The following is a 57,671-nucleotide window of genomic DNA, read 5'->3' as shown; positions in this document are numbered from 1 at the left end:
TATAAAAGTTGTAAAAGAATTTCAAAACCACGAAAGTGACTTACTTACCAAACTTACAAAATTGAGAACTGATTTTTTACAGGCTAATACTGTAAAGGATAAAGTAGAAATATCAAATGAAATGAATAAACAACTAAAAACCCTTTTTGCTGTTTCTGAAAACTATCCTGATTTAAAATCAAATAAAAATTTTTTATTACTTCAAAATCGCGTTTCGCAAATGGAAGATGCTATTGCTGACCGAAGAGAACTTTATAATGAAAGTGTAAATATGTACAATATAGGTATTGCTGAATTTCCTAATGTACTTTTAGCAAAACCTATGGGGTATAATAAAAAAGAATTTTTCAACATAACAGAACAAGAAATAGAATATAATGGAGTTACCTTTTAATATAATTGAACTAATAAATATAATTGATGAAAAGCCTATTTATTTAGTTGCTTTTGCTTCGTTACACGGATTTGTTTTTATTTTATTACATATACCTATATGGTTATTTAAGAAAATAGGAATATACGACCCTAACAAAAATTTAGGTGTATTTGGTACATCAATAGCATTTATTATTGGTATAGGCTGGGTTTTAGGTTTCATATCGCAAGGATTATTGTTTTTTATGAAAGTTTCAGGTATTAAAATATTATTGATTTATTTATCAATGTATCTTTGTATTATATTTTTTGTTATTTCTAACGCGATGAAATTAAAAAGCAACTTTGATATTAATGGTAATTAGAACAAAAAGAAAACGAAACCTTAAAAAAATGTACTGACAGGCAACACAAGTTTTTACGCTATTGCGGGTTAGGTGCTTAAACGAAAGTTTAGGTTATTTAATAAAGTTTAGTGCATAACCAAAAAACTATCGTATATTTATCTGCAACAGTGTAAGTTAATTTATTATAATACAAGCGGTTATATTTAAACAAATTTTTACGATTTAAGGATTAATGGCAATAATGAAAGATATTGCCGTTATTGGTTATGATGATATTCATCTTGCACAATTTCTTTCTCCTCCTTTAACGACTATTCAACAACCCAAAGAATTTCTTGCTAAAAAAGCAGTAGAAACATTGTTAGATAGAATTAAAAATCATCATCTTACTTATAAAAATATTGTACTAGAGCCCACTCTAATATTAAGAGAGTCTATTTAATAAATTAATTTGCAAAAAAGTAAACTAATCGTACCGCTTGCGTTATAATAATGTAAGTGATAGGAGAATTTATGCAACAATTTTTATTATTTATTAAAGTTTTTAAATTACGTTTTATTGAAAATAAACTCACGATGGCGGCTGGGCATTTAACCTATAATACAATGCTTGCGATTGTGCCATTAATTATGGTGATGTTTTCTATTTTTGCCGCATTTCCTATTTTTAATGAAGTGACGGGTGAATTAAAAGCCTTTATTTACAATAACTTTGCACCAAGTATAGGGGATGTAGTACAAACCCATCTTGATAATTTTGTCAATAATTCTCGTAAAATGAGTGCTGTAGGTACAATGGTATTAATTGCGATTGCACTGCTACTGATTTCAAATATTGATAATACCTTGAATGCAATGTGGCACAAAACTCAAAAACGTCGTTGGTTAATTTCTTTTGCTATTTACTGGATGATTTTGACACTAGGACCATTACTTGTTGGTGTAAGTATTTCGGTAAGTACTTACATACTTTCTTTAGAAATTTTAAATCCAGAAGGGATGCTTGCGGTAAGTACCCCATTCCTTTCTCTGATTCCATTTTTTATAACGTGGTTGCTGTTTACATTAGTTTATACCATTGTTCCTAATACTACCGTGTTGTTTAGGCACGCTGCTATCGGAGCATTACTCGCCGCTATTTTTTTCACTCTTGGTAAACAAGTCTTTATTTGGTACATCACCACCTTTCCATCCTATCAAGCTATTTATGGTGCTTTAGCTGTATTACCCATAATGATAGTATGGATTCATTTAAGTTGGTTGGTTGTGTTAATTGGTGCTCAAGTTTCAGCAGTATTTAAAGATATAATGCTGATTAACGTGGGCGTTTTAGAGATTGAAAACAATGAGGCGTTAAAATGATTGCATTAATTCAACGAGTAAAATGGGCAAAAGTCGAAATAAACGAGCAAACCGTAGGTCAAATTGAAAGTGGTTTATTAGTTTTATTAGGTGTCGAAAAAGAGGATGACCAAACGAAAGCAGATCGATTGTTGGATAAAGTATTAGGTTATCGTATCTTTGAAGATGAACAGGGAAAAATGAATTTAAACGTACAACAAGCAAATGGGCATTTACTTATCGTTTCACAATTTACGCTTGCGGCAGATACTCAAAAAGGATTACGACCAAGTTTTTCTAAAGGTGCAAATCCCGTTGATGCAGAAGCGTTGTATGACTACTTCTCACAACAAGCGAAAAGCAAAATAAACACTCAAACAGGAAAGTTTGGTGGAGATATGCAGGTCAGCCTCCAAAATGATGGTCCTGTCACTTTTTGGTTACAAGTTTAAGTTTAGAAGCGGTAGGATTATTTTCATTTTTTGCAAATTTTGAATAACATCATACCGCTTAAGCATTGCTATAAGCTGTACGATCATCAAGCCAGCGATTAATTAACTTTTGTGCTATATCAGGCTCGCTTAAAATAAGCTGTTTTGCATAGCGTTGTACCAACGGAATCATTTTACGGTCTCGCATTAAATTAGCAATTTTAAATTCTGCCATTCCTGTTTGTTTCGTACCCAATACTTCACCCGGTCCTCTGATTTCAAGATCTTTTTCAGCGATAAGAAATCCATCTTGGCTATCTCGTAGCACTTGCAAACGTTTTTTAGAAATTTTACCCAGTGGCGGTTTATACATTAACACACAGTGAGAAGCAGTTGCTCCTCGTCCGACACGTCCACGTAACTGATGAAGTTGAGCTAAGCCTAAACGTTCGGAGTTTTCAATAATCATTAGGCTTGCATTTGGTACATCCACGCCCACCTCAATAACGGTCGTTGCCACTAATAAATCTAAATTTGCCTGTTTAAATTCCATCATAATAGCTTGTTTTTCTTGGGGCTTCATTCGACCGTGAACCAAACCAATACGTAAATCAGGTAATGCACGGCGTAAATCATCAGCGATAGATTCCGCCGCCTGTGCTTCTAGCACTTCCGATTCATCAATCAAAGTACAGACCCAATAGGCTTGACGTTTTTCATTTTTACAGGCTTGATAAACTCGTTGTATAATCTCCGCACGGCGATCTTCTGAAATTGCTACTGTGGTAATCGGTGTTCGACCCGGTGGAAGCTCATCAATAATGGACGTATCCAAATCTGCATAAACCGTCATTGCTAAAGTACGAGGAATTGGTGTTGCCGTCATAATTAGCTGATGTGGATAAATATTTTCACCATTGACTGTTTTAATTCCTTTTTCTCGCAAAGTTAAACGTTGATGTACCCCAAAACGGTGCTGTTCATCAATAATAACAAGACTAAGATCAGCAAATTCCACTTCATCTTGAAACAGGGCGTGAGTACCCACAATCATTTGTACTTTGTTATTTTTAATCGCTTCCAGTTGTACTTTGCGAGCTTTTCCCTTCACTTTTCCAGCAAGCCAGCCCACTTCAACACCAAAAGGATTGAGCCAATTCGCAAAATTGATGGCGTGCTGTTCCGCTAAAATTTCAGTCGGTGCCATTAACGCAACTTGTTTGCCATTATCAATCGCCAATAATGCTGCCAATGCTGCGACTAAGGTTTTACCTGATCCCACATCGCCTTGTACTAATCGCATCATCGGTTGTGGTTTCGCCAAATCTTGCTCGATTTCTTGGGTAACTCGGCTCTGTGCATTGGTCGGCGAGAAAGGTAGGCTTGCTAAAAAACGCTGTTTGAGATCACTTTGATAATGTAAACTTTCCGCTAAATGTTGTTTTGCCCCCACTTTCAGCTGCTGCATTGCTAAGTTGTGTGCCAATAATTCCTCAAAAATTAAGCGTTTTTGAGCAGGGTGCTGTCCTTTTTCTAATTCATCAGCAGAAATCGTTGGTGGTGGACGGTGCAATAATTTTAAGGCTTCTTTCAAACTATATTGATGAGGATTAAATTGGTCAGGCAATAATTCAGACACCTTGACACGATCCAATAATGCTAATGCTTGATCCGTTAATTTTCGCAACGCATTTTGTTTTAATCCTTCGGTGGTGGAATAAACAGGGGTTAAACTTTCAGCGAGTGCAACAGGTTGATTATTATAAATAATTTGATATTCAGGATGATGAATTTCCGCCATAAAACGTCCACGTTTCACTTCCCCAAAGGCTTTTACTCTTGCCCCAACCGTAAAACTATTTTTCATTCCCATATTAAAATTAAAGAATTTTAAGGTAATTTTGCTGGTGCTATCGGAAATAACCACGTTCAACATTCTACGTCGCCCAAATTGAATTTCAGCCATTTGAACATAGCCCTCAACTGTTACATAACTTTCAGGACGAGCATCACAAATCGGCGTAATCCGAGTGCGATCTTCATAGCGAAACGGCAAATGAAATAACAAATCTTGCACATTGTTAATTCCAATTTTGCCTAACCGCTCTGCAATTTTTACGCCAACACCTGTCAATGCTATTAAGGGTACACCGTTTAATAATTCGTTATTCATTTTGTAAATTCTTATAAAAATCTTACCGCTTCAATTTATTGGATTTTAAGGAAAATAACTAAAATAGGAAAGCAATAATCTGAAAAAAGGGTTATCGTTCAACTATTATTAGTTTTTTATAGAAATAATGAAATGAAAAATGAGGAATTAAAGGAAGTGTTTCGGTTATGGGGTAAATCTGTCATTATATAAAAATATAGAAAGCGGACTAATAAAATGGCATAAATTTATGTGAATGACATTAGTCGTCAACAACAAGAACCACCGAGAGTAACTTACCGTAAGGCAAGAGCTAGTAGGAATCCCCACACTTTAGGGTGGGGAGGATGTCAATAAAATAATAGCATAAAGGACAAAAAGTTACTTAAAGTCTTATTGAACGGTTAAAGTATTTTTTGCCTTTAATTTAATGTGTGGGTTTGGAATAATTTCAATACCTTCTGGTGTTTTTTCCAAAGCAATACTTAAGACTTCATCAATAGTTTCAACTGGATGAATAGCTAAATCTTGTTTTGCTTTATCAGGGATATCTTCCAAATCTTTTTCATTTTCTTTTGGAATAATTACTGTTTTGATACCACCTCGATGTGCTGCAAGTAATTTTTCTTTTAAACCACCGATAGGCAATACTTTACCTCGTAAGTTAATTTCACCCGTCATCGCAACATCTGCTCGAACAGGGTTACCTGTTAAAGTAGAAATTAGAGCTGTACACATCGCTATTCCCGCACTTGGTCCATCTTTAGGCGTTGCACCATCTGGGACGTGTACGTGAATGTCACGTTTTTCATAAAAATCAGAAGCAATTCCTAATTTTTCAGCACGTGAACGAACAACGATCATTGCAGCTTGGATTGACTCTTTCATTACATCACCTAAAGAACCTGTAAATGAGAATTTACCTTTACCGATGACCGAAGCAGTTTCAATAGTGAGTAAGTCTCCACCAACTTCTGTCCACGCCAATCCAGTTACCTCACCAATGCGGTTTTGAGAATCCATTTTTCCATAATCAAAACGTTTCACACCTAAAAATGCATCAAGATTATCTACATTAACAGCGATTGATTTTAGTTTTTTATTTAGTATTAATTTTTTTACTGCTTTTCGACATATTTTTGCAATTTCACGTTCTAAGTTTCGTACACCAGCTTCACGAGTGTAGTAACGAATAATATCTAAAATAGCACTATCTTCAATATTTAATTCGTTGATTTCTAAGCCATTATTCTCTTTTTGTTTTTCAACTAAATGTTTTCTAGCAATGTTCATTTTTTCATCTTCGGTATAACCAGAAAGACGAATAACTTCCATTCTGTCTAATAAAGCAGGTGGAATATTCATTGAATTTGAGGTTGCTACAAACATTACATCAGAAAGATCATAATCTATTTCTAAATAGTGATCATTAAAGGCTTTATTTTGTTCTGGATCTAGTACTTCAAGTAATGCAGACGCTGGATCGCCTCGCATATCTTGAGCCATTTTATCAATTTCATCTAGTAGGAAAAGCGGGTTTTTCACACCAACTTTTGCCATTTTTTGAATTAATTGCCCCGGCATTGAGCCAATATAAGTACGGCGATGACCTCGAATTTCAGCTTCATCACGTACACCACCTAAAGCCATACGAACATATTTACGTCCCGTAGCATTAGCAACAGATTGTCCTAGTGAGGTTTTTCCTACCCCAGGAGGTCCTACCAAACATAAAATAGGTCCTTTTAATTTATTTAATCGAGTTTGTACTGCGAGATATTCTAAAATACGCTCTTTAACACGCTCTAAGCCGTGATGATCTTTATCTAATATCTCTTGTGCTTTTTGCAAATTTTTCTTTACAACTGACCGCTTATGCCAAGGCACTTGTAGTAACCAATCAATGTAGCCACGCACAACTGTTGCTTCTGAAGAGCCTTGAGGCATCAATTTTAATTTTTTTAGTTCATTTTCCGCTTTTTCTTTCGCTTCTTTTGGCATTTTTGCTTTTGTGATTTTTTCTTTAAGCTGATCTAATTCTGTTGCTTCTTGATCTTCACCATTACCTAGCTCTTTTTGGATTGCCTTAATTTGCTCATTCAAATAGTAATCACGCTGATTTTTTTCCATTTGTTGTTTAACACGATTACGGATACGGCTTTCTGTTTCTAAGGTATCCATTTCTGTGACCATTGTGATGAGTAAAGCCTCAAAGCGAGCAATAAGATTAATCTCTTGTAACAACTCTTGTTTACGATTAGCAGGGGCAATTAAATTTGCTGCGATAGTATCTGCTAAACGTTCTTCAAAAGTGATTTTTTTCAATTTTGGTAAAATATCAGGGGATATTTTCTTATTGTTTTTTATATAGTTCTCAAATTCCACTAATGTTGTTCTTGCAATAGCTTGCAATTCATTTTGTTTATCCTGAGTCTCTGAAATTAATGGTTCAACATTTGCTATCAGTCCATTTTTACTATCACTTGCATAGTTTATTTTAGCGCGTTGTTGTCCTTCAACGAGCACTTTTACTGTGCCATCAGGTAAGTTAAGCATTTGAATAATATTTGCGATTACACCGACATCATAAAGTTCGTTTATCTCAGGATCTTCACTGCTAGGATCTTTTTGAGTGACTAAAAACAATTGCTTGTTATTTTCCATTGCGGCTTGCAAACTTTGAACGGATTTTTCTCGCCCAACAAAAAGGGGCATTACCATAAATGGAAATACTACAACATCTCTTAATGGAAGCATTGGTAAATTAACGATATTTTTCTTTTTTGCCATAAATTAAACTCTTTCTATTTAGGAATTAAACTATTATGGGGGTAGATTTTAATAACTCAAGTAAAAAATGAGTTATGGATACATTTCTACACATATTTATAGATTAAAACGGTAAAGCTGACCGTGATCATAACGGACATTAATACTTTAGCGTAAGTAGGAATACGCCGTGTTTCATTCCAATCCCTTAATGGTTTACCTAAAATAGGATGATTAAGTAACCATAAATGAAAACGTGATGAACTATGAGAAAAGCAGATTAGTGCAACAAGTAAAAAAGGGGTCGTTGGCATTAAAGGAACGATTATTCCAATAATACCCAAAGCAACAAAGAGCCATCCTAAAGTAAAGAAGAGTATTGTTTTGATATTGTATTTAACCATAAATTATTATTTTTTAAGTTTACCTCGAATTTTTATGCATTATATCATTTACTTCCTTATAAAAGGAAATGATTATAAATTACTATAAACAATAGTTTCATTTTTTAGGAAAATGATTTAAGTTGATGATAAAAAGGATTTTTTTTAATCACCTAATTTAAATTAGTAAAAATTTAGTTTGACACTAATTTAAATATCCGTAGAATACTCTCCAGTTTCTATTATGTAATTCAATTACATATATTTGAAGCGGGAATAGCTCAGTTGGTAGAGCACGACCTTGCCAAGGTCGGGGTCGCGAGTTCGAGTCTCGTTTCCCGCTCCATTCTATACTCAATATAATGGTACGCTAGCAAAGCGGTTATGCACTGGATTGCAAATCCATGTAGCTCGGTTCGACTCCGGGGCGTACCTCCATTTTTTACTTTAATCAAAAAACTCCAATATTTTCCAAGTAGCCTATAAAAATTTGCAGAAAAAGGGATTTCTAAGCTGTGTATGCCACAGGTAACTGGTGAGTTCCTGCAACCCAAATTCAGCAAATTTTCTAAGCTGTGTATGCCACAGGTAACTAGACGTTTTAAATCCAAAATCCTTATTTATCAACATATCATAGAGAAATCATCAAAAATACCTTCCAAAGAACCAAACACCCTAACTATCTGATAATTAAGGTGTTTTCATTTGGACTAAAAATAAAGGGTATTTTACCAATTTGGGACAGTTGTTGTGCTACTTAATCCATAAGTATTAAATTGTCCAGATTGATACGTATCTACGTCTATTTGCTCAATTTGTAAAGAAAATTCATTTTGATTACTTTCACTCTTTAATTTAATGTAAGGACGTAACTCAAGAGGTGGATTGTAATAAAGAATTAATGCCTTTTCTCGGCTTAAATTTTCTTGTTGCATAATTTGTGCAATTCGCTCAGTCTTAACCTCATCAAAAGTTTTGTTATGGCGTTTTGCATAACGACGAACTTGACGATCTCGATTTTTTTCTTGTCGAAAACGTTTGACACAAATATAACTTACCTGTTCGGGTACGGCTTTAATACTAGAACAATGAACATAATCAGCAAGACGTTCTAGCCATTTTTTGAGATCTAACTGTTCAAGCTCTTGCTCTGTTTGAGCAAAAATACGTAGTTTTGATCCTAAAATAGCGACTGTTTTCCTTTCTTTTTCAAAACATCGATACTCAGGAAAACTCACACCAATATCTGATGTTTCTGCACTCTCACCATTTACTTTTTTAGCTTGTTCAACCAATGCTAAATGGAGTTGAGTGAAAGCTTTTGACCAAATAAAATAAAGAGAAATATCTGCATTTTTGATCAGGGTAACTTCTTGGTAGTAATTCATTTGTTACTCCTTACCACTTGCTCCAAATACACCACCACGAATAAGTACACCGATAATATAATGTTGTTGTTCAACAGCAGGTTCTTTTCCTTTTAACACCCAATCATCAAAGAGTGTATAAAAATCCATTTTTTGTTTTGGTTGGCGGAAAGCCTTTCCCATTGTTGTTACGGCACCATAAGGTTCAATGGCAATTGGAAACTCTGCTTCAGGATACCAATCATCAATCGTACGAATAGCATTACTCACTTTTTGTGAGTGCATACCTGCTTTACCGTTGATTTCGTATAATACTTTACTCTTAGTTTTACCCGTATCTAGCACCAACTCTTGTGATGGGTATACTTCCTGTCCATATCCCATTTTTGCCGTTGCTGTTACATATAAAATAATAAAGCTTTCTCCAGTCAGTCCCTGTTCAATAAGTTTTGCCAGTTTGGTGATATCTTCGTTTTGTATATCAAAGTTTTGTAGTGTAATTTGTTTTGCATCAAATACAAACTTTTCTTGATTGCAAGTCACTTTTACTTTAATTTTCTCTGCACCAACACGATTACGCCATAACCAACGAGCATTGGCAATATTAATAGCATAACGTCGTGCAAGTTCAGCAACCCCTTGTGTACTTAAATAATCTGCAACAGTTTTTTCTAGAGCTTTTTGATAATCTTGATCATTACACACATTTGGTTTTCCTGTAAAAGGCAATACCTTACAACTCCAGCTAACTAATAAAGTATCGCAATTTTCATCTAAAGCAGCTACATCTACTCGTTGTAAATTAGCTTTCTCAATTTCTGCATCAAGTTTCGCAGGATCATTAACAATTGCATTTTTCAATCGATTACTAATCGTTCCTCTAACAGATTTTTCCCTAATACTAACAGCGATAGGGTTGCTATTTTTGTTGTACTATTAATTTGTGCAAAAAATGCATCAGAAATATCAAGATTACGTTCAAAAGCTAATACGCTTGCGGTTGTTAATTTGCTCATTATGTACTCCTATTGGATAAAAATTTAGTTAAATATTTTGTGTAACAAGATAAAGTGCGTTTTTTTCATCATAGCTATAATGCCAAAAAGCATTTTTAATATTATCAGTTAATCGCTGAGGGTAGATCCATTTACCTAAACCATATACTGCCTCAACATATTGGCTCGGATATTCAGGATTTCTAATATTTTGCATAAGCCCTGCATCATATTTGGGAGAAATACCTTGATAACCAATCGGCATAGGAACAAGCCAACCTCGCCCTGTTTTTTTAGAGGTAGTTTTCCAAACAATTTCTGTTTGTTCTTTTTTATTTGGCACTTCTTCTGGAATATGATGTAAAGTACAAACATCAATAAGGGCATCTAAAGCGGTCACATTCGGGTCCACTTTTTGCAATTCTGTAATAATTTCCTCAAAATCTTTTTGTGCATCCATTAAAACAAAAGCTGGCATTAACATTGGAACCACGTGATGTAAACCATTATCTACAAAATCAACCTTTGCCAATCTTTGAGTGCTACCTCCTGCAATACGTTGCTGTAAAATCCACTGTGAGCTTTGCTCAATAAGGTGTTTTTGTTCTTCTATAGAAAGATCTTCTGTGCCTAACACTTCGACAACAAAGCTCATTGTTAGATGACATTTTCCCTCTTCAATAATAGACGCAGTTTTGCCATCTTTTTTAATTGGATTACGACTTTGATTAAAGGTGTAGTTACTATATTTACTGGCTCTGTAGATTTGAGGCTGACAGTCATAACAAGCAAGTAACACACCACCCAAACTGTACGCTTGCCACTCCTCCATAGCCATCATTTTACGAGACATTGAATGGAATGCACCTAAAAAGCCAGTAATAGCAGGAAAGCCATAAGTAATGGGGCTAGATATACTATTTGCATTGCAAATTTGGACTTTATGAAAAACTAAGTAGCCAGCAACCTGTTTATTGATATTCATAGAAACACTCCTTTACCAGCTCGTTCATATTGTTTTTTCATATCCATTATTTCACGTCGCCACTCATTATATTCAGGCTTACCCGTATCGTGTTTGAGATGAGGAAATTTATTCTGAATAAGCTTATTTAACCAATTTGCAAATTGTCGATAAATATCTAAGTGCCACTCTAGCTCTTCTCTATCCTCGGCAAACTCTTCTTCACCCTCTAAATTAGCACGTAAAGGATCTAGCCATAATTTTTGGTTGTAATCGAGTTGATAATCTTTTGACCAACCAGCAGGGTAGGTATTTTTTATATAGGTAGAAATAGAGAATAAAATATGCAAAATCTCATCAATAGCGAATTTTCTTGCCTCTCGTATATCAACAGTATTTTTATCACTTTTAATAACCTGAAAAAACTGCTCTATTGGTTTGTAACATTGATAAGCTAAATTTTTATTAAAAATGGTTCTAGCAGATTTGGATACATTAAAACGATACCGTTGTGAAAATGTTGGTGGTATAGATGGGAGTAGATAATTTCTACCTCCTTGCTTACTCATTAACAAACTCACATTTTGAGGCTTTGTTCCACCTAATTGAACACTCGCTAAATCTGATAAAGTAACATAAGGCTTTTGCTCCATTGTTTTTTTGAAGCGATTATCTTGTGCTTCTTTATTTTCCTCAGAATATTTTAAAGTATTGATACGTTGATATAACTCATGGGTTAAAACTGATGGATAAAGAGGTACTATATTGTGATAATCAAGATCTTCAACGCTCCTTGCTACATTAGAATTAGTTGTCCACAGTATCTGTTTGTTTCGTTCGTGGGTGATAGGTGAAGTCACGGTATTTTGTAAAGCCTCTTTAAATGCTTGATGATAACTTTTTGCTATTGTTTGATCACTAGATAATGAAGCAATAAGATCCGCATTATCTTCTAAAATAAGATCTCGAATTTTCACCTGTTTATTTGCAAACTCACCAACAACAAAATCAAAAAAAGCCGCTAATGGCAAAGCTGCTGCATTCCCATTTGCATCAATATAATCACTTTTTATACTGTGAGAACCGACTATTTCAATAGGTAAATGGTGATTGGACTGAAAACTAATATTATCGCCTTTGGCATCAGGATGAACACCTTTAGAAATATGAGTACCAAAATACAATTGCTTTGCCATTTTATTGGCAGCGTTTTCTAGCCATATAGCAGAACTGTATTTCTCTCGCTCTTTGGAAAGCTTTTCTTGTAAGGTTGCAATTTGATCACTACTACCACTTTCTTTCGCTTTCTCTAATTGCCTTTGCTCTTTTTCGGTTTTTTTATTGAATTGGCTGTCGAGGAAAGCCTGCACAGCTTTTGCAACGAGTTCTTTGGGGATATCTGTCATTTTGATGCTCCTAAATTTACTTTAAATATATCATTAAAACATAGAAAATTATTGCATTCAACCATTATTTAAATTAAAATAATAAAAATACTGAATAAGTAGCTTATAATATTATATAAATGAAAATATTTTACCGCCGAATAGGTGGCTTACAGAAGAAGGGAGAAAAATATTTGTTTTACCAGACAAGCAAGAAGCGAATTCAAGAGTAATTATGGATTGATAAATATGGAGGTTGATTTTTTTATATTTGACCTTATATAGCTAATATTATTAATAACTCTAGAGACAGTAAACCATGACAATATCAAATAATGAATATCTACAAGAGGTTTTGGAAACCTATCGCATGAAGCATATTGAGAAAAAGGTAGATGCACACAGGAAAAAGCGTGATGAAATCAAAGAATTTTTAGAAAATGAATATAGGGACTCAACTTTATACCCCTTTTAACTCGGGTTCATTCAAAAAGCATACAGCTATAAATTCAAAATTTGATTTAGATTTAGTCGTACCTTTTAAAAAAAATAGTTTTTCTACAATTGAAAAAATGTTTGATGATGTAGAAGAAAAGTTACGTAAAAAATATGAAAGCTCTACAGTAACTGTACGCAGGCAAAAAGTATCATTAGGTATTATTTTTAATAGCGAAGAAATTAATATCGATGTTGTGCCAGCTAGAGAAGCAACTAAAGATGGTTTCTTAGATGATAGAAATTTAAATTTACATATTGACCTTGAAGATAAAACCTACCTTAAAACCAATATCCACAACCAAGTTGAACATATTAAAGGGAAAGATAAAGCACGTAGTGTTATTCGGTTGTTAAAAATATGGAAGAAAATACATCAAAAGAACTATAAGTCTTTTTTTATTGAATTATTTGTAATAAAGGCTTTTGATGACAGAAGTCCAACAGGCACTTTGATTGAACAATTAAAAACTGTATTGGAATATATTAAAGATAAAGCAACACAGGAGGGTTTCCAACTCATTGATCCAGGAAATAGTAATAATAATCTAATGGATACGGTTGGCACTCAAAAGGTAGATTTAGAATACGATATGACCATTCTGTTATCTAATATAGAAAAAACTACTTATTTAGAATATTATTTTCCTAAAAACGAAGAATTTAATAAGAGTTATGGTGTATCAAAAGATGTTCCTCTTATTTCTGTCCCCAAAACTGAGAGGTTTGGTTGAATGGAAAATAAAAAAAGTATAATTCATGACGTCATTTCAGAGCTTGATTACCTTTCCCTAGGCTCTGAAATGATAACAAATGAAGAGGGGTTACAATTTAATGTAATTTATGACTTAAAATGTGTTGACTTCGTCACTTTTGCAGTGACTATCTTACCTTCCTATCCGTACAAACTATCAGAAACAGAGAGTATTCGATTTAAAAATAAAGAGCTAATAGAATACAATCATGTAATGAGTGATGGTTCTATATGCTTTCATAATATTCACCGTAATAATTTTCAAGATAAATTGCGCCAAGATTTCGAATCAGTTAAAAACTGGATTCAAAAATACATAATTGATGAAGAACAAGATGAGCACTACGAATTTCCCATTAAACACGAAGCCTGTATAGATAATGAATATTATTCATTTCTATTTACGGATATTGATAAGCAATTTGAAAAAGGTGATTTTGGAGAAGTAAATTTGTCATATATGACTACTTCAAGATATCATTCTAAGAATAATCGCAATTATATTGTTAAGTCATTTATCCATAATTTAGCAGCTCATGACTGCGGATGGAGTAAAGTATATTTTTCCATAGAAACAATTCTCACAGGGTTATTTTATTTTACAGGTGTACCCCCAGTAAAAAATAAAAGATTTTTGATTCATAACTGGAAAGAATTAAGCAGAGTAATTGATCAAAAATTTATTGATGAAATATGGAAGTTTTGTTTCCAAGCGAGAGGCTTTGATACAAAAAAACACAAAAGGCTACCGATTTTTTTAGGATACAAAACACCAGATAATACAATTCACTGGGAAGTTACCTTAATTGATATTGATAATTTTTTTGAAAATAAAAAGTCTATTGAGGAAACAGGAAATTTTTCTATTAAAGAATTTAAAGTTGACTGGGCAATAACACAAAACTGTTCATACCAATATTTTTTTGGTAGAGGTGCTTTCTCTCCAAAGTTAACAGATAAAAAAATTCTTATTATTGGTGTCGGTGCAATAGGTAGTCAAGTTTCTCGTACTCTGACTAAATCAGGCTGTAGAAACTTGACATTAACAGACTATGACCAAAAGAATCCTGAGAATGTCTGTCGTTCTGAATTTGATTTTTTTACAGGTTTGAGTGATAAAGTATCAGAATTGGCATCCATACTAATGAATATATCCCCTTTTGTTGATTTGCATTCAATTCCTAATTTTATAACAGAATATGGATTGAAGCTATCAACATATGCAGAACATAGAGAAAAAATTAAAGAAGCTCTTAATTCTTTTGATTATATATTCGATTGTTCAACAGATGACGACCTAATGTTTTTGTTAGACTCCCTAGAAATAAAGACACAAATTTTCAATTTGTCAATTAGTAATCATGCTAAAGAATTAGTTTGTGGTTTATCGCCTAATGTTTATCGTGCTTTTCAACATCAATTTAAGCATAATATAAAAAATGATACTGAAGACTTATACAATCCTACAGGCTGTTGGAGTCCGACTTTTAAGGCTTCGTATAATGACATTGCAACACTTGTTCAATTTGCTTTACTGCACATAAATAATCAGCTTGTGAGAGAATTACCATTACATAATTTTGTGGTTAAATACGATAATGAACAAATAAACTTAGGAATTAACAGATTTTGATTATTGGAAAGACATATAAGAATATCAAACTATTTTTTGATAACAGGTTGATTCAGCAACTGACTAACGAAGGTGATAAATATTATCCCAAAGAATATGGAGGTCTATTGGTTGGTCACTATTCGGAAGATAACAAAAAATTATTTGTTACTGGCAGTATTCTTCCATCTAAATTTTCACATTCTCAGGTTTATTTTGAGCGTAACGTATATGGGCTAGAAGAAATACTTAAGCAAATTTATCATGAAACAGGAAATTATTATGTTGGAGAATGGCACACACATCCAAATGCATCAGCACAATATAGTGTAACTGATTTGCAAGCAATGAAATCTATTGCAAATACTAACTCAGTATCAATTACCAACCCGATATTACTTATACTTAGCATTAGCAATAAAGAACTATTAGATTATCAATTTTATTTTTTAGACGAGGACAAACTAGAAACCTATGAGTAACAGAAAAAAATATCACTTACAGAACTATTCCGAGGTATGCAGGCACAGATGAAGGCTGAATTAAATACCAATAGGGATTTTATTACCCACCCAGGGTCAAAAGGCGATGCTTTAGAAAATGCTTGGATTGAGTGGTTGAGAAATTACTTACCTAATCGTTACAGCATTGACAAAGCAATCGTAATTGATTCTTTAGGTTTAACAAGTCATCAAATTGATATTGTAATATATGATAACTGGTTTACGCCCTTTATTTTCAACCAAAATGGTTTTAAATACATTCCTGCGGAAGGGGTTTATGCTGTTTTTGAAGTAAAACCCGACATTGAAGGGAACATTGACTATGCAGGAGAAAAAATAGAAAGCGTCAGACAACTTACTCGAACCACTACAGCGATGATTAATTCAGGTAACAGATCTCCGGCTAGACCGCTGACCAAAATTTTAGGTGGTATTTTAGCTTCTACAAATAGTTACACCCACAGTAATAATGATACGATTAGTAAACATTTAAGTGAACAAGTAGGATTGAGAAGTATAGATATAGGTTGTATAGCTGATTATGGTGCTTTTAAAGTAAGTTATGATAGTGAAGAGGATACACAAGAAAATGATTTTCAAAAACGAATACATGATTATTACTCAAAGAGGGTATACCAAGGTGTTGAATTTAGCCAACAAGATAATGCTTTAATCTATTTCTTCATGAGTTTAACTCATTATCTACAACAGAAAATAGGCACTATAGCTGCAATTAATTTTGATGCTTATTTGTCAAAAGTATAAGAAGCTTCAGTATATTGATAATACTCTATATCGCTGACAGTATTAAGATCCAAACTGTAATTCTGTTGGGAATATTCTTGTAATATGAAAAATTCATATTTTTCATATTAATACCCAACAACCCCCAAAAACTCACTAAACCGCCACTCTTTTCTATCATCTAATGAAACACTAGAAAAACGAGTAGCTAAATAACGTAAACTCTTATCAGGATAAGAGTTTTGTATCTCTTCTAGTGCTTTAACTAATCCTGTTGCTAACCAAGGGCTGATTTGAGGGTGAGAGAAATCTGCCTCTAATGGCGATATTATGTTATCTTGCAATGTTGCGTTAGATAAACCATTTTTATACACAGATTCTGCAAAATAAACCTCATATCCCTCTTCACTTTCATTATTTGGAATAATTAAAAAATCCTCTTCAAATTTACCTGCTCTAAACGGGCTAATTAGCTGTAAATGTATATGTGCTCGATTGGCTGTTGTCTGTTTGTTCCAATAGGCATTAACATAATTTAGTGAATTATTATTAAGTAAGTTTTGCATAACTTGATGCTCTAAATCACTTAAGGTTTTAATATCATCATTAGTCGATTTAATAATACGAGGTTTTGCATCAATTTGTGCTAATTGTTCTGTTGTTAATAATTCCTGTAAATTATAGCTTGTAGGTTTAAACTGTTTTGTTTCAAATCCAGGATAAGTGAAAATAGTCGAGTTCGGATTTTTAAAATAACGAATATTATATTGTAAAATCAACATATTTGTTTTTTCAGCCACTTTATCAGGACGATGTCGCCAAATACGTCCTGCAAGTTGGATAATCGAACGCATAGAAGAGGGTTCGACAATTGCCCAATCATAATCGTGATCACGTCCTACTTCAGCAACAGGGGTCGCTAAAATAATAAAAATATGGTGTTTTGCTTGACTTTGTTTTAGTGCATTTCTGATTTCTAAATGTTCAAATAGAGCTGATGGATTTTCTTTATCACGATGTAAAATACGATCTAATTTCGTTTCTAATGCGTTGCGTAATACCAATAGTTGTTTTGAGTGGTAACAACTCAAATGGATATGCACATCCTCAGGTACTTCTGCTTTTGCAAATAATTGTATTGCAATGGGAATAATATTATTAATATTGGCAATTCTAACCAAACCAATACTTACTTTTTTGTCTGTTTGAGGATCAACTTGATGATAATTATTATGTAAATGGATCGCACCATTTAGTATTTGCTGTCCTAAGTTCGCATAAAAACGAGCAGGTCTTTCTTGATTATAGCTTAAATCTAACGGCAAAATATCAGCTTTACGCCTAACCTTTTGTTTTGAGAGAAAATCTTTACGTTTTTCAATAAATTGCTGGTTTTCTTTTGTAAAAACATTGATATTAGAACACTGTACTGTTTTCATTGTGTTTTTTTGCTCATCAAACCAAGCACAAACAATATTGGGCTTACCCTTATTTTGACTGTGATTAAATAACTCTCGTCCTGCTTGATAGGCTTGAAATAATCCCATTAATAGATCAGGCGTTAATGTTGCAGAAGATAATAAAACTCGTGAGCCAAATAGCCCAGCCAAATGAACTAAACGAGACAGAGCAGGCAAATCATTTTGGTCAAAATCATCAGGTTCATCTAAAATCAAATCACTACTAAGTAGCCTTAACATTGGTGCTATATAGCGACCACCACGCTTGCATTCACTCGCTTGAATAATATGATCTACCGTACAAGTGACGACTGGTGAAAACAACAAGTCTCGCACTTTTTATTTTCGATAACTGTACCTAAATTCAGTTCAGCATAGTCTTGGTAATCAATTTGACTATCGACCCATTCACTAAGTAAATCCTCACTTGATTCACTCCCTAACAATCCATCTTTTTCATCTTCTTTTTTGTCTTGAGAATTATTTTGTTGATTTAATTCAAATAGATCTTTACTCGCTTGTCCTCCTACTAAAATAGCTAATTTTTCTGCGGATAAATCTAGATCCTTACGAAAACTTTGTCCTGTTTGTAAGGTTAAAACACGCAATCCTAAAGCTATGGTAAAACGAGCACCTTTTTTAGGATCCGCTAAGCCGTACATAATGCGAGCATTAGCAATAGTTTTGCCACAGCCTGTCGATGCCATATTCACACCAAAGAAGCCGCGTTCTTCACTCTCTTTTTGAACACGTTGAGCGAGCTGATAAGCCTTATTTTGCCACTTAAATCTTGAGATATCAGTGAATTTTGATAAAGATTGTTGCTCTTTTAATGTTGGTAAAGCGGTTGCAATAATGGGTAATTTTCTTGCAAATCCTGCCGTTAATGCCGCAACTCCAATCAGATGCTCATCAAGAGTTTGATTAGGCTTTGAAATTGGTTCATCTTCTACCCATATTCTTTGGGTATTTGCGACTAACATCTTAAAGTTTTCATCGCCACTAAAACGACGATCTTTATCTTTTTCACCTAGACTAGAGTAATTATGATCCGCCACCATTAAACATAAGCGTGATAAATATAATAAAAAAGTATCATCAATCGCTTTTTTATTATCAATAGCCTGTTGGCTTAATTGCATTAAAGTAAGGGCTTTTAACGCCTTATTAGACCAACGTTTAATGGCTTTTTGCCAAACAGGGCTACACATTACTTGTTCTTTAAATTTCCAAAAAGAATTTTGCTGTTTGATGGATATCTTTTTAGGTTCTTCTTTTTTAGTTTTGTCTTTTCTCGGTTTTTCTTCTTCAGTTTTCACCCACCCTTCAAAAGCACTTAAATATTTTTGATAATATCTTTCCAAACTCACGGTGAGGTTGATTTTCTTGTCTTCACTTCTGAATTCTTCTCTATCTTTCGATGATAAGTGAATTTTCTTATTATAAGGTGGAAATCTATGATGAGAAATAATCAACCAAGCCACCCATTGTGCAAGAGGGGGAATTTGTCCTAATTGAGTGGTATCTCTATGACACTGTTGTAACCTTTTATTAAGAGTACTTTTATTTTTAGATAACCACTTATCTATCTCAGTAAAACGGGATAACCACTGTTCATCTGTTTCACAACCCTCTACCATTACTTCAAATAATTTTAGTGAAATCCACTCGTGCCGATAAGGATCACTTTGTAGGCTTCCCTTTTCTAATTTATCTTGAAAGCCAAGCGTTGTTTTTCCAATATCGTGCAATAACGCAGCAATAGTCGCAATAATTTGAATACTACTTGCATATTTCCAATCGTTTTCCCACTCATTGTGTAAAATATTTCTTTTGGTTCTGTTCACCGCCACAATCCCCAAATGATTAAACTTTCTCTTATTTCCCACAATCCAAATTAATTCAGTACGTTGGCGAGTTCGCACTCGGTGGCAACTCACCGCTGTTGATTTACTGGCTGTTTGACGTAGTAATTGCTTGACGGCGAGTAGTCCCTCTTCTGTAATCGCCGTTTGCCAAACATTATCGCCAATACGATTAGCGAACGCATCTAAAATACGGCGAGTGCGAGAGAGGGCTTTCTTTTCACATTGAGAAATAAAAGTGACTAGCATTATTCCTCCCAATCCGTTTTTAATGCTAATATTTTTATAGTATTAAACATCACATCAAGGGCTTTGTGTTGTGTAAAAGTATTTAAACACTCCTGACGAAAATCTTGCTCTGTGGCATTTTCACTGGCACAGATAAAGGCTTTTGGAAGAATTAATGCGTCTTTTACTATATCCGCAATATCAAATACCAAAGCCCCTCGTCTTGTTTTGCCGTGCATTACTGCAAAACCGTGAGGAATACCAAGCACCCAAGCAGTGGTTGCCCCTAATCCATAGGCAAGATAATTACCGTGATTTAAAAATATATTGGTTTTATCCAAGCCATCGTGATCACGACTAAACCCGTTATAATGGGTATTTTTACTCGCTAGTTTATACAGTTCTTTTGTTAAACGAGCTTCAAGCTGTAATAAATTCATTATGCTTGTTTGTTGGGGGATTTTTTCTTTATAGGTGGAAATAAGGTTTTTAATATGATCGTTATTACTGTCAAATCCATATAGACGTAAATCTTTATCTTTTGACCAAGTCGCATCGAGGAAATCAAGACGAGCAATTTGCAAATTTTTGGCAACATCTAACCGCTTGTTATCATCAAACCACCAAGATAACCAACCTTGAACATACTCCGTTGGGCGATATTCACTTTGAGGCGTTAGCCATTCAATTTCACTTGCCATCAATAACGGCGTTCCGCCACCACCTGAGAAACCAACTAAAACACCTGCTTGGGCTAACATTCGCATTGCAGCTTGTGTAATCGAAGTCCCTGTTCCTAACAGTAAGCAAGTTGTATTAGCGATAGGAATATTGTAATAAAGGTTTTCTTTATCGCTTTCTGTAAGATAAAGAATTCGTCCATCTTTTTGCATTACTCGGCAGTATTCCAAGTAATAAATATTGGCTCGTTTTGAATGAAGAATAGCTTTAAGGGCAGAGGATTGAATAGGTTGCATATAAACTCCTGCGAGAAAAAGTAATCATTATCATCATATAATAAATGATAAAAAATAATTTGCCTAAAAACACTAAATTTGTTTTAAGTCATATTATTTTTTATACAAGCGGTCACTTTCTTATAAGAATTTGCATTTTATTATTTTTTAACAATAAATATCTTTTCCATCACGGCGAGTCTTAAGTAATTTTAAGATCCATACATATTGTTCAGGATTTTTAGTCACAAAATATTCAATCACTTTATTCATTTCACGAGCGGCTTGTTCTGGTTCTCCTGAGAATGTCATTGGTGATAATATTTCAACTTGGTAGTATCCCTCTTCTGCATTATAAATAGGAAACAAAGGAATAACTTCAGCATTGGTCAGCTTTGCCATTTTTGTTAAGCCGGGTAGAGTGGCTTTTTCTGTGGCAAAGAAATCAACATAGACACTGCCTTTTTCACCAAAATCTTCATCAGGTAAAAAATAACCCAGTTTGCCTTTTTTGACATCGTTTAAAAAAGGTTTTATTCCATTTTGGCGGGTGTGCATTTTGCCACCAAAACGCTCTCTAGTTATATTCCATAACCAATCTACCAATGGATTACGATGTGGGTTATACATTGAGGTCATTGGCATTTTCATCGTGGTAAGAACCGTACCAGAAACATCAATTGACCAAGTATGAGGTACAAGTAAAATGACATTTTTTCCTTGAGATCGTACCGCTTCGATATGCTCTATACCATTAAATTGTGTTCGAGATTGTAGATGTTTAGGGGAGCGAATTGCCATTTCACCTGTGGCAAGCATTGTTTGAGCCACACAGATAAACATATTTTCAATGACTACTCTTTGTTTTTCTAATGACCAATCTGGAAAGCAATAACGTAAATTGATTTCTGCTTTATGTCGTTGTTTTTGTGCTTTTTTACACGCTACTTTCCCAACGAAAGACGCAAATTTATCTCTTAAACGAAAAGGAATAAAGGCGAGAAGGATTAATCCAAACACACCTATCCACACTCCCCAATATTTAGGGTGAAGAAAAGTCCAAGAAAATTGATGGTGATAACCTTTACGAGCTGTTAAACGTGTCATAAATTTCTATTCATTGTAATAAAAAACTTGCTAAAGTCACTGAAACTCTATAAAATTTTGCCACTCAGACTGGTGAGATGTCCGAGTGGTTGAAGGAGCACGCCTGGAAAGCGTGTATGTGCGAAAGTGCATCGAGGGTTCGAATCCCTCTCTCACCGCCATTCTATTTAAATGCTTATTTTATTTTTTGCTTCGTGGCTACACGTAGTAATTTGTAGTTTAAATTACTTGTTGTTGCAACATTTCCGTCTTTATCACACATTTCTACGTAATTGGTATTTGCTTTAAATTTAAGATTACCTGCATTATCATCTAATACAAGAATATCACTCTTTTCTTTATCCCAAGAAAATTTACCTTGCTCAATATAATCATAAGTTTTTTTATTTTTAAAGTAGGTTGTTTCATACACGTAAGAATGATCTTTATTCAATACCAATTTTGCATCAATTTTGTCACAGTCAGCACAAGGTAAAATACCAGAATAAGTTCCTGTTACATTATTGGTCATTGAACAAGCACTAAGTAATACAACACTACCAAGAATTGTCAGTTTTTTCATCATAATTGATCCTTTTGTTTATAAAATTAGGAATTTTTTAAATTTGGGTTTATGCGAAATGATAAATCCGTTACATTAGGAAAGTCAATTTTTATTAAGTTCAATAATTCTTTTTGTTGCAATTGCAATCCGCTTTTTATAGTAGCACTTTGAACTTCAAATACAAGTTGATTATCCTCTAAATTTGCAATGCGATAAAACTCTCTATAACTTTGGGGTAAACGTTGTTGAATTTTATAATTTAGATTATTTAATAGATTTGCTCGCTCAACAATATAGCTAAGTTTTGTTTGTTTTAATAATTCACTAATATTTTTAGTTGTTGAATTTTTCATCTAATATTATATCCTCTGCTTGAATTTTCCAACTTTGTCCTAATATTTTTCCATATTGAAGTAAATTACCGTATAATAGTACTTTATCATAAAAGAGACATAGTTATAACTAAATTCATAATGGGACTTTTTAAACATATTTATAAATCTACTCGCTTATCACATTTACTTTTGGGAATTGTGGCGATTTGTGTATTGCCCTCTATTCAAACAGTTTCGAGTGATAATCAAACTAAGTCCATTAGTATCCAACAAGTTATACCATTTTATCAATTTGCCTCAAATAAGCGGTCAGTTTTAACTAAAAATTTACAACATTTTAGTCAATCAAGAAATAAATTTATTCAACGTTTACAAGCGGTCACTTTAATTGCATTTTTTGCAAAAAAATATCAATTTATTGAGATTGAAGCAAATCCTATTCGTGCGGGTCCAATATTCCTTTAAAAAACAATAAACTATTTTTATTTTGCGTTATATAAAACGCTATTTTTTATTTTAGAGGAAAACATAATGATTACAAAATTAGCCACTGCCATTTTTGGAAGTAGTAATGATCGTATTTTACGCCGTTTAAGAAAACGAGTGTACCAAATCAATAAATTGGAAGCAGAATTTGAACAATTAACGGATGAGCAACTTCAAGCAAAAACGGCTGAATTTAAGCAACGTCTTACTGACGGTGCAACTTTAGATAGTCTATTACACGAAGCCTTTGCAACTGTTCGTGAAGCAAGTAAGCGTACGCTGGGGTTACGTCCTTTTGATGTGCAGCTTATCGGTGGAATGGTGTTAACGGAACGCAATATCGCAGAAATGCGAACAGGGGAAGGGAAAACCTTAACCGCAACCTTACCTTGTTACTTAAATGCCTTAACGGGCAAAGGTGTTCACGTGGTCACAGTGAATGACTATTTAGCACGTCGTGATGCGGAAACCAACCGTCCATTATTTGAATTTTTAGGAATGAGCGTGGCAGTTAATGTTCCGGGTTTATCGCCAGCGGAAAAGCAAGCGGCTTATGATGCGGATATTACTTACGCAACAAACAGCGAATTAGGTTTTGACTATCTACGTGATAATTTAGCGAATGCAAAAGAAGATCGTTTTCAGAAAAATCTCTATTACGCGTTAGTGGATGAAGTGGATTCTATCTTAATTGATGAAGCCCGTACTCCATTGATTATTTCAGGGCAAGCGGACGATGCGACACACATTTATCAAGCGGTGGATCAAATCGTGCCACACTTAATCTTCCAAGAAAAAGAAGATACCGAAGAATATATTGGCGAAGGCGATTTCACCTTAGATCTTAAAAATAAACAGGCGCATTTAACGGAACGTGGTCAGGTTAAAGTGGAAGAATTACTGACCAAAATGGGCTTAATGCACGAGAATGAAACACTTTATTCGCCTGCTCGTATCGGTTTATTACACCATACTTATGCAGCATTGCGTGCTCATAAATTGTTTGAAAAGAATGTTGATTACATTATCAAAGATGGCGAAGTAGTGATTATTGATGAACACACAGGGCGTACAATGGCAGGACGTCGTTGGTCTGATGGTTTACATCAAGCAATCGAAGCCAAAGAGAAAGTCGAAATTCAGGCAGAAAATCAAACCGTGGCATCAATTACTTACCAAAATTATTTCCGTTTATATGAAAAATTAGCAGGAATGACAGGAACGGCAGATACTGAAGCTTTTGAATTTCAACATATTTATGGTTTAAATACCGTTGTTGTTCCAACAAACCAACCAATGATCCGTGATGATCGTACTGATTTAATGTTTAAAACAGAAACCGAAAAATTTGGAGCCGTTATTGAAGACATTAAAGATTGTATCGCACGTAATCAACCTGTCTTAGTAGGGACTGTGTCTATTGAAAAATCAGAAGAACTGTCCAACGCATTAACAAAATCAGGCATTGAACATAAGGTCTTAAATGCAAAATTCCACGAACAAGAAGCTCATATTATTGAAAATGCGGGTTATCCAGGTTCTGTGACCATTGCAACTAATATGGCTGGTCGAGGAACCGATATTGTTTTAGGGGGAAATTGGAAAGCTGAAATTGAGAAACTTGAAAATCCAACTCAAGAACAAATTGACGAAATCAAAGCTGAATGGCAAAAACAACACGATATCGTCATTGCGGCAGGTGGTTTGCATATTATTGGTACAGAACGTCACGAATCTCGTCGTATTGATAACCAGTTACGTGGTCGTTCAGGTCGTCAGGGTGATCCTGGTTCATCACGTTTTTACCTTTCATTAGATGATGCCTTAATGCGTATTTATCTAAATGAAGGAAAACTAAATATGATGCGTAAAGCGTTCAGTGAAGAAGGTGAAGCGATGGAGTCTAAACTTCTTACTAAAGTAATTGCGTCAGCACAAGCAAAAGTAGAAGCACATAACTTTGATGGACGTAAATATTTATTACAATATGATGATGTCGCAAACGATCAGCGTAAAATCATTTACGAACAACGTAATGAATTGTTAGAAGCGAATGATATTTCCGATATGATTGAAAATATCCGTGAAGATGTGTTTAATAATGTGATCAGTCAATATATTCCACCACAATCTATTGAAGAAATGTGGGATATTCCAGCATTAGAAACACGCTTATTACAGGATTTTTCATTAGATTTACCTATTGCACAATGGCTTGAAGAAGACAATCAATTACACGAAGAAACCTTACGTGAACGTATTGTTACAACAGCAAAAGAAATTTACCAACAAAAAGAACACCTTGTTGGCGAAGAATCAATGCGTCATTTTGAGCAAGGTGTTATGTTGCAAAATCTTGATGAACTTTGGAAAGAGCATTTATCTGCAATGGATTACCTGCGTAAAAGTATCCACTTACGTGGCTACGCACAAAAAGATCCAAAACAAGAGTACAAAAAAGAATCTTTTGAAATGTTTACCACGATGTTAGAAACTTTGAAATTTAACACCATCAGCATTTTAAGTCGTATTCAAGTACGTAGCCAAGAAGAAGTGGAAGAAGCGGAACGTCAGCGTCGAGCTATTGCAGAAAAAGAAACCGCTGGTTATCATACTAGCGATGAAGAAGAACAGGATTTCTCAAAACAAAAAATTTCACGTAATGCACAATGTCCTTGTGGATCTGGTAAGAAGTATAAACATTGTCACGGTAGTGTTGTTTAATAAAGTAAGCGGTAAGATTTTAAACAAAATTTGCAAATTTTTACAAAAATCATACCGCTTGTCTTATAACTGAGGAAAATATGATGAGTGATAAGCCTAACCCCAAACTTGAAACTGCATTAAAACCACTCGTTCAAGTGGCCGCTGCGATTATTCGTAATGAATTTGGGCAAATTTATTTAGCCCAACGTTTAGAAGGGCAAGATTTTGCCCAATCTTTAGAATTTCCTGGAGGAAAAGTGAATGACGGCGAAACACCAGAAGAAGCAGTGGTAAGAGAAATTGAAGAGGAAGTGGGCATTCATATTTTAAGTGCTTTTCCTTATGAACATTTTTCTTTTGAATATCCAACTAAAATTATTGAGTTTTTCTTTTATTTAGTTGAAGATTGGGTTGGTGAACCATTTGGACGGGAAGGACAAGAAGGATTTTGGATTGAACAGTCTGAATTAGATTCTGAGCAGTTTCCTCCTGCAAATGAAGAGCTTATTAAACGATTAAAATCAGAGGTTTCAGAATAATTTATGTCACAGAATAATCATAATTTAAGTCAGCAAAATTTAATTTGGATTGATCTTGAAATGACGGGGCTTGATCCTCAAAAGGAACGTATTATTGAAATTGCGACGATAGTGACGGATAAAGATCTCAATATTTTAGCGGAAGGTCCTGTTCTTGCCATTCATCAAAGTGATGAGTTGTTAAGTAAAATGAGCGATTGGTGTGTCAAAACCCATACGTCAAACGGCTTAGTAGAACGAGTTAAGCAAAGTAAATTAACGGAACGTGCAGCGGAATTACAAACCATTTCATTTTTAAAACAGTGGGTACAAAAAGGGGTATCCCCAATTTGTGGCAATAGCGTGGCACAAGATAAACGTTTTTTATATCGTTATATGCCAGAGCTTGCAGAGTATTTTCACTATCGTCATTTAGATGTAAGTACCTTAAAAGAATTAGCCAGTCGTTGGAAACCTGATATTTTAAATCAGTTTGAGAAAAAAAATACCCATTTAGCTTTAGATGATATTCGTGAATCGATCGAAGAATTAAAATTTTATCGTACTCATTTTATACAGTTATAAGTGATTAAAAATGCAAAATTTAACTTTCTCATTTGAAAATGAAACTGAAATGCTAAAATTTGGTCAGAAATTAGCGGTCACATTTAAACAAATTTTTGCAAAAAATAGTGATAGTTCACTGGTTGTTTATTTAAATGGGGAACTTGGAGCAGGAAAAACGACACTAACAAGAAGTATTGTGCAAGCTTTTGGGTATAATGGGAATGTAAAAAGTCCCACTTATACTTTAGTTGAAGAGTACCATTTACCACCTTATTCGATTTATCATTTTGATTTATATCGTCTAAGTGATCCTGAAGAATTAGAGTTTATGGGAATAAGAGATTATTTTCAAACTCATTCATTATGCTTGTTAGAGTGGGCAGAAAAAGGTAAAGGTATGATTGCAGAGGCTGATTTAGAAATTCAGATTGATTATAACGGTGAAGGAAGAATGATTAAATTATTACCTAAAAAATCAGAAATGGTGAAGGTATTACCGACATTAATGGGGATATATGGATAAAAGAATGAATAAGTGGACAAATTATTTTTTCATTGGGTTAATGGGTTTTATTTTCAGTGTATCAAGTATTGCAGAGGCAAAAAAGCAAATTGTTATTGCTATTGATGCGGGCCACGGAGGGAGAGATCCTGGAGCAGTAGGAAAAGTATTCAAAATAAAAGAAAAAGACATTACATTGGCGATTTCAAAGCAATTGAAATTGTTATTAGATAAAGATCCTAATTTTAAAGGTGTTCTCACTCGTCGTTCTGATTATTATATTGGAGTCAATAAGCGTTCCGAAGTCGCTCGTAAACATAAAGCAAACCTTTTGGTGTCTATTCACGCAGATGTTTCTCCTGTCTCAAATAGTGTGCGAGGCTCTTCTGTTTGGGTGCTTTCTAACCGTCGAGCCAATAACGAAATGGGAAAATGGTTAGAAGATCACGAGAAACAGTCTGAACTCCTTGGTGGAATTGGCTCTGTATTATCCTCAAATAGAGAACGTTATTTGGATACAACGGTATTGGATCTGCAATTCTCACACGTACAGCGAGCAGGCTATGATCTAGGTAAAAGTGTATTAAAGGAATTAAACCGAGTTGTGCCTTTAGTTAAACGTACACCACAACATGCTAGTTTAGCGGTGTTGCGTTCACCGGATATTCCTTCTATTTTAGTAGAAACAGGTTTTCTATCTAATGTCAATGAAGAGAAAAATTTATCAAAAAAGAATTATCAGAAGAAAATTGCCAATGCGATATATGATGGACTAGTTATTTATAGTAAACAGAATTATGCTAACTTGGTGATTACTGAAAAGAAAAAAAGAATAAATAAAAAAAAGAAATATAGCAAAGCCAATAAAAAGAAATATCATACATCACCAACAATTTATATAGTAAAAAAAGATGAGACGCTTTATTCTATAGCTAAACGATATGGCACGACACCTCAAAAATTAAGTAAATTAAATCATATAAAAAATAATATTATTTTAGTTGGACAAAAATTAAAGCTAAAATAAAAATATTTTTCTTATTATTGTCAACATTGTTAATGTTGGAATTGTGATATGATTACAGTCTATTTTTTATATGGATAGCTTAATAATATGAATTTACGTTTAAATATTGTGCTTGTTATTGTCGTTAGTGTGCTAGCAGGGTGGTATTTTAGCTTACAACAAGAAGGACAAGACCTAGAACGCTTAATAAAGCGAGATGGACAACCTGAGTATGTAGGAGATAAAATTACTACAGAGGTTTACGATGTGGAAGGTAAACCTCAATATTTTGCTCAAGCAGATGAAATTAAACATTATGAAACAACGGGAAGAGTGGAGTTAGTTAATCCGTTACTTAACTTATTTGATACCGTAAAAGCATTAAAAGAATGGAAATTGACCTCAGATGAGGCTGAAATTACAAAAAATAAAATATTGCAGTTAAGAGGTAATGTAAAGATACAAAATCTTAATCCATTATCTAAATTACAGCAAATTGAAGCAGAAATACTTTTTGTGAATTTAAAAAATCATGATATTTTTTCTGACAGTGTAGTAAGTGCTAGAGGAATTGGTTTCAATTCAACAGGAACAGGATTGCAAGGTAATTTGAAAAAACAATCAGCTAAATTCCAAAAGGATGTTAAAACACATATTGAACCAACAAAAGTTAACGAAAGAAATTAAGGATACAAATGAAATTTATAATACGTTCTTTTATTTTTACATTATTTTTAGGTGTAAATTTATCAGCTTACTCTTTGGAGAATGATTCAAATAAGCCTATTGATATTGAATCAAGTAGTCAAGAATTTGATATGGAAACCAATACCATTACATTAAATGGCAATGTATTAATTACGCAAGGTTCCATTAAAATTGCTGCTGATAAGGTCACGATTTTTCGTCAAGAAGGTAAAAAAGAAGTGATTAAAGCGAGTGGCACTCCAGTTAAATTTTATCAAATGTTAGATTCTGGTAAGTCTGTGGATGGACAAGCTAATAGAGTCCATTATGACTTAGGTACAGAGTTTTTGACTTTAATTGATAATGCACAATTAAAGCAATTAGATAGCTCAGTAAAAGCAGAGAAAATTACCTATGATGTAAAAAAACAGCAATTAAGAGCTGTTCGACAAGGGAAAGGAAATCGAGTTAAAACAGTACTTATTCCTCTCCAGTTAAAAGATAAATAATTTAAGTAAGGAAAATAATGTCAACACTCTATGTTGAAAATTTAGCAAAAAGTTATAAAGCCCGTAACGTTGTTAAAGATGTGAGTTTAAATGTAAATTCGGGTGAAATTGTTGGGTTACTAGGTCCAAATGGTGCGGGAAAAACCACAACATTTTATATGATTGTTGGTTTAGTTCGTCACGATGGAGGAAAAATTAAAATTGATGATGAAGAAATCAGTTTGTTACCAATGCATAATCGAGCAACAAAAGGGATTGGTTATCTTCCTCAAGAAGCCTCTATTTTTCGTCGTTTGAGTGTTTATGATAATTTAATGGCGGTATTACAAGTTCGTAAAGATTTAAATAATGAACAACGTAAAGCACGAGCGAATGAATTAATTACCGAATTTAATATTGAACATATTCGCCATAATTTAGGTCAATCATTATCTGGTGGAGAGCGTCGTCGAGTTGAAATTGCTCGGGCATTAGCCGCAAGCCCTAAATTTATTTTATTAGATGAACCTTTTGCTGGCGTTGATCCAATTTCTGTAATTGATATAAAAAAAATTATTGTGAGCTTAAAAGACCGAGGGCTTGGAGTATTAATTACAGATCATAATGTAAGAGAAACCTTAGATGTTTGTGAGAGAGCTTATATTGTCGGTAGTGGAGAAGTGATTGCAACAGGTTCTCCACAACAAATTTTAGAAAATAAAGATGTGAAACAAATATATTTGGGTGATCAATTTAGATTATAAATTGATTTATTAAGTCGTATACATATAAGTATAAATAATGAAATTAACAAAATACCTTAAACCTGAATTGATTCGTGTAGGCGTTCATATTTCAAGTAAAAAAAGAGCATTAGAAATAGTAGGCTCTGTAGTAACAGATTATTTAATACAGCATTTTTCAGAAAATTATGATGTTTCTGCAATAGACTGTTTTTCTTGTCTATGTAAGCGTGAAAAATTAGGTTCAACGTGCATTAATTATGGCATTGCAGTTCCCCATACCAAATTACCAAATTGGAATAGTGATGAGCCGATCGCTGTTTTTTTACAATTAGAAAATCCAATTGATTATGAAACTATAGAAAATAAGGAAATTGACCTTATTTTTGCAATGATTTTCCCTGATAAGGAAAATGATGAATATAAAAAAGATTTACAGGAAATTGTCACTATATTAAATAATAAGCAACTTGCAAAATCACTGAGAACAGCAGAATCAGAGGAAGATGTTTGGAATATACTTGAAACAGCAGATTCAGAAATGTGTACAGCTCTACAGGATGCAGAAAACCAAGATCAAATAAAGAGTATGAGTAGTGAGGAGTAAAAGATGGAATTAATTATAGTGAGCGGACGATCTGGTTCAGGAAAATCTGTTGCTTTGCGAGTATTAGAAGATATGGGGTACTATTGTGTTGATAATATGCCACTTTCTTTAATTCCAAATTTAGTCAATATTTTATCTAAAACTGAAACAGCCATTGTCATTAGTTTAGATATTCGTAATTTCCCTAATCATATTGCTAAACCTGATCAAATTTTTGCGGAATTGCCGACGTATTTAGATACTCGGTTCATTTTTTTAGATTGTGATTCTCAGGTCTTGGTTCAACGTTATAGTGATTCTCGTCGGTTACATCCCCTTTCTACACAAAATTTGTCTCTAACTGGTGCAATTGAATTTGAAAATAAAATTCTTGAACCTTTATATCAATATGCGAATGACATAATAGATACCACACATCTTTCCACTCATCAACTGGCGGATAAATTGAGAAATTTATTAAGAGGTGATGAAACAAAAGAATTGCATATTATTTTTGAATCTTTTGGTTTTAAATATGGTATTCCGACAGATGCAGATTATGTTTTCGATGTGCGTTTTCTTCCAAATCCACACTGGGATATTCATCTTCGCCCAATGACTGGTCTTGAAAAACCCGTTCAAAATTTTCTATCAGATCATCAAATTGTAAATCAGTTTATCCATCAAACCACCGATTATCTGTTGACTTGGTTACCTGATCTTAAAAAGAATAATCGTAGTTATCTTACTATTGCTATTGGTTGTACTGGCGGTAAGCATCGTTCTGTTTTTGTGGCAGAAAAATTATTTGAAGAGTTTAAATGTAAAAATCATAATGTGAAAATTCGCCATCGTCAGTTAGAGTCACTAAATGTATAAACAAAATTAAAACTATTTGTTATAATGCGTCGTCAATATTTAAATATAATCAAGGAAAAATTATGAACAGCGAGAATACAAATGTAATAGCCAATGATGAAATTGATTTACTGGCTATGTTTAAAAACCTTTTTAGACAAAGAGGGCTAATTATTGCTTTCACCCTCGCTTTCTTTTTATTTGCGCTAGCTTTTCAATTTTCAAAGTTAGCATTTTACACACCAAAAACAGTGAATTACCCTATTGCAATTGAGTTTATTTCTTCTAGTGATAGTCGTTATCCTAATGGCGTAAAATTTTCTCCAGAAGATATCATTGTGCCAGAGAACATAAAACTAGCACTAGAAGATACGAATATAGATGCTGATATTCGAGGAGTATCTAAGGCTATATCAATTGAAGCAACAAATTCTTTAATAAAAATTGCAGAAAATACCTTATTAAATAATTTATCGAATAAAAAAATCACGAAAGACCAAGTAGAAGAAACAAAAGCATCCTTAGATTTACTTAAAAATAATGCGAAAACGTATGTAACTTTAAGTTTGGACTTATCTCAGATCAAGCTTTCTGAAAATGATGCAAAAAAATTACTTAAAGCGGTGGCAACAGAGTGGTCTAAAAATGCGGTAACTAAGGGGCTAGTTAGCCCAAATATTTCTTATCCACAAGAAGCATTTGTTTATGATAAAAATGCGGTAATTATTGATAATTATGATAAGTTATTAAATTATAGTAAAGGCGTAGAGGTTGCATTGGAAAAACTATCAATGCTCGATGGAAGTAATTCTATTTCTGTAAATAACTATAACCTTAATGATCTTACTCGTACAATAAAAGATGTGATTGATAATGATATTAATGTAATGCGATCTTATACCTATTCCATTTCACCAGAATTAGTTAAGTATAATAAATTACTAGAGATGCAAATTTTTTCACAACTTAGAGTAAAAGAATTAGATAGAGCCGAAATAAATAAAAAAATAGCAACTTATGATTTTATTTTAAGTAAATTGAGTACAAATATAGAGAGTAGTAATACGGTACAGCAACCATTGAAAAATCCATCTATTGAAGCAAATATGGATAAAAGTATGCTAAATGATTTATTACATTTAGGCTCACAATTATCATCATCAGAGCTTAAGAAAGAAATTATTAATAAAAGAATTGCAGCTTCAGAAAAATTATTTTCATTGGAAAAAGAAATTGATATGATTGCTGGTAGCATAAGTAGCATAAGTGATACTGAAAATCAACAAAAAACCATTGCTATGATACCAACTATTTTCGAAAATACGGTAAAAAAAGTGAATGAATCACAGAAAATCTTTATGATATTATTAAATGAATATAAAAAGTTATCTATGAATAAAAATAGCTCTCTTTATAGTACTGTAGCAGAACCTTATATCGCAAATTCATTTGGTTTTAATTTGAAAAAATCATTAATTATTCTATTTGCATCAACCTTTATGGGATTATTTATTGGAATGGGAATTGCTTTGTTGCGTTCAGCATTTTTATCAAATAAAAAATAAAATTTAGGTAGGTATAAAGGACAAAATGTCTTTTATACCTCAATGTTGTGTAGAAAACATATTACCACTACTTCTTACGCTTAGCTCTTGGGTGAGCGGCATCATAAACATTAGCAAGATGTTGAAAATCTAAGTGTGTATAGACTTGAGTTGTGGAAAGGCTTGAATGTCCTAAAAGTTCTTGTACTGCTCTTAAATCACCACTTCCTTCTAACATCTGTGTAGCAAAAGAGTGGCGGAGTTTATGAGGATGTAAGTGTGTTTCTAACCCCTGCTTTTGTCCCCATTTTTTCATAATAAGTTGAATTGCACGTTGTGAAATTCTAGTACCTCGAGTATTTAAAAATAATGCCTCTTCTGTAGGTTTAAATTGAAGGCGTACCTCTAACCATTTCTGTAATACTGCTATCGCTTTTGAACCAATAGGTAAAATTCGCTCTTTACTTCCTTTTCCTAATACTCGCACTTCTTTAGTCTTAAAATCAATGTCACCTAAATTAATGCCTTGTAATTCTGCTAAGCGAAGTCCAGAACTATAGGTTAGCTCCATCATTGCAAGATCTCGCCAATCTGTGGCTTTTTCAGGCGTAAAATCCAGTAAATGGGAAAGTTGTTCAGCATCTATATTTTTAGGAAGGTGTTGTCCTTGTTTAGGTGCTTTAATACCTTGTGCAGGATTGACCGTCATTTTTTCACTGCGTATTAAATAGTTAAAAAACTGACGCAGTGCTGAAAGACGAAGATTAATGCTTTTTGCTCCCAAATTTGCTTTATGACTTTGTGTTAAAATCCAACGCACTGTACTAGGTTGGACATCTTGCCATTTAGTGATTTGTGCTTGCACAAGCAACTCTGCCACTGCTTTAAGTTGGCGTTGATAATTGGTAACAGTATGTATGCTGGCTTGTCGCTCAATACGTAGAAAATCCCAGTAAGGTTGTGTTTGAGCGAGAAGCCTTTGTACTTCAAGATTTATTATTTCAGACATACTTGCAGTATAGAATAAAATATTAAAATAGAAAATAGATTATTTTTGCAATAAATCACGAATTTCAGTCAGTAATTCTTCTTGAGTTGGAGCTTTTGGTTTTTTCTCTTCCTCTTCTATTTCTGCTTTTTTCATTTTATTGATTACTTTAACTACCATAAAGATCGCTGCAGCAATAATTAAAAAATCAAAAATGGTTTGAATAAAAATACCATAATTCATTGTAACTGCCGCCGTTTTTTCAGTTGCAGCTTTTAAAACTATCGCTAAATCTTTAAAATCTACCCCTCCAATTAAAACACCGAGTGGAGGCATAATAATGTCTTTTACAAAAGAAGCGACAATCTTTCCAAAAGCACTACCAATAACAACACCGACAGCCAAATCAACCACATTGCCTTTAATTGCGAACTGTTTAAACTCTTTTAATATACTCATCGTTTTTTCCTCTTTAGATTTAGAAATAAAAAACCCACCAAGCGGTGGGTTTCTTATAAAAATTTGCAATTATGCTAATTTTTTGATTTGAGCGGCTAGTTTCGCTTTGTGATTAGCTGCTTTATTTTTGTGAATTAAGCGTTTTGACGCCATACGATCCACAATTTTTTGCATTTCTAAAAATGCTGCTTGAGATGCTGCTTTATCACCAGCTTCAACTGCTGCGTAAACTTTCTTAATGTAAGTACGCATCATTGAACGTAAACTTGCATTGTGTTGGCGGTGTTTTTCAGATTGTACCGCACGTTTTTTTGCCGACTTGATATTAGCCAAGGTCAAACTCCTAAAAAATATCTATGTAAAATAAAAAGCACAAATAGACTTCATGCTACTACTAAATCTGTCATTTTCAATGAGACACGGGCTTGAAAATAGAACCATTTCACACAAAAAAACTCTCGTGGAAAAGATAGGGAGCAATTCTAACAGTTTTTTTATGTTTTTCCCATAATAAACTGTTAAAATTCCGATCAATTTTTAAAAACAAATGAAGAGAACCATTATTTTGAGTAAAAAATTAATAAAATCGGGAATAATTGTGAGTAGTATGACACTGCTTTCTCGAATATTAGGTTTGGTTAGGGATATTGTTGTGGCAAATATTTTGGGTACTGGTGTATCTGCGGATGTGTTTTTATTTGCCAATAGAATACCTAATTTTTTACGTCGCTTATTTGCAGAAGGGGCTTTTTCTAAAGCTTTTGTACCTGTATTAGCAGAATATAATGCAGATGGTGAATTAGATAAAACACGAGAATTTATTGCAAAAGTATCAGGGACATTAGGTGGGTTAGTAACCATAGTTACTCTTGTTGCGATGATCGCATCTCCTGTTGTTGCAGCACTATTTGGTACAGGATGGTTTATTGATTGGTTAAATGATGGAGCAGATGCTCAAAAATTTACTCAAGCCTCATTATTACTTAAAATTACTTTTCCTTATTTGTGGTTTATCACTTTTGTTGCCTTATCTGGTGCAGTATTAAATACAATTGGTAAATTTGGTGTAATGGCTTTTTCCCCAGTTTTATTGAATGTGGCTATTATTGGCGTTGCACTATTTGCTGTAGATTATTTCCCTTCAACGGATATTGCACTTGCGTTTGGTGTTTTTTTAGGAGGGTTATTACAATTTTTATTCCAAATTCCTTTCCTTAAAAAAGAAAAGTTACTGGTTAAGCCTAAATGGGCATGGCGAGACAAAGGTGTGACAAAAGTTAGAAACTTAATGATCCCTGCGTTATTTGGTGTATCGGTAACACAAGTGAATTTATTATTAAATCAAGTCATCGCCTCTTTTTTAGTGACAGGTTCAATTAGTTGGCTCTATTATTCAGATCGCTTAATTGAATTTCCTTTAGGATTATTTGGTATTGCAATTTCAACTGTGGTTCTTCCTAATTTATCTATAATTGCGAAAAAGAAAGATATTGATGAAATACAAAGAAAAGCAGAATTTAGTCAAACAATGGATTGGGGCGTTAGAATGGTGCTATTGTTAGGTCTTCCTGCAATGTTTGGAATTGGATTATTAGCAAAGCCGCTTTTAATGACGATTTTTATGCGAGGTAAATTCCAACTCTCTGATGTGATTGCGTCTTCACAGTCTTTGTTAGTAATGTGTTTTGGATTAATTAGCTATATGATGATCAGCATTTTAGCGAATGGTTTTTATGCCAATCAAAATACAAAAACCCCCGTAAAAATCGGTATTATTGCAGCTGTTAGTAATATTTGTTTTGGATTACTTGCGATTCCATTTAGTTATGTCGGATTAGCTATGGCTTCTGCATTATCAGCCGCAGTAAATGCTAGTCTACTATATCGAGGATTATCACGAAGAGGCATATATAAAATATCATTGAAAACTATCATTTTTACCCTAAAATTATTGATTGCAGCACTGGTTATGGGGGGGGTAGTAAATTATTTTTCTCCAAATTTACAAGAGTGGTATAGTTTAACGTTATTGCAACGTATTCATTGGCTCAGTTGGTTAGTATTATTGGCAGCAACGGTTTATTTTAGTTGTTTAGTTCTATTAGGATTACGTAAACAAGATTTCAAGGTGGAATAGTGAAAACAATCATTTTATATTTGACCACAGATGGTCAAACACAGAAAATTGCCGAACAGATCAGACAAGTGCTTCAAGGTGAAGTGAGTTTATGCTCATTAAGAGAAAATACCATAACATCGGACGAGCTAGCCAGTTTTGACAATATCATTATTGGTGCTTCCATTCGTTATGGTCGCTTTGATTCTTTGCTGAAAAAATTTATTCAACAGCATCATTTGATACTAAATCAAAAAAAATCTGCATTTTTTAGTGTAAATATTACCGCTAGGAAAGAGAATAAAAATCAGCCTGAAACAAATGCTTATACTCGTAAGCTATTAGAAAGTATTCAATGGAAACCAAATTGGGTTGCCGTCTTTGCGGGTAGTTTACTTTATCCTAAATACTCTTGGTATGACCGACTGATTATTCAATTTATTATGAGGTTAACAGGTGGAGAAACAGATACGTCAAAAGAGGTGGAATATACCGATTGGCAGCGGGTTAATGATTTTGCACAAAAATTTAATATTATAAGCGGTAAGATGTAATGAAAAGTTTGCAATTTTATTGCGTTTTATTTTCTTGTAGCAACAAATAATCAGCCCTATATTACAAAATAATGTGAGGGCTGATTTTACGTTCAATCTTCAAAATTTGATTAATTGACTAGAATTCGCTCCCGATTTTTTTCTAATGTCGCTTTACCAATACCAGAAACCTCCGTAATTTGCTCCACAGTCAAGAATTTACCATTTTTTTGACGATATTCAACAATAGCTTGTGCTTTTTTTATCCCAATGCCAGATAATTTATCTTTTAATTCAGCCGCAGTAGCTGTGTTAATATTTACTGCATTTAAATTAGTTTTTACAGTGGTTACTTTTTTTACAGCAAGTTGTTGATTATTCTTTGTTGGTTGGTGATTTGTATTTGAGTTTTCTTTGGCAGTAACCGTTGTGGTCAATAAACCTAATAATAATCCAAATCCACAGACTTTTAATACTTTCATAAATTTCTCCCTTACAGAGCTTGTTAAATAGAAGTTATACATTATGGAAACCTCTCTTTTTATTCAATGATAAGCAGCTATTTTCTCGATCTAGATCGAAAAACAATAATTTATGTTGCCGTTATTTTTTATAAAAATAGAAAAGTCTGTACTTATAAGATAAAAAAGCGTGATGATTAAATAAAAATCCTTTAAACTATAGGTATCTGCTTGTAATTTAGCAATGGAAATTAAATATGTTAGCTAATTATTCTTGTGCTAATCAAGATAAAAGAAATACGGGAAAAAACAAATCTAGACTATTACTTACTTATCCTAAGCCATCATTTGCTTATAATGGGGTAAAATTTTCAGGCACTCGCCTTTCTATTAAAAAAATGGATAAAAAAATGCAAAAAGAATTGATTAATCAGGTTAAAAAACAACCTAGCACCCAAACAGAAGAAACATTTGAGCAAGCCCCTTCTTTCAGTGGTGTTACTTCTGAAAAAATAGTTACGACATCAGATCTATATATGAAAAAAAGAAATTCGTCAGTAAAATATATCCGCTGGGCAATTGTTTTTTTAATTATACTGTTATTAGGCGTCGTATTTTGGTTATTAAAACCAAATGAGCCTCAAAAAATGAAAGAGTTACAAACTCAGCAAAGTAATGATTTACCTATTGAATTTCATCCTATTGATGAAAATGAGGCTAAGCGACAGAAAGAAGAGCAGTTATTACAAGCACAGAAAAGTCAGATAGTAGAACCTAAAGTATTACAGGTAAATCTGCCATCAGAGGAAAAAGTACCAACGGTAGTAGATATTGAGGTTATTTCTGAACCTGAGACTCTTCCTCAATCAAACTTAGAGCCGATAGTAGAGGCTCAAGAACCTAAAGTAACAATTAAAAATAATGATGCATTAGCAACATCCACCACAAAAACCTTAATCATGAAAAGAGGGGTTTCATTAATGCAACTTTTCCGAGATAATCATTTAAGTATTGCTGATGTGAATGAAATGGCAAGAGTAAAAGGTGGAAGCAAAATATTCCAACATTTAAATGTTGGGGATAAAGTTATCGTTCAATTAAATGATAAACGAAGAGTTATTATGATGGATGTGAAAGGTGGACGCTTTATCCGTCAATCAAATGGCACATATATTTATAAAAAATAATTTAAAATCAAAAGAGTGAGTTTTTACTCACTCTTTCTTTTTATAAGAGAACAGAATGAATATTTTAATTATTGGACCTTCTTGGGTGGGCGATATGATGATGTCCCACTCCCTTTATCAACAACTCAAAAAAAACTATCCAAATTGTCAAATTGACGTAATGGCACCCGACTGGTGTCGTCCTTTATTATCTCGTATGCCTGAAATTCGCAAAGCCATCACAATGCCACTCGGACACGGTGCATTTGAGTTACGTAAGCGGTATGATTTAGGAAAAAATTTGCAAAATCAATATGATATGGCGATAGTGTTGCCTAATTCCCTAAAATCGGCTTTTGTACCTTTTTTCGCCAAAATTCCTGTTAGACGTGGTTGGAAAGGTGAGATTCGTTATGGATTATTAAATGATTTACGCAATAATAAAAATGATTATCCGATGATGGTGCAACGCTATGTTGCCCTTGCCTATGAAAACGGGAAAATTCCAAACGCTGAACAAATCAAGATTGATTATCCTTATTTAATCGTTGAAAAACAACAAGTTGAGAAAACAATTACACAGTTTGAAAAGCAATTTGCTTATGCAGAAAATAGAGAAACCATCGGATTTTGCCCCGGTGCGGAATTTGGTCCTGCAAAACGTTGGCCACATTATCATTATGCAAAATTAGCCCAACTTTTGATTGAAAAAGGCTACTCGATCAGTATTTTTGGTTCAGCCAAAGACAATGCGGTTGGCGAAGAAATCCGCACTACACTGACCGAAGAACAGCAACGTTACTGTATTAACCTTGCAGGACAGACTAACTTAAACCAAGCCGTTGATCTGATTTCCACCTGTCGTGCTGTTGTGAGTAATGACTCAGGTTTAATGCACATTGCGGCGGCTTTGGGTAAACCGCTTGTGGCACTTTATGGACCAACAAGCCCACAATACACGCCACCACTTTCTGAAAAAGTGAAAATTATTCGCTTAATTGAAGGCGGCTTGATCAAAGTTCGTAAAGGCGATGCCGAGCAAGGTTATCATCAAAGTTTGATTGATATTCAGCCTGAAACGGTATTGAATGAATTGAATAAATTATTAACAGAATGAAAATCTGTCTTGTAAAAACGTCATCAATGGGCGATGTGATCCACACCTTGCCCGCTTTAACCGACGCACAAAATGCCATTCCTGATTTACAGGTGGATTGGGTGATTGAGCAGGCTTTTGCAGAAATTCCCAAATGGCACAGTGCTGTCAATCAGGTTATCCCTATCAAAATTCGTCATTGGCGTAAAAATCTGTTTCAGCGACAAACGTGGCTGGAATGGCAGGCTTATAAAAAGCAATTACAAAGCACGCAATACGATGCAGTGATTGACGCACAAGGGCTGATTAAAAGTACTTATTTAGTGACACATCTCGCCAAAGGCACAAAATATGGCTACGATAATCAAAGTGCCAGAGAGGGATTAAGCAGTCTGTTTTATGATGAAAAATTTACTATTTCTTATCAGCAACACGCTGTTGAACGGATACGTCAGCTACTTGCAAAAAGTTTAGGTTATCCTGAACCGACACAAATCGGCGATTATGGTATAGCGGACAGATTTTCAGTAAAATTTGCAAATTCTTCACAAAATGTTACCGCTTGTGATCCTTATTGTACTTCTTATATAGTCGCCATTCATTCCACCACACGAGCAGATAAACATTGGAATGAAAACTATTGGATTGAAATTATTAAAGCAATCACAACTCAGCAAATTGAAGTCCATTTACCTTGGGGAAATGTAACGGAACAAGCCCGAGCGGAACGTTTAGCCACAGTATCGCCCTTAGCAAAAGTGTTGCCAAAACTCACTTTAACAGAACTCGCTCAACATATTGCAAATAGCCAAAGTGTGATTTCAGTGGATACGGGGTTAAGCCATTTGACCGCCGCATTAAACAAGCCTAATATTATTCTTTATGGGGCAACGGATCCCAAATTGATAGGGGCTTACGGTCAAAATCAGCATTATTTACAGGCAGATTCAATGCAAAACATTCAGCCAAGCCAAGTTTTAGACAAATTGAGAACAGAAAATGCAATTTAAAAATTCACGTCGTTTTTATCGAATTATTGAAACCTTTTTACGCTACGGCATTGATGAGGCAATTCCTGATCATCGTCTGACGAATTCGTTAGGTATCGCTCGTAAAGGGCTATTTTGGATTAAAAATCAACACACGGATAAACCTTTTGGGGAAAGATTGCGTTTAGCTTTGCAAGAATTAGGACCAGTTTGGATAAAATTAGGGCAAATGCTCTCCACTCGCCGTGATCTGTTTGAGCCTGAATTAGCGGATCAGCTTGCATTATTACAAGATAATGTGGAAGCCTTTGACGGTAAATTAGCACGTCAAATTATTGAAACCGCCTTAGGGGATAAATTAGAAAAATGGTTTGATGATTTTGATGAAAATGCCTTAGCCTCTGCCTCTATTGCTCAGGTTCACACCGCAAAATTCAATCAAAATCAAACCCTTGCAGGTAAAGAGGTGGTGCTAAAAGTCATTCGCCCTGAGATTGAACCGATCATCAAATCTGATATTGAATTGATGTATCGCCTTGCCCATTTAATCCCCAAATTATCCCCAGAGGGCAAGCGACTACGTGCCGTTGAAGTGGTGCAAGAGTATGAAAAAACCTTAGCGGACGAGCTGAATTTACGTCGTGAGATGGATAATGCGATTCGTTTAAGAGCGAATTTTTACGAAAGCGAAGAGCTGTATATTCCAGAAATGTACCCTGATTTTTGCCATAAAAATGTGATCGTAATGGAACGCATTTATGGTATTCATGTGGCGAATATTGACGAACTGAAAGCGAATGGTACGGATATGAAATTGCTCTCTGAGCGTGGCGTGCAAGTCTTTTTCACACAGGTGTTTAGGGACAGTTTTTTCCACGCTGATATGCACCCTGGAAATATTTTTGTGAACCCAAACCACCCTGAAAATCCACAATATATCGGCATTGATTGTGGCATTGTCGGACAACTTAATCAGCACGATAAACGCTATCTCGCAGAAAGTTTTGTGGCATTTTTCAACCGTGATTATCGCCGTGTCGCCTTAATGCACGTGGAATCAGGTTGGACACCTGCCGATACCGATATTGACGCGTTTGAACAAGCATTTAGAGAAGTGTGCGAACCGATTTTTGCCAAACCTTTATCAGAAATCTCCTTTGGACACGTGCTGTTAAACCTGTTTAAAGTCGCTCGTGAATTTAATATGGAAGTGCAACCACAGTTGGTCTTGCTCCAAAAAACCTTGCTCTATATTGAAGGCTTAGGCAGACAAATTTACCCTGAATTAGATTTATGGAAAACCGCCAAACCATTTTTACAAAACTGGCTTAACGAACAAATCGGTGTTAAAGCAATGTTTAAAGATATTCAGCAACATTTACCGCAATTTAGAGAACATTTTGCGGAATTCCCTGAGGCAATGTTTAATGCGTTTCAGCAACAAAAACAGATTAACAAACATTTACAAGCAATCAATCAAAGCCTAGAAAAAAAAGCTAAAAGCAGTGAAAAACGCACACGTTGGATTATTGTAGGGTTGGCATTACTCGGCACACTTTGGAAGTTTGAAACTTTACCGATTTGGGTTAGTGTACCTTTATTACTGGCTGAATTATGGATATTGATGAAATAGGGCGAATACAATTCATCCTACAAATTTTCACAACAAAAAACCTGTTGCAATTTTTTACAACAGGTTTTTGATTAAAAGAAATTAGTGTTTTTTACAGAATTTTTGAGCATTTTTATCCCCATTTCTTGCAGCTTTTTTCATCCAATATGTTGTTTTTTAATAGAACTTTTTACATATTGCCATTTTTCATACATAAAAGCAGTGATTTTTAGTGGTTTGTTATTCAAATGAAATCGGTGCAACGAATTCCATTGCCACACCATTTGGGCATAAAAGTTTCGCTTTATAGCAAAGCATTTGCACGCCATTTAATTGTGCGATTTGGCATATTTAGGGTCGATTTGTTCTACTATTTGAAAGGAATTTATTTCTGAATGTAAAATGGCAAACAGCACCACTGTCCTACATATAATGTTCTTGTTTAGTATTTTTTATATTTGAAATAAAAACAGTGTCAATATGGCGATCATAACGATATAAAATAATATGATTACCTACGATTAGCTCTCTAAAATCTGAATATTTAACATATTGTCTGTAACGTTCAGGAAATAAGGTTAGGCTTTCAATTGCGTCATAACATTGTTGCTTAAAATTATCTCCTGTTTCTTTGTAACCTGTAAATTCACTTAATTGAAAAGCATATTTATTTATCAAATCAATCACTTTTGGCGAAACAATAATTTTAGTCATTTTTCAAGCCTAATTGAGAGCGAACTTCATCCATTGTTAATCCGTAATTTTCTAGGGATTTCATTTTCAAGTATTCCTGTTCAGCTTCTTCAATAAAGCGGATTTTTTCAACTTCTTCTTTCACTGCTCGCTTCATATTTTCAACCATAATTTTGTGGGGCTTACAGTTGTATCTTTCAGCTAAGAATTGAATATCATTTTTCAATTCATCATCAAATCTGATAGAGGTAACGTGACTCATAAGTCGCTCCTATTTTTAAAAGTAACACATTGTAACACAAAATTAAACTGATTAAATAATATCTTCTTATATATCTATCTTTTCATTTATAGTCAAGCATCTGCATACCATTTAATTATGCAGTTTTGCATAACTCAGCATATTTAGGATCAATCTGTTCTGCTACTTGAAAGGAATTTATCCCTGAATGTAAAATGGCAAATAGCACTGTAGCTCTATTTCTTTGATGTGCAACATTGGTTAATTCTCGTAACTGTTTTTGCCCACGTAAGGTTTGAGTGTCTCGGATTAATTGATTGGCTCTCTTTGGAAGTTTGAAAGCTTACCGATTTGGGTTAGCGTGCCTTTGTTAATTTTAGAATTTGGCTTGTTATTATAAAAAATAAGCGGTTACTTTATGCAAAATTTTTGCAAATTTTGAAACAAATGTCACCGCTTACTGTTTTTTTATTAAAAAACTCGTATAATTAAACGGTTGAATTTTAATTAAAAGGAACAAATTATGGGTGGAATTAGTTTATGGCAATTACTACTGATTGTAGTGGTAGTGGTGTTACTTTTTGGTACTAAAAAATTACGTTCGCTAGGATCTGATCTAGGTGAGTCTGTCAAAGGCTTTAAAAAAGCAATGAAAGATGAACAGTCTGAAGAGAATCAAATTTCAAAAAAATCCGATCAAGAATAGGTTAATATATGTTTGATATTGGCTTTTCTGAATTATTGCTTATTTTTATTATTGGATTAGTTGTTTTAGGTCCTCAACGTCTTCCTCTTGCAATAAAAACGGTAATGGGGTGGGTCGGTGCTATTAAAAATCTTGCAAATAATGTGCGTGATGAACTATCTGAAGAATTGAGATTACAAGAGTTACAAGAAAGTATCAAAAAGGCAGAAAAAATGAATTTACAGAGTTTATCTCCCGAACTTTCTGAAACAATAAGTGATTTAAAACGTTCTGCGAAGGAATTAGAAGAGAGTATCAAAAAAGACATACCTCAAAGAGATGAAAATACACCTTATGAAGATGAGTTAGCCGAATTGGCGGAAGACGATGAGGATATTGAAGAAATATATGAAGATAATTATCCTCAAGAGAAAAAAGAGATGAGAGGGAAAGAGAATGTCAGTTGAGCAGTCACAACCTTTAATTAGTCATCTCGTTGAATTACGTAGTCGTTTGTTACATTCACTTGCTTGTATTGGTATTGTTTTTGTTTTATTGGTATTTTGGGCAAATGATATTTATTCATTGTTAGCAACACCTTTAACTGAGCGTTTACCCTCTGGTGCAACAATGATTGCCACCAATGTAGCGACACCTTTTTTTACACCAATTAAATTAACACTTGTGGTTGCTGTATTCTTATCTGTTCCTTATATTTTGTATCAAATATGGGCATTTGTGGCTCCCGCTCTTTATAAACATGAAAAACGTTTGGTTTATCCATTACTTGTTTCTAGCACGTTACTATTCTATGTTGGGGTTGCTTTTGCTTATTATGTGGTTTTTCCATTAGTATTTGGTTTTTTAACCAGTACCACCCCAGAAGGGGTAACAATGGCAACGGATATTGCCAGTTATCTTGATTTTATTTTAACTATTTTTTTAGCGTTTGGTGTTTGTTTTGAAGTCCCTGTTGCTATTATTCTATTGTGTTGGGCAGGGGTAACGACAGTAAAAGATTTAAAAGCAAAACGACCTTATATTATTGTGATTGCTTTTGTTATTGGAATGTTACTTACACCTCCAGATATGTTTTCACAAACATTGTTGGCTATTCCAATGGTTCTATTATTTGAAGTCGGGTTGATTTTTTCTCAATTTTATGAGAAAAAATAACCATAAACAGATATAATTGTAATTTGTTACTATTTTAACTAAGGATTTAAAAATGAAGAAACTCGTTTTTTTACTTACTAGCATAATTACTTTTTTACCTATGTATGCTCAAGCTTCTATTTGTGATGTTATTATACATTCTAGTAAATCTCTCAAAACGACTCGAGATGAAGTTCGTAAATATAATAATTTTGATAATGTAAGAATTTTAAAAAGTGGAGGATGGTTTTTAGTTTCTGTTGCAAATCTGAATAAACAAGCATCTGAGCAAATTTTAAATGAATGGAAAGCACAAGGAAAAATTCCTAATGATAGTTATTGTTCTTCGGTAAGATATCCGTTATTTGAAAATTCTCCTTACAATAAAAAAGTGACTAAATCTACAAAAGTGGAAGCTATTCAAGGGAAGAAAGAGTCAGAACCAAGAGTTGAGCAGAAAGCAGTTATTCACAAAAATAACGAAGTTAAAAAAGAAAATATTGTTCAAAAACCTATGCCTCAAACAGAAACAAATGTTACCAAGGTAGAAGTAAAGAATGAAAAAATTCAACAACCAGTAGAAAAAAATGTGACAAAAAGTAATGTAGATCCTCAGGCTAAATTGATGATATCTGAGTTCAATAAAAAAATTGCTAACTATCAGAAAAACAAACTAAATTTTATTGATTCTTATAATAAAACTAATAATGCCTTAAACTTAACATTACAATCACCAACACAAGATAATTTGTCACAATATGAAAGATTGTTACAAGCTCTTTTGGAGGCTGAAAAAGTGTTGATTGAATCGTATAATAATGTGGTTAATGATTATAAAATAAATATGGAATCTTTTAATAAAATTAAAGAGGTAGATAAATTACCTTCTTTCCTAAAAAATGAACGAATGAATATTGAAATGATCTCGAACAAAATTTCAGAAATGAATGGTAGATTGTGTCAAAATAAAATTTTTAAGCATAATTGTTATGCAAATTTGTGATACATCATTCAATGTAAGATCACACCTTTCTAAAAAAGATGATCTGATATAATCTATCAAATTATTGATAGGTATTTAAATTTAAAGGATACAAATATGAAAAAATTAGTTATTTTATTTATTGGCATTGTCTCTTTTTTACCTGGTTATGTTCAAGCTAAGACCTGCAGTATAATTGTTTATTCTGGGACATCTCTTAAAATGGCAAAAAAAACAGTGTTAGTAGCAAAGAAATATAAACACTTTGATAATGTAACTATTTTAAAAAATAATGGGAAGTATCTCGTTTCTGTTGCAAATGTTAATAAAGTATTATCTGATGGAATATTAGAAGAATGGAAAGAAGAGAAAATAATTCCCCAAAATAGTTTCTGTTTAATAAAAAAATATACAAGGAGCAACAGTAAAACAACAACAAAAAAAATAGCACCAGTAATGCAGGTTAAGCGAAAATTATCTAAATCGGATAAGAGTAACGTTTGTGATGTTATTATTCATTCTAGTAAATCTCTTCAGACAACTAGAGATGAAGTACGTAAATATAAGAATTTTAATAATGTAACGATTTTAAAAAGTAAACAGGGGTGGTTTTTAGTTTCTGTTGCAAATCTGAATAAACAAGCATCTGAGCAAATTTTAAATGAATGGAAAGCACAAGGAAAAATTCCTAATGATAGTTATTGTTCTTCGGTAAGATATCCACTGTTTGAAAATTCTCCTTACAATAAAAGGATCATTAAAACTAAGAAAGAACCAATATTTCAAACCGATAAAAATGTTGTAAAAACAGAAAATAAGAATGAGACTGTTCAACGACAAGAAAAAAAAGTGATAGAAAGAAGTAATGTAGATGTAGTCTCTGAGGCTGAGTTGAGTATATTTGAATTTAATAAAAAAATTGCTAAATATCAGAAAAATAAATTGAATTTTATTGATTCTTATAACAAAACCAATAATGCATTAAAATTAACACTACAATCACCAACACAAGATAATTTATCGCAATATGAAAGATTATTACAAGGTCTTTTTGTTATTGAAAAAGTGTTGATTGAATCGTACAATAGTGTGGTTAATGATTATAAAATAAATATGGAGTATTTTAATAAAATTAAAGGAGTAGATAAATTACCTTCTTTCTTAAAAAGTGAACAAAAAAATATTGAAATGATCTCAAATAAAATTTCAAAAATGAATACTAGATTGTGTCAAAATAAAAGTTTTAACTGTAACTAACTATAACCATTATGCAAATTTGTTATTCATCTTTTCCAAATCGTCGCTTACGCCGTTTACGTAAGCACGATTTTAGTCGTCGTCTGGTGGCAGAAAATCAACTAACAGTGAATGATTTGATTTATCCTGTATTTGTGATTGAAGGAGAAAATCAGCGAGTGCCTGTACCTTCAATGCCAAATATAGAACGATTAACTATTGATCAACTATTAATTGAAGCGAAGTTACTCGTAAGATATGGTGTACCTGCCATCACATTGTTTCCAGTAGTAGAAAGACAAAAAATCATTAATGGCAGAAGAAGCTTATAACCCTGATGGGCTAGTACAACGCACTGTTCGAGCATTAAAGCAGGCATATCCAGAATTAGGCATCATAACAGATGTTGCGTTAGATCCTTTTACTACTCACGGTCAGGATGGAATTATTGATAATAGGGGCTATGTTTTAAATGATGTCACCAAAGATATTTTAGTAAAACAAGCTCTTTCTCATGCACAAGCTGGAGCAGATATTGTGGCTCCTAGTGATATGATGGACGGACGTATTGGCGCTATACGCGAAGAACTTGAACAGCACGGCTTTATTAATACACAAATAATGGCTTATTCTGCTAAATATGCCTCAAATTACTATGGACCTTTCCGAGATGCAGTGGGTTCATCAAGTAATTTGAAAGGTGGTGATAAAAAGACCTATCAGCTTGATCCTGCTAATGGAAATGAAGGGTTACACGAAGTTGCTCTTGATATTCAAGAAGGGGCAGATATGGTAATGGTTAAACCAGGGATTCCTTATTTAGATATGGTATGGCGTGTTAAAGAGCAGTTTGGTGTACCTACTTTTGCTTATCAAGTTTCTGGTGAGTATGCAATGCATCTGGCTGCCATTCAAAACGGTTGGCTTAAAGAAAAAGAGTGTATAATGGAATCACTGCTTTGCTTTAAACGAGCAGGTGCGGATGGAATTTTAACCTATTTTGCGAAACAAGTTGCACAATGGTTATATGAAGATCAATACCGCTAAATAAAATAATTTGAATTTAAGCGGTCACATTTGTAAGAAAATTTGCAAAAGTGACCGCTTGTTTATTTTCTACAAAAGGCTATTTTTATGCAAAAACCTCTCGCTATTTTTTTAATGGGTCCTACCGCTTCAGGAAAAACAGATCTTGCTATCCAATTAAGAAAAAATTTACCCGTTGAAGTTATCAGTGTTGATTCAGCCTTAATTTATAAAGGTATGGATATTGGCACCGCTAAGCCAACTAAACAAGAGTTGGCTCAGGCACCACATCGTTTAATTGATATTATCGATCCTGCAGAATCCTATTCTGTTGCAAATTTCTGTGAAGATGCACGACAAGAAATGGCTGAAATTACGACAGCAGGGAAAATTCCTCTTTTAGTTGGAGGTACAATGCTGTATTACAAAGGCTTGGTGGAAGGACTTTCACCCTTACCTTCTTCGCAACCAGAAATAAGGGAAAGAATTCAAGCTAAAGCGGAAAAAATAGGCTGGGTAGAATTACATAAAGAGTTATTAAGTATTGACCCTGTTGCAGGACAACGTATTAATGAAAATGATAGCCAACGAATTGGACGAGCCTTAGAGGTCTTTTATATTTCAGGTAAAACAATGACAGAGTTAATCGCTCAAAAAGGAGAGGTATTACCCTATGATGTTTTGCAATTTGCAATCTCTCCTCAAGATCGAGCTATATTACATCAACGAATAGAACAGCGTTTTCATAAAATGATAGATCTTGGTTTTAAACAAGAGGTTGAGCGGTTATTTGAACGTAAAGATTTACATATTGATTTGCCTTCAATTCGTTGTGTCGGTTATCGCCAAATGTGGGAGCACTTGCAAGGTGATATTTCTCTTGATGACGCAATTTTTAAAGGTATCTGTGCCACAAGACAGCTTGCTAAACGTCAAATAACTTGGTTGCGAGGATGGAAAAGTGAGATAGAATGGTTGGATAGTCTAGAACTAGATAATTCTTATATTAAAATGAAAAAGATCATTGAGTTAAAATTATAAAAGGGTATAATTTTATCGATTTATTGTATTTTTATTACTTTTAATCGTACTATTCTTTCGTATAAAACAATAATTAAAAGGAACGATTGTTATGGCAAAAGGTCAATCTTTACAAGATCCATATTTAAATTCACTACGCCGTGAAAGGATTCCTGTTTCTATTTATCTCGTTAATGGAATTAAGTTACAAGGTCAAATTGAATCATTTGATCAGTTTGTTATTTTATTAAAAAATACAGTGAGTCAAATGGTATATAAGCATGCTATTTCGACTATTGTTCCTGCACGAGCAATATCTCATAATAACAATAATCATCCACAAGCTACCCCTCAATCTTGTAATCAAGCAGAGTCTCAAGTTGAAAGTGTCGGTACAGAGTAGTTTTAAGGCTGAAATTTCTTATAAAAACCAAGTGAAAACTAAATTCGTTTGGTTTTTTTCGTTTATTCAAAAGGATCTAGTACCCTTCTGCGCTAAAATCAGGTAAGAATTCATTTGTTGCAAGACGTTTAACCTCTGTATTTATTGAACCATCTGGATGTAAAACTATTTCTCGCCAACCTTGTGGAATTAAGTCTAGAGTAAAATTATTGCTATTGGGTTTGAATTGAATACAAGTTGAAGGCGTAGATAAAATACGTATACCTTTCCATATTTGATCCATTTCTTGATGAATATGTCCGTGAATAATGGCTTTGATATTGTGATAAGGTTTTATTATTTGGGCAAAATCGTGGACATTGCGTAAACTGTGTTGATCTAACCAAGCAGAATAAGTTGGTAAGATATTATGATGTAATGCGATCAAAGTATAACGCTCTTTGTTTTGCTCTAATTTTGTGTGTAACCAATCTAATTGGTGTGAACTTAATTTGCCGTATGGTACCCCAAATACTTGGCTATCTAGCATTAAAATCTGCCATTTATCTCCAATTAAAATTTGTTTTTGTGGGTTAATTTGTGAATACTGTTGTAATGGTTTTTCCATTTGAGCTTGATCGTGATTACCTGGTAACCAAAAAATAGGTTTCTCTAGTGGTTCTACCATTTTTGCAAAGCAGTGATAACCTTGTTCATTATGATCTTGTACTAAGTCTCCAGTTGCTAACACAAGCTCAAACTGAAACGGGTTATCTAAAATAGCATCCAGCACAGCTTGAAAACTGTTAGTTGTATTCATTCCTAACAATTGTTCATTTCTTTTCGAAAACAAATGCGTATCCGTAATTTGTAAAATACGGATACTTTCATTTTTTTGAAGTGGTTGATAAAAATAATCCATTACTGATTTCATTAAAAATAAAGTGTAACTACTTTACCTATTTCATAAAAAAAATCAGCAAGAAATGTTTAAATTTGTGAACTAAATCTTATTTATTTTCTAAATTTGTGATAATTTAACTGTAACCACTGCAATCCTAGAACAGCAATTACATTATCGATCTTGCCTTCTTCTATCCATTGATAGGCTATTTCACGCGAGACAATATGCACCAAAATATCTTCATTTTCTTCTTCTAAGCCATAGATTCCACCGACATTAGTTGTATCTACTAATCCTAAATAAATATGTAATTTTTCTGCCATTCCCCCTGGGCTATCCCAAACCGTTAAGGCGTGTTGAATGTTTTCTACTGTTAAGCCAGCTTCTTCCTTACTTTCACGGATAGCGACTTCTTCAGGGCTTTCATCGGTATCTATCATTCCTGCGATCAATTCTAATAACCACGGTGATTTTTTACTTTCAGGTTCATAAGCACCAATTCTAACTTGTTCAATTAAGACCACATTATCTTTAACGGGATCATAAGCAATTAAAGCAGAGGCTGCACCTTTCATTAAAAGTTCTCGACACACTTCACCACTCATTCCACCTGCATAAAGTTTATGGCGAAAGAACACTTTTTTGAGTTCAAAATGCCCTTTATAAACAGTTTCTTCACGTAAGATTTCAATATCTTTTTGATTAAATTGTAAAACTTTACTCATTATTTCTCCTTATTAACTTGATATACAAGCGGTAATATTTTTTCTATTTTTTGCAAATTTCCTTGATGATATTGTGAGATTTCAGGCACAGCTGAACCTTCAAAAAAATAGCACAAATAAAAAGGTAACTGGTTGAAAAAGTGTAATCTGCCTGTGGGACAATATTTACACTCAATAGTTTTCTGAGTAGGCGAATGACTGACCTCTCGTAATTTAACAATGCCCACGCCTTGTGATTTCAAGATTGCTTCTCGTAAGCACCAGCTGAGATAAAAATGCTCAACTAACTTATCAGGATCTTTTAATAAATAGTCTTTTTCTAATTCACTCGCATAATAGTCTAACAAGGCTTTATAGCGACGTGTTTTTTTTGGGGCTTCAATATCAATGCCTACCACTTTTTTATGGCTAGAATAACTAAAAATCACAGCAACCCAATCACCTGAATGACTAATATTAAAATCAATACGTTCATCTGTCACAAAAGGACGACCTGTTGATGTTTTTTGAATATTATTCAGCAAATTGAGATCTAATTGATATTTTTCAAAAAGTTGTGTCAAAAGAAAACGAGCTGTCTGGCGACTTTTCCATTTCTGGATTTGGCGAGTATTTAGACTTTCATCGACCGCTGGCACATCATTCGCCCATAAATATTCATCATTACGAGCAAAGACAATTTCCAAGCGGTCAGATTGCATCAGCTTTTTACCTGTTTTTATAAGAAAGTCGCACTTAATTGGAATAGTTTTTCAATATCTTCCACTTGACGTTGATCATTTAAGAATAAAATTAAATGATCTTCTGCCTCAATTTTTATCGATTTATGAGCAATCAACACTTCATCATTACGCACAATCGCCCCAACCACTGCCCCTGATGGTAATTTCAGCTCTTTAATTTCTTTGCCAACCACTTTTGAGGTTTCTTCATCACCATGAGCAATAATTTCTAAACCCTCAACCATTCCTTGATTAAGTGAGGCGACTTTCACTATGTCACCTCGTCTTACATGAGTGAGCAAGGTTGAAATGGTGGTTTGCTGTGGCGAGATCACCAAATCAATTGCACCACCTTGAATTAAGTCTAAATACACATTGCGTTGCACGAGTACAAGGGTTTTCTTCGCCCCCATTCGTTTTGCCAACAATGCTGACATAATATTGGTTTCATCGTCTTCTGTTAAGGCTAGGAAAAGATCAATATTTTCAATATGTTCTTCAAATAAAAGTTCACGATCGGAGGCTTTACCATTTAATACCAATGTTTTTGATAATTTTTCAGCAAGCAATTCCGCTTTTTCAGGATTTTCTTCAATCAGTTTTACACTACATTGATTTTCTAGGGAATTGGCGAGCTTGGTCGCAATATCACCTCCCCCCACAATCATAATACGCTTTGGTTGTTTTTCGAGGCGTTGTAGTTCACTCATTATTGCTTTTATATGCACTTTTTCACACATAAAGAAAACGTCATCATCCGCTTCAATAATAGTGGTTGCTTGTGGCACAATGGTTCGTCCTTGACGAATAATAGAAACAATACGTGCCTCAATATGAGGTAAGTGCTCTTTTAGTGCAGAAATTGGATAACCAACCAAAGGACCACCATAATAGGCTTTAATACTGACTAGTGACACTTTATTATCCGCAAAATGAGCGATTTGTAATGCCCCAGAATAATCAATTAGTTGGAAAATTTGCTCGGTAATCAATAATTCAGGTGCGATAATATGATCGATAGGTAATACTTTGTTACTAAATAAAATATCACGTTCACGCACATAATCAGGATTGCGAATACGAGCCAGCTTAGTCGGAATTTTAAATAGTGTATAAGCAATTTGGCACGCAATCATATTGGTATCATCACTATTCGTCACCGCCACCAACAAATCCGCATCGCTTGCCCCAGCTTCTCGTAAAATACGAGGTGACGCACCGTTGCCTTGAATAACCTGCAAATCGTGTTTAGCTTGTAAGCCTGCTAACATCGTTTCATCATCGTCAATAATGGTAATTTCATTATCTCTTACAAGGTTCTCCGCAAGGCTTGAACCCACTTGTCCTGCACCTAAAATTATAATTTTCATAATAACTCTTTAATTATCTGTTTTTATTAACTTCGCATAAAAGAAACCATCGCCACCTTGTGCGTTCGGGAAAAACTGTTTCATTGTAACCTTTTCACCATTAAAATCCATTTCAACCAGTTTAGCATTAGCGGTATTTTCTACAAAACGTTGAATTTGTTCGCTATTTTCATCAGGTAAAATCGAACAGGTTGCATAAAGTAGCGTGCCGTTTGGTTTTAAACGTTGCCACATTGCATTGAGGATTTTCGTCTGTAATTTCACTAACTCCGCAATATCACTCTCTTTACGTAACCATTTAATATCAGGGTGTCGGCGAATAATTCCCGTTGCGGAACAAGGCACATCTAATAAAATACGATCAAACATTAGCTCTTTTTCTAACCATAAATCAGGCTGACTTGCATCGCCACAAATCACAGTTGCGGTTTGATTTAAACGTTGTAAGTTCTCGCTCACACGTTTTAAGCGATTTTTTTCAATATCTAAGGCAATCACGTTAGCTTGCGGTGTTTGCTCTAAAATATGGGTCGTTTTGCCACCCGGTGCGGCACAAGCGTCTAAAATCAATTCATCATTTTGTGGTTCAAGTAACTTCGCTGACCATTGCGCGTGTCCGTCTTGTACTGTCACAAAGCCTTTCTCAAAATCTGGTAAGCTTGACACCGCCACAGGATTATTGAGCATAATCGCACAATCAGGCACGCAACAAGCGGTGACATCTTTATCAATTTTTGCAAAATTTTCATTTAATCGTACCGCATATTCATCTCTGGTTGTATGCTGAGTGTTTACTCGCAACCACATTGGCGGACGTTCATTATTGGCATCAACAATTTCTCGCCAATTTGGATAGGCTTTTTTCAACTTATTCACAAACCATTCAGGGTGATTGGTTTGCCAGTTCTTATCGACCTTCGCTAAAATGCTTTCCTGCTCACGCAAAAACTGACGTAACACACCGTTGATTAACCCTTTAAAACTCTGTAACTTTAATTCTTTACTCGCATTAACTACTTCACCTACTGCCGCGTGAGTAGGCACTCGCATATATAAAATTTGGTATAAACCCACCAATAATAAGCAATGTACCAAGCGTGTTTTACCTTTCAATGGCTTGGTCACTAATAAGCGAATAACCCATTCTAAGCGAGGTAGTACACGACATACCCCAAAGGTAATTTCTTGTACAAAAGGAATATCTTTTTCTGCTAATTTAGGTTGAGCTTCTACCATTAATGCCGAAAGGGATTGTCCTTTGTCTAGTACTTGTAAAATAAGTTGTGCTGCCACAGCACGAGATGATTGTTTTTTCATTAAAACTCGATCTAAATTTATTACGATTTTTGGCTGGTAACTTTACCATTTTTTTAGGTTGAATTATAGCGGTAAGATTTTAGTGATTTTTTGTAAAAGTATTAATTAATTAAATTAATACAATCTTTGCACTATTGGTTGCAGTATTAACATCAACATCAACATCAACATCAACAACCAAAGCAACGGAACCTGCAGTTAATTTAGCAATATTCAGAATTTTAGCTTTATCTTCTGGGGTTAAATTGCCTTCTTGTCCTTGTTCAACTAAATAGTCACCGACCATCTCCCCAACAACAGCTCCTAATGTTCCTGCTTCACAGCTTTGTTTATTGCCTTTTGCGGATAAACAGCATACTCCTCCAGCCACTAATTTATGGGCGAGATTGCTGGCAAAATCTTCCGCATCTATTGGTTTAACTACTTTTGTAAACACTTTAGCTGAAACGACATTAACTAATGCAGCTCGCAGGCTATTAGTTAAGGCTTTTTCTAAATCTGTACCGTTAATAGCTACATCAACCAGTGCATTGCTCACACCCGTTGCTACACCATTAGCTAAATCACCAGCAAAGCCATCTCCCATACTGGTGATATTTAGTTTTTCACCAATACCTGCGGTTAATGCCGCGGTTGCCATTCCTCTTACAGTTTCACTATGCCCTAAATCTTTTAGAGTTCGGGTTATATCTCCTTTGTTATTAATAAGGCTAATGGATGCTTGAGAGGCAAGGTTTGCAAAAGTAGCATTTACAACCGCACTTCCTAATACGGTTGTTGTACCTAATAATGAAGTACCAATTCCCGTCCCTGTGCCTCTTTACTTTAAAGCCCTCAGTTATATAATTTAACTCTTTCTGTTACAAGCCAGAATCTTATCTGCTGTTTGTTTTTTTTGAATTAGAGTAGAACTTGTTCCAATATTAGACTCAAAATGATTTAATAAAGCTATAATTTGATGACTACTAATATCGTTTTTAGCTAAAACTTTATAGAGACTTTTAGCATATTCATCATATTCATCGAAAAGTAGATTATTTGAGTTTATTCCTATCGGATCCCATTCTTCAAAAAGTATCTTTTTCAAATCTTTTAAATTTATCATTTAGAAACTCCTAAGATTGTTTTTATAGTATTATCAAAATAATCTTTACTATAAGTCGTGATAATTTTTCCTTGAGAATTTAAAACAACAGCTGTTTCTGTAGTAAGATATAAATGATTTCCACTGCTTTGTTTCAGAACAACTTTAGGATTTTTAACGGCTTTCATAACCATTTCTGAAGTTACTCCTCTAGTTAACTTTTGTTTAATATAATGATCTGTTAATTGTGTAATATTTATATTTGGCTTATGAACAACCGTACCAACTTTACCAAAACTTTGCCCAATGAGAGCCGTATTATTCATAGATTTACTAAAAATCTCTTTTATTTTTGTAGCCGCCTTTCCTTTATTAGCATTATTGAGCTCTGTACCCACCACTAAATCAAGTACAGCAAATCCATCCTCTATTGTTAATTCACCATCAAATAAAGTAATTAAATCATCAGCAATATCAAAGCCTTCTTCTTTTAAGGCTTTCTTTAAATCTTTAATCGTTACTTTGCCTTTCTTGGTTGCAATCTTAAATACTTTCTTTCCTACTTTATATGTAGTAGTAACTATTTTTAAAGAATTATTTTCAACCGCTACTCCCGCACTATTCGTCGCTGCATTAACATCAACACCTGCAACCAAAGCAACAGAGCCTGCGGTTAATTTAGCAATATTTAGAATTCTTGCTTTATCTTCTGGAGTTAAATTGTTTTCCTGTCCTTGTTCAACTAAGTAGTCACCGACCATTTCCCCAACAGCAGCCCCTAACGCTCCTGCTTCACAACTTTGCTTTTTACCTTTTGCTGATAAACAGCCAACGCTACTGGCAACTAATTTGTAGGAAAAACAAACTAATACATAACTTGTTCTAATTTAGGTATGATTAGTGTAT

General features: G+C 33.9%; 59 protein-coding genes, 3 tRNA genes and 4 pseudogenes (1 of these 66 cut by a window edge). 38 read left to right on the top strand and 28 right to left on the bottom strand.

Annotated features, from left to right (window positions below):
- From KGI96_RS08630 to dtd, 5 genes and pseudogenes are all read left to right on the top strand, one after another.
- Positions 1-394, top strand: the 3' portion of a protein-coding gene (locus KGI96_RS08630; RefSeq protein WP_211597212.1) for a LemA family protein. Its footprint begins 167 nt before the window's first position; only the last 394 of its 561 coding nucleotides appear in the window; its start codon lies beyond the left edge, outside the window; it ends in the stop codon at positions 392-394.
- Positions 378-740, top strand: coding sequence for a hypothetical protein (locus tag KGI96_RS08625; protein ID WP_211597213.1), 363 nt, complete (start codon positions 378-380; stop codon positions 738-740). The genes KGI96_RS08630 and KGI96_RS08625 overlap by 17 nt, the downstream gene beginning before the upstream one ends.
- Before the next feature lie 238 nt (positions 741-978).
- Positions 979-1,164: pseudogene (locus tag KGI96_RS08620) on the top strand (substrate-binding domain-containing protein); the annotation flags it as partial.
- A 71-nt stretch (positions 1,165-1,235) separates the two neighbouring features.
- Positions 1,236-2,084, top strand: a complete 849-nt coding sequence (locus KGI96_RS08615; protein WP_211597215.1) for a virulence factor BrkB family protein — start codon at positions 1,236-1,238, stop codon at positions 2,082-2,084.
- Positions 2,081-2,515, top strand: coding sequence for a D-aminoacyl-tRNA deacylase (dtd, locus tag KGI96_RS08610; RefSeq protein WP_211597216.1), 435 nt, complete (start codon positions 2,081-2,083; stop codon positions 2,513-2,515). The genes KGI96_RS08615 and dtd overlap by 4 nt, the downstream gene beginning before the upstream one ends.
- 58 nt (positions 2,516-2,573) lie before the next feature.
- Here dtd and recG read toward each other — a convergent pair whose 3' ends face one another.
- From recG to KGI96_RS08595, 3 genes are all read right to left on the bottom strand, one after another.
- The gene (recG, locus tag KGI96_RS08605; protein ID WP_211597217.1) at positions 2,574-4,667 is read right to left on the bottom strand and encodes an ATP-dependent DNA helicase RecG; all 2,094 of its coding nucleotides are present in this window, start codon (positions 4,665-4,667) and stop codon (positions 2,574-2,576) included.
- 372 nt (positions 4,668-5,039) lie between these two features.
- Positions 5,040-7,436: an endopeptidase La gene (gene lon / locus KGI96_RS08600; protein WP_211597218.1), complete on the bottom strand. Its 2,397-nt coding sequence runs from the start codon at positions 7,434-7,436 to the stop codon at positions 5,040-5,042.
- 86 nt (positions 7,437-7,522) lie between these two features.
- A complete protein-coding gene (locus KGI96_RS08595; protein WP_211597219.1) occupies positions 7,523-7,819 on the bottom strand; it encodes a YbaN family protein in 297 nt (98 codons plus the stop codon).
- A 249-nt stretch (positions 7,820-8,068) separates the two neighbouring features.
- Here KGI96_RS08595 and KGI96_RS08590 point away from each other — a divergent pair.
- Positions 8,069-8,144, top strand: a tRNA-Gly gene (locus tag KGI96_RS08590).
- An 18-nt stretch (positions 8,145-8,162) separates the two neighbouring features.
- Positions 8,163-8,236 (top strand) — tRNA-Cys (locus KGI96_RS08585).
- Positions 8,237-8,526: 290 nt separating this feature from the next.
- On the opposite strand, the gene cas6f is transcribed toward KGI96_RS08585, so the two are convergent.
- From cas6f to csy1, 4 genes and pseudogenes are all read right to left on the bottom strand, one after another.
- Entirely contained in the window at positions 8,527-9,186 is a 660-nt protein-coding gene (cas6f, locus tag KGI96_RS08580) for a type I-F CRISPR-associated endoribonuclease Cas6/Csy4 (RefSeq protein ID WP_211597220.1), read from the bottom strand.
- Between the two features lie 3 nt (positions 9,187-9,189).
- A pseudogene (gene csy3, locus KGI96_RS08575) lies at positions 9,190-10,181 on the bottom strand (type I-F CRISPR-associated protein Csy3).
- Between the two features lie 28 nt (positions 10,182-10,209).
- Complete coding sequence (gene csy2 / locus KGI96_RS08570; protein ID WP_211597222.1) at positions 10,210-11,145, bottom strand: type I-F CRISPR-associated protein Csy2; 936 nt, start codon at positions 11,143-11,145, stop codon at positions 10,210-10,212.
- The gene (gene csy1, locus KGI96_RS08565) at positions 11,142-12,530 is read right to left on the bottom strand and encodes a type I-F CRISPR-associated protein Csy1 (protein WP_211597223.1); all 1,389 of its coding nucleotides are present in this window, start codon (positions 12,528-12,530) and stop codon (positions 11,142-11,144) included. Before csy1 ends, csy2 begins: the two co-directional genes overlap by 4 nt.
- Before the next feature lie 419 nt (positions 12,531-12,949).
- Here csy1 and KGI96_RS08560 point away from each other — a divergent pair, with 419 nt between their 5' ends.
- The 4 genes from KGI96_RS08560 to KGI96_RS08545 are packed head-to-tail and all read left to right on the top strand — an operon-like array spanning position 12,950 to position 16,638.
- Positions 12,950-13,738, top strand: a complete 789-nt coding sequence (locus tag KGI96_RS08560; RefSeq protein ID WP_211597224.1) for a nucleotidyltransferase domain-containing protein — start codon at positions 12,950-12,952, stop codon at positions 13,736-13,738.
- Positions 13,739-15,391, top strand: coding sequence for a ThiF family adenylyltransferase (locus KGI96_RS08555; protein ID WP_213156438.1), 1,653 nt, complete (start codon positions 13,739-13,741; stop codon positions 15,389-15,391). It begins immediately after the preceding gene.
- Positions 15,388-15,852, top strand: a complete 465-nt coding sequence (locus tag KGI96_RS08550) for a M67 family metallopeptidase (RefSeq protein WP_211597226.1) — start codon at positions 15,388-15,390, stop codon at positions 15,850-15,852. The genes KGI96_RS08555 and KGI96_RS08550 overlap by 4 nt, the downstream gene beginning before the upstream one ends.
- Before the next feature lie 48 nt (positions 15,853-15,900).
- Entirely contained in the window at positions 15,901-16,638 is a 738-nt protein-coding gene (locus KGI96_RS08545; protein ID WP_229577154.1) for a DUF6602 domain-containing protein, read from the top strand.
- 107 nt (positions 16,639-16,745) lie between these two features.
- Here the strand turns inward: KGI96_RS08545 and cas3f are convergent, their stop codons facing one another.
- From cas3f to lpxM, 4 genes are all read right to left on the bottom strand, one after another.
- Positions 16,746-18,413 carry a type I-F CRISPR-associated helicase Cas3f gene (gene cas3f, locus KGI96_RS08540; RefSeq protein WP_213156435.1) on the bottom strand — a complete coding sequence of 556 codons (1,668 nt, stop codon included), beginning with the start codon at positions 18,411-18,413 and terminating at the stop codon, positions 16,746-16,748.
- Complete coding sequence (locus KGI96_RS08535) at positions 18,371-20,191, bottom strand: HD domain-containing protein (protein WP_213156433.1); 1,821 nt, start codon at positions 20,189-20,191, stop codon at positions 18,371-18,373. The genes cas3f and KGI96_RS08535 overlap by 43 nt, the downstream gene beginning before the upstream one ends.
- On the bottom strand, positions 20,191-21,147 hold the full coding sequence (gene cas1f, locus KGI96_RS08530; RefSeq protein ID WP_211597229.1) for a type I-F CRISPR-associated endonuclease Cas1f: 957 nt from the start codon (positions 21,145-21,147) through the stop codon (positions 20,191-20,193). Before cas1f ends, KGI96_RS08535 begins: the two co-directional genes overlap by 1 nt.
- Positions 21,148-21,294: 147 nt before the next feature.
- The gene (lpxM, locus tag KGI96_RS08525; RefSeq protein ID WP_211597230.1) at positions 21,295-22,233 is read right to left on the bottom strand and encodes a lauroyl-Kdo(2)-lipid IV(A) myristoyltransferase; all 939 of its coding nucleotides are present in this window, start codon (positions 22,231-22,233) and stop codon (positions 21,295-21,297) included.
- Positions 22,234-22,304: 71 nt separating this feature from the next.
- On the opposite strand from lpxM, the gene KGI96_RS08520 reads away from it, so the two are divergent.
- Positions 22,305-22,394 (top strand) — tRNA-Ser (locus KGI96_RS08520).
- Positions 22,395-22,408: 14 nt separating this feature from the next.
- On the opposite strand, the gene KGI96_RS08515 is transcribed toward KGI96_RS08520, so the two are convergent.
- Both KGI96_RS08515 and KGI96_RS08510 read right to left on the bottom strand, forming a co-directional pair.
- Entirely contained in the window at positions 22,409-22,798 is a 390-nt protein-coding gene (locus KGI96_RS08515; protein WP_229577152.1) for a copper resistance protein NlpE, read from the bottom strand.
- Between the two features lie 23 nt (positions 22,799-22,821).
- On the bottom strand, positions 22,822-23,130 hold the full coding sequence (locus KGI96_RS08510) for a DciA family protein (RefSeq protein ID WP_211597231.1): 309 nt from the start codon (positions 23,128-23,130) through the stop codon (positions 22,822-22,824).
- A gap of 120 nt (positions 23,131-23,250) precedes the next feature.
- On the opposite strand from KGI96_RS08510, the gene secM reads away from it, so the two are divergent.
- The 12 genes from secM to KGI96_RS08450 all read left to right on the top strand — a co-directional run bounded on the left by secM (position 23,251) and on the right by KGI96_RS08450 (position 33,824).
- The gene (gene secM / locus KGI96_RS08505; protein ID WP_211597232.1) at positions 23,251-23,577 is read left to right on the top strand and encodes a secA translation cis-regulator SecM; all 327 of its coding nucleotides are present in this window, start codon (positions 23,251-23,253) and stop codon (positions 23,575-23,577) included.
- Positions 23,578-23,643: 66 nt separating this feature from the next.
- Positions 23,644-26,322 (top strand): preprotein translocase subunit SecA, encoded by a 2,679-nt coding sequence (gene secA / locus KGI96_RS08500; RefSeq protein ID WP_211597233.1) that lies wholly within the window; start codon positions 23,644-23,646, stop codon positions 26,320-26,322.
- A gap of 80 nt (positions 26,323-26,402) precedes the next feature.
- The gene (gene mutT, locus KGI96_RS08495; protein WP_211597234.1) at positions 26,403-26,843 is read left to right on the top strand and encodes an 8-oxo-dGTP diphosphatase MutT; all 441 of its coding nucleotides are present in this window, start codon (positions 26,403-26,405) and stop codon (positions 26,841-26,843) included.
- A gap of 3 nt (positions 26,844-26,846) precedes the next feature.
- Entirely contained in the window at positions 26,847-27,407 is a 561-nt protein-coding gene (gene orn, locus KGI96_RS08490; RefSeq protein WP_211597235.1) for an oligoribonuclease, read from the top strand.
- 10 nt (positions 27,408-27,417) lie between these two features.
- Positions 27,418-27,912, top strand: a complete 495-nt coding sequence (gene tsaE / locus KGI96_RS08485) for a tRNA (adenosine(37)-N6)-threonylcarbamoyltransferase complex ATPase subunit type 1 TsaE (RefSeq protein WP_211597236.1) — start codon at positions 27,418-27,420, stop codon at positions 27,910-27,912.
- A gap of 4 nt (positions 27,913-27,916) precedes the next feature.
- Positions 27,917-28,918 carry an N-acetylmuramoyl-L-alanine amidase gene (locus tag KGI96_RS08480; RefSeq protein ID WP_211597237.1) on the top strand — a complete coding sequence of 334 codons (1,002 nt, stop codon included), beginning with the start codon at positions 27,917-27,919 and terminating at the stop codon, positions 28,916-28,918.
- 87 nt (positions 28,919-29,005) lie between these two features.
- On the top strand, positions 29,006-29,584 hold the full coding sequence (gene lptC / locus KGI96_RS08475) for an LPS export ABC transporter periplasmic protein LptC (protein ID WP_211597238.1): 579 nt from the start codon (positions 29,006-29,008) through the stop codon (positions 29,582-29,584).
- An 8-nt stretch (positions 29,585-29,592) separates the two neighbouring features.
- On the top strand, positions 29,593-30,093 hold the full coding sequence (gene lptA, locus KGI96_RS08470) for a lipopolysaccharide transport periplasmic protein LptA (RefSeq protein ID WP_211597239.1): 501 nt from the start codon (positions 29,593-29,595) through the stop codon (positions 30,091-30,093).
- 17 nt (positions 30,094-30,110) lie between these two features.
- Positions 30,111-30,836: an LPS export ABC transporter ATP-binding protein gene (gene lptB / locus KGI96_RS08465; protein WP_211597240.1), complete on the top strand. Its 726-nt coding sequence runs from the start codon at positions 30,111-30,113 to the stop codon at positions 30,834-30,836.
- A gap of 37 nt (positions 30,837-30,873) precedes the next feature.
- On the top strand, positions 30,874-31,422 hold the full coding sequence (locus KGI96_RS08460; RefSeq protein ID WP_211597241.1) for a PTS sugar transporter subunit IIA: 549 nt from the start codon (positions 30,874-30,876) through the stop codon (positions 31,420-31,422).
- Positions 31,423-31,425: 3 nt separating this feature from the next.
- Positions 31,426-32,280, top strand: a complete 855-nt coding sequence (rapZ, locus tag KGI96_RS08455; protein WP_211597242.1) for an RNase adapter RapZ — start codon at positions 31,426-31,428, stop codon at positions 32,278-32,280.
- Positions 32,281-32,342: 62 nt separating this feature from the next.
- Positions 32,343-33,824: a Wzz/FepE/Etk N-terminal domain-containing protein gene (locus KGI96_RS08450; protein ID WP_211597243.1), complete on the top strand. Its 1,482-nt coding sequence runs from the start codon at positions 32,343-32,345 to the stop codon at positions 33,822-33,824.
- A 67-nt stretch (positions 33,825-33,891) separates the two neighbouring features.
- On the opposite strand, the gene xerC is transcribed toward KGI96_RS08450, so the two are convergent.
- The 3 genes from xerC to rpsT form a co-directional block, all read right to left on the bottom strand.
- Positions 33,892-34,812 (bottom strand): tyrosine recombinase XerC, encoded by a 921-nt coding sequence (gene xerC / locus KGI96_RS08445; RefSeq protein ID WP_211597244.1) that lies wholly within the window; start codon positions 34,810-34,812, stop codon positions 33,892-33,894.
- A 39-nt stretch (positions 34,813-34,851) separates the two neighbouring features.
- Complete coding sequence (gene mscL / locus KGI96_RS08440; protein WP_211597245.1) at positions 34,852-35,250, bottom strand: large-conductance mechanosensitive channel protein MscL; 399 nt, start codon at positions 35,248-35,250, stop codon at positions 34,852-34,854.
- A 69-nt stretch (positions 35,251-35,319) separates the two neighbouring features.
- Positions 35,320-35,583 carry a 30S ribosomal protein S20 gene (rpsT, locus tag KGI96_RS08435; protein WP_090919987.1) on the bottom strand — a complete coding sequence of 88 codons (264 nt, stop codon included), beginning with the start codon at positions 35,581-35,583 and terminating at the stop codon, positions 35,320-35,322.
- Between the two features lie 232 nt (positions 35,584-35,815).
- On the opposite strand from rpsT, the gene murJ reads away from it, so the two are divergent.
- On the top strand, positions 35,816-37,387 hold the full coding sequence (murJ, locus tag KGI96_RS08430) for a murein biosynthesis integral membrane protein MurJ (RefSeq protein ID WP_211597246.1): 1,572 nt from the start codon (positions 35,816-35,818) through the stop codon (positions 37,385-37,387).
- A complete protein-coding gene (gene hemG, locus KGI96_RS08425) occupies positions 37,387-37,920 on the top strand; it encodes a menaquinone-dependent protoporphyrinogen IX dehydrogenase (RefSeq protein ID WP_211597247.1) in 534 nt (177 codons plus the stop codon). The genes murJ and hemG overlap by 1 nt, the downstream gene beginning before the upstream one ends.
- A gap of 110 nt (positions 37,921-38,030) precedes the next feature.
- Here hemG and KGI96_RS08420 read toward each other — a convergent pair whose 3' ends face one another.
- The gene (locus tag KGI96_RS08420; RefSeq protein WP_211597248.1) at positions 38,031-38,381 is read right to left on the bottom strand and encodes a ComEA family DNA-binding protein; all 351 of its coding nucleotides are present in this window, start codon (positions 38,379-38,381) and stop codon (positions 38,031-38,033) included.
- Between the two features lie 236 nt (positions 38,382-38,617).
- Between KGI96_RS08420 and KGI96_RS08415 the strand changes: the two genes are divergently transcribed.
- From KGI96_RS08415 to ubiB, 4 genes are read left to right on the top strand one after another with little or no spacing between them, the layout of a single operon-like run.
- Positions 38,618-39,547, top strand: coding sequence for a LysM-like peptidoglycan-binding domain-containing protein (locus KGI96_RS08415; protein WP_211597249.1), 930 nt, complete (start codon positions 38,618-38,620; stop codon positions 39,545-39,547).
- A 55-nt stretch (positions 39,548-39,602) separates the two neighbouring features.
- Positions 39,603-40,643, top strand: a complete 1,041-nt coding sequence (waaF, locus tag KGI96_RS08410) for a lipopolysaccharide heptosyltransferase II (protein WP_211597250.1) — start codon at positions 39,603-39,605, stop codon at positions 40,641-40,643.
- Positions 40,640-41,632 (top strand): lipopolysaccharide heptosyltransferase RfaC, encoded by a 993-nt coding sequence (gene rfaC, locus KGI96_RS08405; protein WP_213156432.1) that lies wholly within the window; start codon positions 40,640-40,642, stop codon positions 41,630-41,632. Before waaF ends, rfaC begins: the two co-directional genes overlap by 4 nt.
- Positions 41,622-43,244 carry a ubiquinone biosynthesis regulatory protein kinase UbiB gene (ubiB, locus tag KGI96_RS08400; protein WP_211597252.1) on the top strand — a complete coding sequence of 541 codons (1,623 nt, stop codon included), beginning with the start codon at positions 41,622-41,624 and terminating at the stop codon, positions 43,242-43,244. The genes rfaC and ubiB overlap by 11 nt, the downstream gene beginning before the upstream one ends.
- Before the next feature lie 402 nt (positions 43,245-43,646).
- On the opposite strand, the gene KGI96_RS08395 is transcribed toward ubiB, so the two are convergent.
- The 3 genes from KGI96_RS08395 to KGI96_RS08385 form a co-directional block, all read right to left on the bottom strand.
- Positions 43,647-43,937, bottom strand: a complete 291-nt coding sequence (locus KGI96_RS08395) for a type II toxin-antitoxin system RelE/ParE family toxin (protein ID WP_211597253.1) — start codon at positions 43,935-43,937, stop codon at positions 43,647-43,649.
- A complete protein-coding gene (locus tag KGI96_RS08390) occupies positions 43,930-44,178 on the bottom strand; it encodes a CopG family ribbon-helix-helix protein (RefSeq protein WP_211597254.1) in 249 nt (82 codons plus the stop codon). The genes KGI96_RS08395 and KGI96_RS08390 overlap by 8 nt, the downstream gene beginning before the upstream one ends.
- A gap of 115 nt (positions 44,179-44,293) precedes the next feature.
- A complete protein-coding gene (locus KGI96_RS08385; protein WP_211597302.1) occupies positions 44,294-44,467 on the bottom strand; it encodes a DNA/RNA nuclease SfsA in 174 nt (57 codons plus the stop codon).
- Positions 44,468-44,680: 213 nt separating this feature from the next.
- On the opposite strand from KGI96_RS08385, the gene tatA reads away from it, so the two are divergent.
- From tatA to hfq, 8 genes and pseudogenes are all read left to right on the top strand, one after another.
- On the top strand, positions 44,681-44,863 hold the full coding sequence (gene tatA / locus KGI96_RS08380) for a twin-arginine translocase TatA/TatE family subunit (RefSeq protein ID WP_211597255.1): 183 nt from the start codon (positions 44,681-44,683) through the stop codon (positions 44,861-44,863).
- Positions 44,864-44,871: 8 nt separating this feature from the next.
- Positions 44,872-45,148, top strand: a pseudogene (tatB, locus tag KGI96_RS11215) (Sec-independent protein translocase protein TatB); the annotation flags it as partial.
- 150 nt (positions 45,149-45,298) lie between these two features.
- Positions 45,299-46,018, top strand: a complete 720-nt coding sequence (gene tatC / locus KGI96_RS08370; RefSeq protein ID WP_211597257.1) for a twin-arginine translocase subunit TatC — start codon at positions 45,299-45,301, stop codon at positions 46,016-46,018.
- Between the two features lie 52 nt (positions 46,019-46,070).
- Positions 46,071-47,000, top strand: a complete 930-nt coding sequence (locus tag KGI96_RS08365) for a hypothetical protein (protein ID WP_211597258.1) — start codon at positions 46,071-46,073, stop codon at positions 46,998-47,000.
- Between the two features lie 96 nt (positions 47,001-47,096).
- Entirely contained in the window at positions 47,097-48,236 is a 1,140-nt protein-coding gene (locus KGI96_RS08360; protein ID WP_211597259.1) for a hypothetical protein, read from the top strand.
- Between the two features lie 11 nt (positions 48,237-48,247).
- A pseudogene (hemB, locus tag KGI96_RS08355) lies at positions 48,248-49,262 on the top strand (porphobilinogen synthase).
- An 87-nt stretch (positions 49,263-49,349) separates the two neighbouring features.
- Positions 49,350-50,282, top strand: a complete 933-nt coding sequence (gene miaA / locus KGI96_RS08350; RefSeq protein WP_211597260.1) for a tRNA (adenosine(37)-N6)-dimethylallyltransferase MiaA — start codon at positions 49,350-49,352, stop codon at positions 50,280-50,282.
- Between the two features lie 91 nt (positions 50,283-50,373).
- Positions 50,374-50,664 carry an RNA chaperone Hfq gene (gene hfq / locus KGI96_RS08345; protein ID WP_211597261.1) on the top strand — a complete coding sequence of 97 codons (291 nt, stop codon included), beginning with the start codon at positions 50,374-50,376 and terminating at the stop codon, positions 50,662-50,664.
- 76 nt (positions 50,665-50,740) lie between these two features.
- On the opposite strand, the gene cpdA is transcribed toward hfq, so the two are convergent.
- The 8 genes from cpdA to KGI96_RS08305 all read right to left on the bottom strand — a co-directional run bounded on the left by cpdA (position 50,741) and on the right by KGI96_RS08305 (position 57,526).
- Positions 50,741-51,565: a 3',5'-cyclic-AMP phosphodiesterase gene (gene cpdA, locus KGI96_RS08340; protein ID WP_211597262.1), complete on the bottom strand. Its 825-nt coding sequence runs from the start codon at positions 51,563-51,565 to the stop codon at positions 50,741-50,743.
- A 92-nt stretch (positions 51,566-51,657) separates the two neighbouring features.
- Positions 51,658-52,272 carry an ADP-ribose diphosphatase gene (gene nudF, locus KGI96_RS08335; protein ID WP_211597263.1) on the bottom strand — a complete coding sequence of 205 codons (615 nt, stop codon included), beginning with the start codon at positions 52,270-52,272 and terminating at the stop codon, positions 51,658-51,660.
- Positions 52,272-52,973 carry a 4'-phosphopantetheinyl transferase family protein gene (locus KGI96_RS08330; RefSeq protein ID WP_211597264.1) on the bottom strand — a complete coding sequence of 234 codons (702 nt, stop codon included), beginning with the start codon at positions 52,971-52,973 and terminating at the stop codon, positions 52,272-52,274. Before KGI96_RS08330 ends, nudF begins: the two co-directional genes overlap by 1 nt.
- Before the next feature lie 17 nt (positions 52,974-52,990).
- Complete coding sequence (gene trkA, locus KGI96_RS08325; RefSeq protein WP_211597265.1) at positions 52,991-54,364, bottom strand: Trk system potassium transporter TrkA; 1,374 nt, start codon at positions 54,362-54,364, stop codon at positions 52,991-52,993.
- 9 nt (positions 54,365-54,373) lie between these two features.
- Entirely contained in the window at positions 54,374-55,681 is a 1,308-nt protein-coding gene (gene rsmB, locus KGI96_RS08320; RefSeq protein ID WP_211597266.1) for a 16S rRNA (cytosine(967)-C(5))-methyltransferase RsmB, read from the bottom strand.
- Positions 55,682-55,790: 109 nt separating this feature from the next.
- The gene (locus tag KGI96_RS08315) at positions 55,791-56,483 is read right to left on the bottom strand and encodes a DUF637 domain-containing protein (protein WP_213156591.1); all 693 of its coding nucleotides are present in this window, start codon (positions 56,481-56,483) and stop codon (positions 55,791-55,793) included.
- Between the two features lie 45 nt (positions 56,484-56,528).
- Positions 56,529-56,786 carry a hypothetical protein gene (locus tag KGI96_RS08310; protein WP_211597267.1) on the bottom strand — a complete coding sequence of 86 codons (258 nt, stop codon included), beginning with the start codon at positions 56,784-56,786 and terminating at the stop codon, positions 56,529-56,531.
- A complete protein-coding gene (locus KGI96_RS08305) occupies positions 56,783-57,526 on the bottom strand; it encodes a VENN motif pre-toxin domain-containing protein (RefSeq protein WP_211597268.1) in 744 nt (247 codons plus the stop codon). Before KGI96_RS08305 ends, KGI96_RS08310 begins: the two co-directional genes overlap by 4 nt.
- Positions 57,527-57,671 lie beyond the last annotated feature (145 nt).

Source organism: Phocoenobacter atlanticus subsp. cyclopteri (genome assembly GCF_018343795.1).
Taxonomy (GTDB): Bacteria; Pseudomonadota; Gammaproteobacteria; order Enterobacterales; family Pasteurellaceae; genus Phocoenobacter; species Phocoenobacter atlanticus.
Note: the sequence above shows the minus strand (reverse complement) of the source record. Positions and strands in the feature narration are given on the sequence as shown.

Excerpts from the sequence above, each read along its gene's own strand:
- lon (WP_211597218.1), bottom strand. The coding sequence starts at position 7,436 with ATGGCAAAAAAGAAAAATATCGTTAATTTACCAATGCTTCCATTAAGA.
- KGI96_RS08360 (WP_211597259.1), top strand. The coding sequence starts at position 47,097 with ATGAAAAAATTAGTTATTTTATTTATTGGCATTGTCTCTTTTTTACCT.
- ubiB (WP_211597252.1), top strand. The coding sequence starts at position 41,622 with ATGCAATTTAAAAATTCACGTCGTTTTTATCGAATTATTGAAACCTTT.
- KGI96_RS08460 (WP_211597241.1), top strand. The coding sequence starts at position 30,874 with ATGAAATTAACAAAATACCTTAAACCTGAATTGATTCGTGTAGGCGTT.
- lptC (WP_211597238.1), top strand. The coding sequence starts at position 29,006 with ATGAATTTACGTTTAAATATTGTGCTTGTTATTGTCGTTAGTGTGCTA.
- xerC (WP_211597244.1), bottom strand. The coding sequence starts at position 34,812 with ATGTCTGAAATAATAAATCTTGAAGTACAAAGGCTTCTCGCTCAAACA.
- KGI96_RS08450 (WP_211597243.1), top strand. The coding sequence starts at position 32,343 with ATGAACAGCGAGAATACAAATGTAATAGCCAATGATGAAATTGATTTA.
- KGI96_RS08310 (WP_211597267.1), bottom strand. The coding sequence starts at position 56,786 with ATGATAAATTTAAAAGATTTGAAAAAGATACTTTTTGAAGAATGGGAT.
- KGI96_RS08515 (WP_229577152.1), bottom strand. The coding sequence starts at position 22,798 with ATGATGAAAAAACTGACAATTCTTGGTAGTGTTGTATTACTTAGTGCT.
- mutT (WP_211597234.1), top strand. The coding sequence starts at position 26,403 with ATGATGAGTGATAAGCCTAACCCCAAACTTGAAACTGCATTAAAACCA.
- KGI96_RS08555 (WP_213156438.1), top strand. The coding sequence starts at position 13,739 with ATGGAAAATAAAAAAAGTATAATTCATGACGTCATTTCAGAGCTTGAT.
- csy1 (WP_211597223.1), bottom strand. The coding sequence starts at position 12,530 with ATGACAGATATCCCCAAAGAACTCGTTGCAAAAGCTGTGCAGGCTTTC.
- lptB (WP_211597240.1), top strand. The coding sequence starts at position 30,111 with ATGTCAACACTCTATGTTGAAAATTTAGCAAAAAGTTATAAAGCCCGT.
- KGI96_RS08480 (WP_211597237.1), top strand. The coding sequence starts at position 27,917 with ATGAATAAGTGGACAAATTATTTTTTCATTGGGTTAATGGGTTTTATT.
- KGI96_RS08395 (WP_211597253.1), bottom strand. The coding sequence starts at position 43,937 with ATGACTAAAATTATTGTTTCGCCAAAAGTGATTGATTTGATAAATAAA.
- KGI96_RS08560 (WP_211597224.1), top strand. The coding sequence starts at position 12,950 with ATGAATATAGGGACTCAACTTTATACCCCTTTTAACTCGGGTTCATTC.
- KGI96_RS08330 (WP_211597264.1), bottom strand. The coding sequence starts at position 52,973 with ATGCAATCTGACCGCTTGGAAATTGTCTTTGCTCGTAATGATGAATAT.
- secM (WP_211597232.1), top strand. The coding sequence starts at position 23,251 with ATGGGACTTTTTAAACATATTTATAAATCTACTCGCTTATCACATTTA.
- csy2 (WP_211597222.1), bottom strand. The coding sequence starts at position 11,145 with ATGAATATCAATAAACAGGTTGCTGGCTACTTAGTTTTTCATAAAGTC.
- KGI96_RS08415 (WP_211597249.1), top strand. The coding sequence starts at position 38,618 with ATGTTAGCTAATTATTCTTGTGCTAATCAAGATAAAAGAAATACGGGA.
- KGI96_RS08420 (WP_211597248.1), bottom strand. The coding sequence starts at position 38,381 with ATGAAAGTATTAAAAGTCTGTGGATTTGGATTATTATTAGGTTTATTG.
- KGI96_RS08615 (WP_211597215.1), top strand. The coding sequence starts at position 1,236 with ATGCAACAATTTTTATTATTTATTAAAGTTTTTAAATTACGTTTTATT.
- cas1f (WP_211597229.1), bottom strand. The coding sequence starts at position 21,147 with ATGCAACCTATTCAATCCTCTGCCCTTAAAGCTATTCTTCATTCAAAA.
- dtd (WP_211597216.1), top strand. The coding sequence starts at position 2,081 with ATGATTGCATTAATTCAACGAGTAAAATGGGCAAAAGTCGAAATAAAC.
- orn (WP_211597235.1), top strand. The coding sequence starts at position 26,847 with ATGTCACAGAATAATCATAATTTAAGTCAGCAAAATTTAATTTGGATT.
- KGI96_RS08545 (WP_229577154.1), top strand. The coding sequence starts at position 15,901 with ATGAAGGCTGAATTAAATACCAATAGGGATTTTATTACCCACCCAGGG.
- secA (WP_211597233.1), top strand. The coding sequence starts at position 23,644 with ATGATTACAAAATTAGCCACTGCCATTTTTGGAAGTAGTAATGATCGT.
- hfq (WP_211597261.1), top strand. The coding sequence starts at position 50,374 with ATGGCAAAAGGTCAATCTTTACAAGATCCATATTTAAATTCACTACGC.
- KGI96_RS08390 (WP_211597254.1), bottom strand. The coding sequence starts at position 44,178 with ATGAGTCACGTTACCTCTATCAGATTTGATGATGAATTGAAAAATGAT.
- tatA (WP_211597255.1), top strand. The coding sequence starts at position 44,681 with ATGGGTGGAATTAGTTTATGGCAATTACTACTGATTGTAGTGGTAGTG.
- nudF (WP_211597263.1), bottom strand. The coding sequence starts at position 52,272 with ATGAGTAAAGTTTTACAATTTAATCAAAAAGATATTGAAATCTTACGT.
- cas6f (WP_211597220.1), bottom strand. The coding sequence starts at position 9,186 with ATGAATTACTACCAAGAAGTTACCCTGATCAAAAATGCAGATATTTCT.
- tatC (WP_211597257.1), top strand. The coding sequence starts at position 45,299 with ATGTCAGTTGAGCAGTCACAACCTTTAATTAGTCATCTCGTTGAATTA.
- lptA (WP_211597239.1), top strand. The coding sequence starts at position 29,593 with ATGAAATTTATAATACGTTCTTTTATTTTTACATTATTTTTAGGTGTA.
- cpdA (WP_211597262.1), bottom strand. The coding sequence starts at position 51,565 with ATGGATTATTTTTATCAACCACTTCAAAAAAATGAAAGTATCCGTATT.
- waaF (WP_211597250.1), top strand. The coding sequence starts at position 39,603 with ATGAATATTTTAATTATTGGACCTTCTTGGGTGGGCGATATGATGATG.
- trkA (WP_211597265.1), bottom strand. The coding sequence starts at position 54,364 with ATGAAAATTATAATTTTAGGTGCAGGACAAGTGGGTTCAAGCCTTGCG.
- miaA (WP_211597260.1), top strand. The coding sequence starts at position 49,350 with ATGCAAAAACCTCTCGCTATTTTTTTAATGGGTCCTACCGCTTCAGGA.
- rapZ (WP_211597242.1), top strand. The coding sequence starts at position 31,426 with ATGGAATTAATTATAGTGAGCGGACGATCTGGTTCAGGAAAATCTGTT.
- KGI96_RS08510 (WP_211597231.1), bottom strand. The coding sequence starts at position 23,130 with ATGAAAAATTCAACAACTAAAAATATTAGTGAATTATTAAAACAAACA.
- KGI96_RS08595 (WP_211597219.1), bottom strand. The coding sequence starts at position 7,819 with ATGGTTAAATACAATATCAAAACAATACTCTTCTTTACTTTAGGATGG.
- rsmB (WP_211597266.1), bottom strand. The coding sequence starts at position 55,681 with ATGAAAAAACAATCATCTCGTGCTGTGGCAGCACAACTTATTTTACAA.
- KGI96_RS08305 (WP_211597268.1), bottom strand. The coding sequence starts at position 57,526 with ATGGTCGGTGACTACTTAGTTGAACAAGGACAGGAAAACAATTTAACT.
- rfaC (WP_213156432.1), top strand. The coding sequence starts at position 40,640 with ATGAAAATCTGTCTTGTAAAAACGTCATCAATGGGCGATGTGATCCAC.
- lpxM (WP_211597230.1), bottom strand. The coding sequence starts at position 22,233 with ATGACACGTTTAACAGCTCGTAAAGGTTATCACCATCAATTTTCTTGG.
- tsaE (WP_211597236.1), top strand. The coding sequence starts at position 27,418 with ATGCAAAATTTAACTTTCTCATTTGAAAATGAAACTGAAATGCTAAAA.
- KGI96_RS08625 (WP_211597213.1), top strand. The coding sequence starts at position 378 with ATGGAGTTACCTTTTAATATAATTGAACTAATAAATATAATTGATGAA.
- mscL (WP_211597245.1), bottom strand. The coding sequence starts at position 35,250 with ATGAGTATATTAAAAGAGTTTAAACAGTTCGCAATTAAAGGCAATGTG.
- KGI96_RS08365 (WP_211597258.1), top strand. The coding sequence starts at position 46,071 with ATGAAGAAACTCGTTTTTTTACTTACTAGCATAATTACTTTTTTACCT.
- recG (WP_211597217.1), bottom strand. The coding sequence starts at position 4,667 with ATGAATAACGAATTATTAAACGGTGTACCCTTAATAGCATTGACAGGT.
- KGI96_RS08535 (WP_213156433.1), bottom strand. The coding sequence starts at position 20,191 with ATGCTAGTCACTTTTATTTCTCAATGTGAAAAGAAAGCCCTCTCTCGC.